Here is a 56064-nt window from a genome sequence, read left to right on the forward strand (position 1 = left end):
AACTCCGCGTAGAGAACAACCGGCCCTTCGAGATGCTCCTCGACCCCGAGGTCAACGCCAACGCGCTCAACTGGACCCACAACGACGACGAGGCCCGAACCCCAGCCAACGATTCCATTGGCAAGGATTCGAGCCTTGTGCGCGGGGTGGGCCCTGCGGGGATCGAACCCGCGACCGGCGGATTAAAAGTCCGATGCTCTGCCAGCTGAGCTAAAGGCCCCCACCCGCGGCCGACGACGACGGCGCGCGGCCGACGACGGCGACCCTCACGGGTGCCCTCCGATGGTAGCCCAGGCGTCCGGGGCACTACCGTGGACGGGGCCGCCGCCTCCGGCGACCACATCCCCACCCCGATGCGCCCTCGAAGGGAGCCCGCCCATGGCACGTCACCGCCTGCCCGCCGGCCGCGGCGCCAGCTCGAGCGCCTCGGGCGTGCTGCGCCCCCACCGGCCCCGCCTCTCGGAACCGCAGGAGCTCACGCACTTCGCCGGCGGCGAAGACCCGCAGGAAGTGGCCGCGGCGGCCTCGCGCCTGGCCCACGCCCTCGTGGCCGGCGGCCGCGCGGAGGAGGACCCGGCCATCGTCGAGCGGCTGGTCGGGCTGGTCCGCGAGCTGGGCGTCGAGACGCTCGCCGAGCTGTGGGCGGACGCCCCGCCCGTCTCGCTCGCCGGCGCCCTGTGGCGCCTGTACGCGCTCCAGGAGGCGACGACCCGCGACGGCGAGCGCTGGGCCGCCTGGTACCGCGCCGGGCATGCCGCCTACGCCTCGCGCGTCGTGGCGGGCGCCGTCGAGCCGCCGGGGCCGGCCGAGCTGCGCCGCCTCACGGACACGATCCTCACGGGCGCCTACCGCTCCGAGATCGACGTCGCGTTCGAGCGCGCCGCGGCCTACGCCCGCGTCGTGGCTCTGGGCCAGGTCGAGCACGCCGAGGGCTCCGAGGCCGCCGCCCCGGACCGCGCCGCCGCCCTCACCCGCCGGGCCGCGCGCCTGGTCAGCACCGCCGACGCCCTGGAGGCGGCGGGTCGAGCGTTTCGGGACGGATCGCTAGACTGATGGGGACGGCGCCGGGCCGCTGGTAACCCCGGGCTCCAACACATAGCCGCTGCGAGCGGCCTTCCGCCGAGAGGCGTTCCCGGTCCGGCGTCGTCGTCGACCCCTTCGCCACCCGTCGACGAGAGAGCGACCGCTGCCCATGTCCCCCCGCATGCCCTGGCTCGTCACGCGCGACACCCCGGCGCTGCGCCACATGGCGGACCTCGCCGAGGCCCTGCACCGGTCCGTGCATCTGGTGGCCCAGGTCGCGGGGACCCGCGGACCCGAGGCGGACCGTGCCGCCCGTGAGCTCGAGGAGCTCGACTCGTCCTCGAGCGCCACCCTCATGGCCTTCCTCACCGCGCTGCGCAGCGCCTACGTGACTCCGCTGCCCCGTCAGGACCTCTACCGGCTGGCCAGCGGCGTGCACGCGACCACCCGGCGCGTCGTGTCGGCGGGCGTGCTGATCCAGCGGGCCGACCTCGAGGAGCTGCCGACGCACGCCCTCGACGTCCTGGAGACCGTGGGGCGGCAGGCCGAGCTGCTCGCCCGCGGCGCCGCCGAGATGCGCGACCTCGACGCCCTGGAGGCCACGTGGATGCAGCTGCTGCGCGCCTCCCGCCGCACGGAGCGGATCATGGTCGAGTGGCTCGCCGACCTCGGCATGGACCTGCTGCAGCGCGACTACAACCGCCAGCGCGAGGTCGCCTGGGCGCTGCACGCGGCGCTCGAGGCCCTCTCCCGCGTGAACATGGACCTGGGCATGGTGCTCGTCCGTGAGTCCTGAGCCGGTGGAGGCGCCGTGACCGCGGGGCTCGCCGTCGTCCTCGTGCTGCTGTGCGCCGTCGGCGCGCTGATGGGTTTCCGCGACGCCCCCAACGCCGCGGCGCTGCCTGTCCGGTACCGGGCGCTGACACCGCGCGGGGCCCTCCTCCTGACCGGAGCGGTCAACACCGTGGGCGCGCTGCTGGGCATCGGGCTCATCACGCTGAGCGTGCACTACTTCACCTCGCCCGCGGTGCGCAGCGAGATCGGCCCCCTGGCCGTGGGCGTGTCCTGCGTGGTGACCCTCGTGTGGGGTCTGCTGCTGTGGTGGCGGCGCCTGCCCGGCTCCAGCACGCACGCGCTGATCTCCGCGCTGGCGGGCAGCCACCTCGCCGTGCGCCTGAGTCTGGACATCGACGTCGCCCTCACCATCTTCGACCTCGTCCGCGCCGAGGTGCTGCTCAGCCTGCTGCTCTCGCCCCTGATCGCGTGGGCGCTCGCCCGCCTGCTCACCGCCCCCGCCATGCGGCTCGCCACCCGGGGCACCACGGTCAACGTCCAGCACCGGGCCCGCGTCGCGTTGGGCATCTCCGCCAGCGCCATGGCCATGGGCCACGGCCTGCAGGCCGGTCAGCGCATGGGGGTGCTGTGGGCCGCCGTGCTGGTGGGGTCCGGGTCCGTCCTGGCGCCGGACGCCCTGACGGCCGAGTTCGTGGGGGGCGCGTTCCTGTTCGCCCTCGCGGTCGGGCTCGGCACGCTGGGCGGCGCCTGGCGGATCGCCTGGACCCTCACCGAGCGTCTCGTGCGCCTCGACCCCCTGCGGGCGTCCGTGGCCGCCGTCATCCCCGCGGGCCTGCTGTTCGTCGGATCCCTGGTGTTCCACCTGCCCCTGTCCTCCACCCACACGGCGACGGCGGCCATCGTGGGCGCCGGCCAGACGCAGACCTACGCGTCCGTGCGCTGGCCCACCGTGCTGCGCGTGGTCGGCTGGTGGGTGCTCACGCCGGTGGCCTGCGCCCTTCTCGGCCTCCTCGGCACGCTGGCCCTCGTCCCGCTGGCCTGAGGCCGCGCCCGACGACGACGCCCGGCCCCGCAGACGCCGCGACCCCGCCCGGCGTGCGGCCGGACGGGGTCGGGGACGGAGCGCGGGACGGCTCAGCCGAAGCGGCCGGAGACGTAGTCCTCGGTCTGCTGGCTCGAGGGGTTGTTGAAGATGACGTCGGTGTCGTCGTACTCGATCAGCTTGCCGGGCTTGCCGACGCCCTGGATGTTGAAGAACGCGGTCTTGTCCGCCACGCGCGCGGCCTGCTGCATGTTGTGCGTGACGATGATGACCGTGTACTCCTCCTTGAGCTCGTTGATCAGGTCCTCGACGGCGAGGGTGGAGATTGGGTCGAGCGCGGAGCAGGGCTCGTCCATGAGGATCACGTCGGGCTGCACCGCGATGGAGCGGGCGATGCACAGACGCTGCTGCTGACCGCCGGAGAGGCCGGAGCCGGGCTTGTCGAGGCGGTCCTTGACCTCGTTCCACAGGTTGGCGCCGCGCAGGGACTTCTCCACGAGCTCGTCCGCACGGGACTTGTTCAGGCGGGTGCCGTTGAGCTTGTAGCCGGCCAGCACGTTGTCGCGGATGGACATCGTGGGGAACGGGTTCGGGCGCTGGAAGACCATGCCGATCTGGGAACGGACGCGGACCGGGTCCACACCGGGCCCGTAGATGTCCTCGCCGTCGAGCAGGAGCTGGCCGTCCACGGTGGCGCCGGGGAGCACCTCGTGCATGCGGTTGATGCTGCGCAGGAAGGTGGTCTTGCCGCAGCCGGAGGGGCCGATGAAGGCGGTGACGGAGCGGGGGGCGATGTCGATGTTGACGCCCTCGACGGCCTTGAACTTGCCGTAGAAGACATCGACGTCGATGGCCTGGATGCGCTTGGACATGAGTGGTTCTGTTCCTTCGTGGAAGTCTCTGGGGGGGGTGCGACGGGGTCGGGGCCGGCCGCCCGGGGGATTCCGGGCGGCCGGGCCTCACCGGCCCTTCTTGGGGGCGAACGCCTTGGCGATGAACCGTGCCGCCAGGTTGAGCAGCATGACGATGGTGACGAGCAGCAGGGCGGCTGCCCAGGCGCGGGCGGTCGAGGGGTCCGCCGCCGTAGGCGAGGTCGGGGCGACCAGCTGGCGGTAGATGTACACCGGCAGCGCGGTCATCCAGTTGTCGAACGGGTTCCAGTTGATGCTGGTGGCGAAGCCGGCCGTCACGAGGATCGGCGCGGTCTCGCCCGCCACGCGGGCGATGGCCAGGGTGACGCCGGAGGCGATGCCGGAGATCGCGGTGGGCAGGACCACCTTGGCGATGGTCTGCCACTTGCGCACGCCGAGGGCGTAGGCGCCCTCGCGCAGCTCGTTGGGCACCACACGGAGCATCTCCTCCGTGGATCGCACGACCACGGGGATCATGAGCACCGAGAGCGCGATCGCGGCCGTGAGACCCATCTGCACGGACTGCAGTGCGGTGGACTTGCTGCCGGTGACCAGGGTCAGGACCCACGTGATCGCGGCGTAGGCGAAGAGGCCGGCCACGATCGAGGGGATGCCGGTCATGACGTCCACGAAGAACACGATGGCGCGGGAGAACCAGCCGCCGCGGCTGTACTCCACCAGGTAGATGGAGGTGAGCATGCCGATCGGCACGGAGATCAGGGTCGCGATGATCGTGATCACGACGGTGCCGATCAGGGCGTGGCCGAAACCGCCCGCGAGCCCGCCGGCGGGCTTGCCGTCCTCCACCCACGCCGAGTCGTCGATGCCGGTGATGCCCTTCATGTCGTACGCCATGATCTGCGGGTTGGCGATCAGGGTCGGCAGACCGGCGGAGAGGACCGACCACAGCACGGAGACCAGCGGCACCAGGGCCACGAGGAACGCCAGCCACACGAGGTTGCGGCACAGGCCGTCTGCGGCGCGGCGCCGGTTCTCCATCACGCGGGTGGCCACGTAGAGCCCCGCGATGTAGAGGATGGCGGCGATGATCACGAAACCGACGACGTTGAAGGCGCCGCTGAGCAGCACGGTCAGGCCGGCGGCGACGACGGCCGCGGCAGCTGCGACGGCCATCCAGGTCCAGCCGGGCTTCTGACCCTCGGTCAGGGAGTGACGCCGCGGCGTCACGCTGTCCTCGGTGGCCCGGGGAGAAGTCGAGACAGTGCTCATGTCAGTTGGCTCCCGAGAATTCCTTGTGCTTGTTCACGATCGCGCGGGCGATCATGTTCACCGCCAGGGTGATGATGAAGAGCATGAGACCGGCAGCGATCAGCTCGTGCAGGCGCATGTTGAACGCCTCGGGGAAGTTGAGCGCGATCTCCGACGGGATCGTCTGGTTCCTGCCGGACTCCACGAGCGACCAGGAGAAGACGCCGCCGGAGAGCACCATGGTGACCGCCATGGTCTCGCCGAGCGCGCGGCCGAGGCCGAGCATGATCGAGGAGATGATGCCGGCCCGGGCGAACGGGAACACGGTCATCTTGATCATCTCCCAGCGCGTGGCGCCGAGGCCGAGCGCGGCCTCCTCGTGGAGCTTCGGGGTCTGGGTGAAGATCTCACGGCAGAGCGCGGTGATGATCGGCAGGACCATCACGGCCAGCACGACGCCCGAGGTCAGCAGGGTGCGGCCCGTGGTGGTGGCCGAGCCGCCGAAGAACGGGATGAAGCCCAGGTTCTCGTTGAGCCAGCCGTAGATCGGCACCATCAGCGGAGCGAGCGTCAGCCAGCCCCACACGCCGTAGACCACGGAGGGGATCGCGGCCAGCAGATCGATCACGAAGCCCACCGACTGCGCGATGCGCGGGGGCGCATAGTGCGAGATGAACAGGGCGACACCGATCGCGACCGGGGTGGCGATGAGCAGAGCGATGATCGACACCATCACGGTGCCGGCCATGAGCGGCCACACGTACTGGAAGAAGGAGTCCGCAGACACGAGCTCCGCGCCCGGCTGCAGGGCAGGCCATGCCTCCGTCAGGAGGAAGACCGCCACGAAGGCGAGCACGAGCAGGATCAGGACGGCGGCCGCCAGGGCCCCGCCGGAGAGGAGCTTGTCTCCGGCGGCTCCGCGGCGGGGGCCGCGCAGGCTGGACGGCTTCGGTGCCGCCTCGTTGGTGGTTGAGGACACGGTGCCTTCCCTCAGATCGACGTGCGTGGTGATGGACGGGCCGCGACGAACGAGTGCCCTGACGCGGCTTCAGCCGCCGGGCCCGTGGGGCCCGGCGGCCGAAGCGGCGGTGGGTCAGCCGACAAGAAGCGACATCAGCCCTTGACCGAGATGGCCTCGATGCGCTCCATGGCCTTCTTGCGGGTGTCCTCGGAGATCGGGGCGTTGCCCGCGGACTCCTCGGCGGTCTTCTGACCGTCCTCGGACACGACGTACTCGGCGAAGGCCTTGACCTGGTCCACGGTCTCCTGCGACTCGTACTGGTTGCAGTAGATGTGGTAGGAGACCAGCACGACGGGGTACACGCCGGACTCGTCGGTGGCGCGGTCGAGCTCGATCGAGCCGTCCTCCTTGGCCTCGGACTTCTCGACGGTCGCGGCCGCGGCCTCGGCGGAGTACTTCACGTACTCCTCGCCGACCTTCACGGACACGGTGCCCAGCTCGCCCACGGCGGAGGCGTCGGCGTAGGTGATGGCGCCTTCGGTCTGGGAGGCCAGGCCCACGACACCCTTGGTGCCCTGGGCGGACTCGGCGGTGATGTCGGACGGCCAGGTCTCGACCTCGTCGTAGGACCAGGCATCGCCGGCGGCCTCGGTGAGGTAGGCGGTGAAGTTCTCGGTGGTGCCCGAGTCGTCGGAACGGTGCACGACGGTGATCGGGGTGTCGGGCAGCTCGACGCCCTCGTTCTGCGCGGCGATGGCCTCGTCGTTCCAGTTCTTGATCTCGCCGGAGAACACCTTGGCGATGGTCTCGGCGTCCATCTTGACGTCATCGACGCCCGGCAGGTTGTAGGCCACGGCGATCGGGGAGATGTAGGCCGGCACGTGGAACGCGCCCTCGTCGCCGCAGTTCTCCTTGGCGGACTCAGCCTCCTCCTCCTTGAGGGCGGCGTCGGAGCCGGCGAAGGAGGTGGCACCGGCGAGGAACTTCTCACGACCGGCACCGGAGCCGTCCGGGGAGTACTGCACGGTCAGGTTCGGAGCGGTCTCGGTGACACCCTGGGTCCAGGCGGTCATGGCCGCCTCCTGCGAGGAGGCGCCGGCGCCGACCAGGTTGCCCTGGACCTCGGAGGTGGTGCCCTGCTCGCCGCCGGCGGAGCCGGAGGCATCGGAGCCGCCGTTGCCGCTGTCCGCGGAGGAGCAGGCGGTCAGGGCGATGGCGGCCACGGACAGGAGGGCGGCGGAGCGGCCGAAGCGGAGAGCCTTCACGAAGAGCCTCTTTCAATCGGATGACGACGGTGAGGGCAGAGCGTCCGGCTGGCCCGGTTCTGCACCGCACCCGACCGTACGGTCCAGAGGTGAATCGAGTGCTCGGCCGGGGTGAACAGATGGTGAACGGGAGCGGCATTCGCAGGAATGATCTGTGCCGTGGGCCACAATGCTTGGTTGAGCCTCGCACGGCGGGGGCACCGCGGCGTCGGACTAGGCTGGCCGCATGACGGACCGCTTCGCCACCGCCACGGGCACGGTGCCGATGGTCGACCCCCAGACCCGCGGGGAACGTCTCGGCCGCTTCCTGCGTCGGCGCGCCCGTGCGGGCTGGTCCCGCGTCCGCTCCTCCGTGGGCCAGGCCGCCCTCGTCGCTGTCTGCGCGGTGGGCGCCTACTGGTTCGCGGAGGCCGTCCTGGGCCACCAGCAGCCCCTGTTCGCCTCCACCGCCCTACTGATCGCCCTCGGCTTCCAACGGGAGCCGAAGCTGCGCAAGGTGGCCGAGGTCGCCGTCGGCTGCACCGTCGGCATCCTGATCGGGGACCTGCTCATGGTCGGGCTCGGCCGCGGCCTGTGGCAGGCCTCGGTGGTCCTGTTCGTGTCCGTGATGGTGGCCCGGTTCCTGGACTCCGGCGCCACATTCACGATGCAGATGTCCCTGCAGTCCGTCCTCGTGGTCCTCCTGCCCACCGGCACGGGAGGGCCGTTCGTCCGCAGCCAGGACGCGATCGTGGGCGGCGTCCTGGCCCTGCTCGTCACGTTCCTCTCGCCCCAGGACGTGCGCCGTCCCGCGGTGCGTCAGCTGGGTGGACTCTACGACTCGATCGCCACGGTGCTGCGCGACCTCTCCCGGGCCCTGCGGGAGAACGACTCCCGCACCGCCTGGATGGCGCTCGTGGCCAGCCGCGGCACGCACACCACGCTGGAGGCGCTGCGCAAGGAGCTGCGCGTCACGCATGAGCAGACCGTGTTCAACCCGCTGCACCGCTCCTCGCGCTCCTTCGTGGAGGACGCGGTGAACGCGGCGGACCGCTCGGACCTGGCGGTGCGCTCCCTGCGGATCGTGGCCCGGCGGGTGGTCTCGGTCCTGGACGAGGGTGTGTTCGACGACGACGACCGCGAGCGCCTGGCCGCCTGGTTCGACGACGCCGCGGACGCCGTCGAGATCCTGCACCGCTCCCTCGTGGAGCCGCAGGCCGAGGGCCGCCATCGCTCGCTGTCCGTGGCGCGGGACGCCCTGGGGGCGTCCGCGTCCGCGCTGGACCCGCACCAGCTGGGCGGCGGGTCCGTGCACGGCGAGGCGCTCGTGATGCTGCTGCGGCCCATGATGGTGGACCTCATCGAGGCCACGGGCGCCGAGCACGACGAGGCGCGCGGCTACCTGCCCCGCGTCTGAGCCCGACGGCGGCGCACGGCCCCGGCGGCCGACGTCGGACCGCGCGCGGTGCCGGCTAACGCGTCCGCCTCGGCTCCTAGAGTGGGCGCATGGCCACCAAGACCGCCCCGAAGCGTGCCCCCGGATACCGCTGCACCGAGTGCGGCTGGACCACCGTGAAGTGGGTCGGCCGCTGCGGGGAGTGCCAGTCGTGGGGCACGGTCGAGGAGATCGGGCTGACGTCGACCACCGGTCGCACGCGCGCGGCCACGGTCGCGGAGGTCGCGCCGCGCATCGCGGACGTGGACGCCACGCTGGCCTCGTTCCGCTCCACGGGGGTGCGTGAGCTGGACCGCGTGCTCGGCGGCGGCCTCGTGCCGGGCGCGGTGATCCTGCTGGCCGGCGAGCCGGGCATCGGCAAGTCCACGCTGCTGTTGGACGTGGCCGCCCAGACGGCGCGCGGCGCGGGCGGCGGCGGTCCGCGCTCGGTGCTGTACCTGACGGGCGAGGAGTCGGCGGCGCAGGTGCGCTCCCGCGCAGACCGGATCGGGGCGATCGCGGACACCCTGCGTCTGACGGCGGAGACGGACCTGGGCCGGGCACTGGGGCAGATCGAGCGGACGGACCCGGAGCTGGTGATCGTGGACTCCGTGCAGACCCTGCAGTCCACCGAGGTGGACGGGATCGCCGGGGGCGTCAGCCAGGTGCGCGAGGTGGCGGCCAGCCTCATCCGCACGGCCAAGGAGAAGGGGATCACCACGGTCCTGGTGGGCCACGTGACGAAGGACGGGACCATCGCCGGCCCGCGGCTGCTCGAGCACCTCGTGGACGTGGTCTGCCAGTTCGAGGGGGACCGCCACTCACGGCTGCGCCTGGTGCGTGCGGTGAAGAACCGCTTCGGGCCCACGGACGAGGTCGGCTGCTTCGACCTGCGGGAGGACGGCATCGAGTCCCTGGACGACCCCTCCGGTCTGTTCCTCTCGGGCGTCTCGGAGCCGGTCGAGGGCACGTGCGTGACGGTGACGCTCGAGGGCCGGCGCCCGCTCGTGGCCGAGGTGCAGTCCCTGCTCACCCCGTCCGCCGGCGGCAGCCCGCGCCGCACCGTCTCCGGCGTGGACGCGGCGCGCGTGAACATGCTCCTGGCCGTGCTCCAGCGCCGGGCCCGTTTCGCCCTCGCCCAGGACGACTGCTACGTGGCCACCGTGGGCGGCGTGCGACTCTCGGAGCCCGCCTCGGACCTGGCCGTGGCCGTCGCCGTGGCCTCGGCGAAGCTCTCGGCCCCCGTCCCGCAGGGGATGATCGCCGTCGGTGAGCTCGGGCTGGCCGGGGAGGTGCGCCCCGTGCCCGGCATCGGGCGACGGGTGCGCGAGGCCGCCCGCCTGGGCTTCACCCGCGCCCTGGTCCCCCGCTCCCCCGAGCCGCTCGGGGACGTCCCCGCGGGCTTCACGGTGGCGGAGGTCGGCTCGATCGGCGAGGCCCTCGCCACGATCCCCACGTGGACCGGCGGCGGCCCGGCCGCGCATCCGGAGGCCGGCCCCGGCCGCTGACGGCGCGGCCGGCTCAGCGGGACGATGACGGCGACGGGTCGGTGGTCGAGGCCGACGCCGGGTCGGAGGCGGACCCCGACGGGGAGGCGCTGCCGCTCGAGGAGGGGGTGGCCGAGGAGGGGGTGGCCGAGGAGGGGGCGGCCGAGGAGCTGCTGTCCTGGGCCCCCGGGGCGAGCTCCTCGAGGATCTTCAGCGCGACGGGGCGGGAGGTGACGTCGCCGAGGCTGACCGTCAGCAGATGGGGCCCGGGCTCCGCGAGAGCGCCGAGGCGGCCGCAGTCCTGGCTCGAGGCGCGGCCGGACCAGCGGTACACGGCGGTGAGCTCCTCGTGCGGGTACAGCACCCGCTGGGCCTCCGCGGGGTCCGCCTGGCAGATGCGGGTGGAGAAGACGTCGTCGCCCTCGGCCGTGCGGATCGTGAACTCCTGCCGGGCCGTGCCCACATCCGTGCGGCACGGGGTCGAGGAGAGGTTCGTGATGCCCAGGCGCAGCTCGGCCTCCTCGCCCCGCTGGTACTCGGACCGGTCCGCGGAGGCGGCGATCCGCAGATCCGAGGGCTGGCACTCGGCGGCGTCCTCGAGGGCCACGGTAGGCGAGGCGGAACTGGACTCGGCGTCCGTGGCCGGGGCGGGCGACGGGGAGTGCACCGGCGTCGGGGCGGCGGAGGGGTCGGCGTCCTCGGAGGAGAAGGCGCCGATCCCGGCTCGGACGAGCGCCACGACGGCCCACCCCACCAGGAGCAGGAGCACGAGGGCGAGCAGGGCGGCCACGAGCCGCCGGCGGCGGTAGACGGCGGGGGACGGCTTCGACCCGGGGGAAGTCGGACGAGACGGCATGCGATCCAGGGTAGGCGGCGGCGCACCCTACAGTGGACGCCATGCCCGCGCCCGCCCCCCTCGTCCCGCCCACGGTGGACGTGCCGCACCTGCACGACGCGATGCTGGGCTGGTTCGCCGTCCACGCCCGGGACCTGCCCTGGCGCAGCCCGGACTGCTCCCCGTGGGGCGTGCTCGTCTCGGAGATCATGCTCCAGCAGACCCCGGTCGTGCGGGTGCTGCCCCGCTGGCGGGAGTGGCTGGAGCGCTGGCCCACCCCCGCGGACCTGGCCGCCGCCCCCACCGCAGACGTGCTCACGGCCTGGGACCGACTCGGCTACCCGCGCCGGGCCCTGCGCCTCCAGGAGGCCGCCCGGGCCGTCGTCGGGCGCCACGACGGCCGGGTGCCGGCCGACCCCGCCGCCCTGCGCGCCCTGCCCGGCATCGGCGAGTACACGGCCGCGGCGGTCGCGAGCTTCGCGTTCGGCGTCCCCGAGACCGTCGTGGACACCAACGTGCGCCGGGTGATCGCGCGCGCGGTCGCGGGTGAGGCCCTGCCCGGCAGGTCGCTGACCCGCGCCGAGATGCGCCGCGCCCAGGCCCTCATGCCCGAGGACCCCGCCCGCGCCAACGCGTGGAACGCGGCCGTCATGGAACTCGGGGCCCTCGTCTGCACCGCCCGCTCCCCCGCCTGCGACCGCTGCCCGCTGGCGGAGACGTGCGCGTGGGTCGCAGCGGGCTCCCCGCCGCCGGTGGAGGTGCCGCGCGGCCAGGCCTGGGCCGGCACGGACCGTCAGGTGCGCGGGGCCGTGATGGCCGCCGTCCGCGAGCACGGGCGCGTGGCCGAGGCGGAGGTGCCCGCCGTCGTCGTGGCCGGGGGGCGGCTCGGGTCGCACCGCCCCGACGACGCGCAGTGGGCGCGGTGCGTCGCCGGGCTCGTGTCGGACGGGCTGCTGGCCCGGGACGACGACGGCGGCCTCACCTTCCCGGCCTGACCTCGCCGGGGCCTGGGGCGGCCCGCGGTGCGGCGGCTCAGAGGCGGCGGATCATCCGCGTGTTGCCGAGCGTGTTCGGCTTGACCCGGGCGAGGTCCAGGAACTCGGCGACGCCCTCGTCCGTGGAGCGCAGCAGTTCCGCGTAGACCTCCGGGTCCACGGCGGACTGGTCCGCCATCACCTCGAAACCGTGCCGGCGGAAGAACTCGACCTCGAAGGTCAGGCAGAAGACCCGCTCGACGCCCACGGCCCGCGCACGGTCCAGCAGCTCCTCGATGATCAGGTGCCCGACGCCGGTCCCCCGGTGGGCCTCCGAGACGGCGAGGGTGCGGACCTCGGCGATGTCCTGCCACATCACGTGGAGGGCGCCGAAGCCGGCCAGGGTCCCGTCCGCCTCCTCGGCGACCACGAACTCCTGGATGGCCTCGTAGTAGGCCACCGCCTCCTTCTGGAGCAGCACGCGCTCCCGCGCCAGCGGCTCCACGAGCGCCTGGATGACCGGGACGTCCTGGGTCCGCGCCGAGCGGAGGGTGAGGGGGCGGTCGGCAGGCATGGGGTCCAGTCTAGGTGTTGTGGGTCATGAGGTTCTTGGCACGAGGGCCGGGCTGAGATGAGACGAGCGGGCCCCGCCCGGCAGGATGGAAGTTCCTCAACAACCCATCCGCTGGAAAGAGCCCGCTCATGACCCACGCTAACGCACCCCTGACCCCCACCGGCCGTCTCAGGATGGTCCACCGCCACCTGCACGACGGGATCCCCCAAGCCCATGTCGCCGCCGAGTTCCGCGTCAGCCGCCCCACGGTGGCCACCTGGGTGGCCCGCTACCGCGCCGAGGGCGAGGCAGGACTGCAAGACCGCTCCTGCCGGCCACGACGCTCTCCCGCCCAGCTCGACCCCGAGGTGGTGGCCCAGATCCAGACCCTGCGTCGCAGGGAGAAGTGGTCAGCCCGCCGCATCCATCACCACCTCGTCTCTGAAGGCCACCGGGTGTGCCTCCGAACGGTGGGCAGGTGGCTGCACCGGCTGGGCATCTCCCGGTTGCCAGACCTCGCGCCCACGGGTGAGGACCTGCGCCAACGACCGCAGAAGATCACCGCCCGCGGCCCGGGGCGCATGGTGCACCTGGACGTGAAGAAGATCGGGCGCATCCCTGACGGGGGCGGCTGGCGTGCTCACGGCCGGGACTCCGAGAACGCGCGAGCAGCCAAGCGCGGGCCTGGCCGACGGGTCGGCTACACCTACCTGCACTCGGCGATCGACGGGTTCACCCGCCTGGCCTACACCGAAGCCTTGCCCGATGAGCGGGCAGCTACGACCGTGAGCTTCTTCTGCCGGGCGCGGGCGTTCTTCGCCGCCCACGGCATCCGGATCGACAGGGTGATCACGGACAACGGCAACAACTACCGGGCCGTGGACTTCACCGCGAAGGTGGTCTCGCTCGGGGGCCGGCACCACCGGATCCGGCCCTACACGCCCCGCCATAACGGGAAGGTCGAACGCTACAACCGGCTGATGGTGGACGAGGTCCTCTACGCCCGCCCGTATACCTCAGAGACGGCCCGGCGTGAGGCGTTGGCAGTGTGGGTGAACCACTACAACTACCATCGGCCTCATACCTCCTGCGGGGACGCCCCGCCGGCCTCGTTGGCACCGGCCCGAGTCAACAACGTCATGACCTCTTACATCTAGGCACGGACATCCCGACCCCGGACAGACGGGAGCCCCCGTCCCGGCGGACCGGGCGGGGGCTCCCGCGGCGTCGACGGCAGGCTCAGGCCTGCTGCTCGCCCTCGTCCCCGGACAGGAACTTCTCCTGCGCGCCGTCGACACCCTTGTTCACGGTGTCGCCGTGCTCGCCGAGCTTGTCGCCGTGCTGCTCCTGAGCGTTGTCCACGGCCTCGTCGATCTTGTCCGAGTGCTGGTTTGCGAGGTTGTTCAGGTCACCGATACCCATGGGCGGCCTCCTTCTTCTCGGGGCTGCCCCGCAGCCGTCCCGGCGAGCGCCGGGTCGAAGCGGAGACAGGACCACCGTCGAGCGGTCACAGACCACAGTGGCACCGATCCCGCCGCGAGGGAACCCCTCTCGTGCCTCCGGAGAGGCGGGCCGGTTCAGCGGTCCTTCGCGAGGCCGTCCTTGATGCCGGCGGCGGTGTCGCGGACCTCGGCCCCGGCGTCCCCGCGGGGGCACGACGACGGCCCGCCGCCTCCTCCCCGAGGGGGAGGGGCGACGGGCCGTGGCCACCGGACGCGCGGTCCGGCGTCGTGGGTCAGACCCCGCAGGTCACACGGAGCGGTCGGCGTCCACCGGATCGCCGGCACCGGACTCGAGCTCGGCCAGGTCCGCACCCTCCAGGGCCTCCCGGCCGCCGGAGAACGCGAACGTCAGCTCGGCGCCCTCCCCCTCGCCCGTGGCGTCCACGGTGATGAGGGAGCCGGCCGGGATCTCGCCGAAGAGGATCTTCTCCGAGAGCTGGTCCTCCACCATCTGCTGGATGGTGCGGCGCAGCGGGCGGGCGCCCATGGCCGGATCGTAGCCGCGGTCCGCGAGCAGATCCTTGGCGGACTGGGTGAGCTCGATGGACAGGTCCTGCTCCGCCAGGCGCTTGCCGAGGCGGGAGACGAACAGGTCCACGATCTCCACGATCTCGTGCTTCTGCAGCTGCGGGAACACGATCACGTCGTCCACACGGTTGAGGAACTCGGGGCGGAAGTGCTGGCGCAGCTCCTCCTTGACCTTGCCCTTCATCCGCTCGTACCCGGTGGTGGTGTCCGTGGCCGACTGGAAGCCGGTCATGACGCCCTTGGAGATGTCCCGGGTGCCGAGGTTCGTGGTCATGATGATCACGGTGTTCTTGAAGTCCACCACACGGCCCTGCGAGTCGGTCAGGCGACCGTCCTCGAGGATCTGCAGCAGGGAGTTGAACAGGTCCTGATGGGCCTTCTCCACCTCGTCGAACAGCACCACGGAGAACGGACGGCGGCGGACCTTCTCGGTGAGCTGGCCGCCCTCCTCGTAGCCCACGTAGCCGGGAGGGGCGCCGAACAGACGCGAGACGGTGTGCTTCTCCTGGAACTCGGACATGTCCAGCGTGATGAGCGCGTCCTCGTCCCCGAAGAGGAACTCCGCGAGGGACTTGGCCAGCTCCGTCTTGCCGACGCCGGTGGGGCCGGCGAAGATGAACGACCCCGAGGGGCGGTTCGGGTCCTTCAGGCCCGCGCGGGTGCGGCGGATGGCGCGGGACAGGGACTTGATGGCCTCGTCCTGGCCGATCACGCGGCGGTGGAGCTCGTCCTCCATGTTGCGCAGGCGGTCCGTCTCCTCCTCGGTGAGCTTGAACACCGGGATGCCGGTGGACTTGGAGAGCACCTCGGCGATGAGGTCCTCGTCCACCGTGGCGACGTCGGCGTCCGCGCCGGTGCGCCACGCCTGCTCCTTCTCGCGGCGCTCGTCCCCGAGCTGCTGCTCCTGGTCCCGCAGGCGGGCGGCGCCCTCGAAGTCCTGGCCGTCGATGGCGGCCTCCTTCTGGGTGCGCACCTCCGCGATCCGGGACTCGTAGGCCTTGATCTCCGGCGGCACGGTCATGCGACGGATGCGCAGACGCGCGCCGGCCTCGTCGATCAGGTCGATGGCCTTGTCCGGCAGGTGCCGGTCGGAGACGTAGCGGTCCGCCAGGCCGGCGGCGGCCTTGAGCGCGCCGTCGGTGATGGAGACCTTGTGGTGCGCCTCGTAGCGGTCCCGCAGGCCGCGCAGGATCTCCGTGGCGTCCTCGACGGACGGCTCGGCGACCTGGATCGGCTGGAAGCGGCGCTCGAGCGCGGCGTCCTTCTCGATGTGCTTGCGGTACTCGTCCAGCGTGGTGGCGCCGATGGTCTGCAGCTCACCGCGGGCCAGCATCGGCTTGAGGATGCTGGCGGCGTCGATCGCGCCCTCGGCCGCACCCGCCCCGACGAGGGTGTGGATCTCGTCGATGAACAGGATGATGTCCCCGCGCGTGCGGATCTCCTTGAGCACCTTCTTCAGGCGCTCCTCGAAGTCGCCGCGGTAGCGGGAGCCGGCCACGAGGGAGCCGAGGTCCAGCGAGTAGAGCTGCTTGTCCCTGAGCGTCTCCGGGACGTCGCCGCGGTCGATCGCCTGGGCCAGGCCCTCGACGACGGCGGTCTTGCCGACGCCGGGCTCGCCGATGAGCACGGGGTTGTTCTTGGTGCGGCGGGAGAGCACCTGCATGACGCGCTCCATCTCACCCGCACGCCCGATGACGGGATCCAGCTTGCCGTCGTGCGCGGCCGCGGTGAGGTTGCGTCCGAACTGGTCCAGCACCACGGAGCCGGCGTTCTGGCCGGCCTCGCCGCCCTGGCCCACCCCGGCACCCGCGGTCTCCTTGCCACCCTGGGCGCCGCCCTGGTAGCCGGAGAGCAGCTGGATGACCGTCTGACGGACGCGGTTCAGGTCCGCGCCGAGCTGCACGAGGACCTGGGCGGCCACGCCCTCGCCCTCGCGGATCAGGCCGAGCAGGATGTGCTCGGTGCCGATGTAGTTGTGGCCGAGCTGCAGCGCCTCGCGCAGGGACAGCTCGAGCACCTTCTTGGCGCGCGGCGTGAAGGGGATGTGGCCGGGCGGGTTCTGCTGACCCTGGCCGATGTCCTCCTGCACCTTCTCTCGCACGGCGCCCAGGGAGATGTCCATGGACTCCAGTGCCTTGGCTGCGACGCCCTCACCCTCGTGGATCAGACCGAGCAGGATGTGCTCGGTGCCGATGTAGCTGTGGTTGAGCATGCGCGCCTCTTCCTGGGCGAGCACGACCACCCGCCGGGCGCGGTCGGTGAATCTCTCGAACATGGGCACACTCCTTGCGTACGGTCGTGGTCGACACTACGCACCCGGACCGCGTGCCGCGCGGCTGTTCGCCAGCGGGAGAAGCGGCCCGGCCGTCCTCGGGAGGGGCCGGAACGAGGCCCGGGGACGCCGATTCCTCGACGCACCCGGGCGGGACGCTCACTTGCGCTTCGCGTTGCGGTAGGCCTCCACCACGTCGCGGTGCAGGCGACCGCGGCTCGAGACCTCGTAGCCGTTCTCGGCCGCCCACTTGCGGATCTGGGCGGCCTCGACCTTGGGCGACGGCGGCGCCACGGCGCGGCCCTTCTTCATGTAGGGCTTCAGGAACTCACGGAGTTCCGCAGCGTGCTCCTTCGACAGGTCGATCTCGTAATTGCGACCGTCCAATGCAAAGTTCACGGTCTCATCTGCAGGCGAACTGTCAAGATCATCCACGAGGACCACTTCTACCTTCTGTGCCAACGGTGATTCCCACTTTCTTCTCTCGTGCGCGTGTCCCTGGGTTCCGGTCTTCGCTCTCGGGGTTCTTTCCCGCGTGCTCACGATTCCGGCCGTGCACTTGTGGTGATTCAAGAATACCGCAACGAAGCCGGGCAGAAGGATTCTTCAACGCCGGGGAAGGAATCTCACCGGGCGCGGTCCTCCGGATCAGCCCCCGGCCCTCCCTCGGCTCGGCGTCGGGCCGCCCACTCACGGGCCTCGGCCTCCTCGCGGGCCGCCCGCGCGTCCGCGCCCGAGAGCCGGCGGGCCTGACTCTCGCGCTCACCCGTGTCCGAACGCAGCAGGGAGCGCATCACCAGCCAGAAGATGAGCCCGAGGCCGATCGAGGGGGCGAGGACGGAGAAGTAGTCCCAGAAGGCGGCCATGTCAGGCCTCCGGCTTGAGCAGCGGGAAGAGGATGGTCTCGCGGATGCCGGCGTCCGTGAACAGCATCACCAGGCGGTCGATGCCCAGGCCGATGCCGCCCATGGGCGGGGCGCCGTACTCGAGGGCGCGCAGGAAGTCCTCGTCCAGCTGCATCGCCTCGTCGTCGCCGGCGGCCGCCATCGCCGACTGGGCGGTCAGGCGCTCGCGCTGGATGACGGGGTCGATCAGCTCGGAGAACGCGGTGCCGCGCTCCATGCCGCCGATGATCAGGTCCCAGGCCTCGATGACCCGGTCGTCCGAGCGGTGCGGGCGCGCGAGCGGCTGGGCGGCCGGCGGGTAGTCGTACACGAACGTGGGGTTCATCAGGGTGGGCTCCACGATCTCGCCGAACAGCTCGATCACGAGCTTCTCCGCGTCCCACGCGGGGTCCACCTTGACCTCGTGCTCCGCGGCGATCGCCCGCAGCGTCTCGGCGTCCGTCTCCGGGGTGATCTCGCGGCCCACGGCCTCGGACAGCCCCGGGTACACGGCGACCCAGGCCCACTCGCCGTCGAGGTCGATGACGCCCTTCGCGGTCTCGAGCCGACGCCCGGCGCCCACCGCGTCCGCGGCGTTGAGGATGATCTCCTGCATGCGCTCGGCCATGACGTGCATGTCCGCCCACGCCTCATAGGACTCGAGGGTGGTGAACTCGGGCGAGTGGGTCGAGTCCACGCCCTCGTTGCGGAACACGCGGCCGATCTCGAACACGCGGTCGATGCCGCCGACGACGGCGCGCTTGAGGTACAGCTCGGTGGCGATGCGCAGGGTCATCGGCTGGTCGAACGCGTTGAGGTGCGTCTCGAAGGGACGTGCGAGGGCGCCGCCGTGGACCAGCTGGAGCATCGGGGTCTCCACCTCCACGTAGCCGTGGCCCTCGAGGGTGCGCCGCACCGCCGAGGTGACCTTGGCCCGGGTGTAGACCATGCGGCGGGCCTCCTCGCGCACGATCAGGTCCGCGTAGCGCTGGCGGACGCGGGTCTCCTCGTTCAGGTCCGCGTGCAGCACGGGCAGGGGGCGCAGCGCCTTGGAGGCCATCTCCCACGCCGAGGCCATGATGGACAGCTCGCCGCGGCGCGAGACGATCACCTCGCCGGTGACGGAGAGGAAGTCGCCCAGGTCCACGACCTTCTTCCACTCGGCCAGGGACTCCTCACCGACGGCGGCCAGGGACACCATGACCTGGAGGCGGACGGCCTCCCCGTCCGCGCCGGACTCCTGCAGGGTGGCGAAGCAGAGCTTGCCGGTGTTGCGGAGGAAGACGACGCGCCCGGTCACCGACACGGTCTCGCCCGAGGTCCAGTCGGGCTCGTGGCCGTCGAACCGCTCACGCACCTCGGCCAGCGCGTGGGTGCGCGGCACCTGCACGGGGTAGGCCTCGCGGCCCGAGGCGAGCAGCTGCTCACGCTTGGCGGCGCGGACGGCCTGCTGATCGTGGTGGTCGACGGCGGCGGAGGCGGAGTTCTGGGTGGTCACGGTCCCCGAGTCTACCGACGGCGCCCCGCCGGTCAGCCGCGCACCTCGGGGTTGACGAGGGCCGGGGCCTCCGCGCCCGTGGCCATGGCGATCGCGTTGCGCGCGGCCAGCTCGGCCATCGCGGCGCGGGTGTCCCGGGTGGCGGAGCCCAGATGCGGCAGGAGCATCACGTTCTCCAGCTCGGCCAGGCCCGGGGCGAGGGCGGGCTCGTCCTCGTAGACGTCCAGACCGGCGCCGAAGAGCCGCCCCTCGCGCAGGGCGGTGACGAGGGCCGCCTCGTCCACCACGGGCCCCCGGGCCGTGTTGACGAGGACGGCGTCGTCCTTCATCTTCGCGATCACGTCCGCATCCACGAGGTGATGGGTGTCGTCCGTCAGGGGCACGTGGAGGGACAGGACGTCCGCGACCTCGACGAGCTCCTCCCAGCGGACCTGACGGACGCGGCCGGCGAGGTCGCCGAGCTCCGCGGCCGCGACCTCCCGGTGCGCGGGCGGCCGCGGCGCGAACACGACCTCCATGCCGAAGGCGAGCGCACGCTCGGCCACCGCCTTGCCGATCCGTCCGAAACCGGCCAGGCCCAGGGTCGCGCCACGCACGTCCCGGCCCACGAGCAGGTCCGGCGCCCAGCCGTGGAAGCGTCCCTCGCGCACCATCCGCTCACCCTCGGGGGCACGGCGGGTCACCCCGAGGATCAGGAGCATCGCGATGTCCGCGGTGGCGTCCGTGAGCACGTCCGGGGTGTTGCCGACGGCGATCCCCCGCCGCGTCGCGGCGGCCACGTCCACGTTGTTGTAGCCGACCGCGTAGTTGGCGATGCCCCTGATCCGCGCGTCGGCGAGCACGTCGGCGGTGAACTTCTGGTCCAGGGCCGCGACGACGACGTCGTAGTCCCCCGAGGCCACCAGCCGCGCGAGCGCGGCGTCCCCTCCGACGTCGGCGCCGTCCACCACCTCTCCGGCCTCGCGCAGCATTCCGAGCCCGGGCTCAGGGAGGCGGGTCATGAGCAGGAAACGGGGGGTCACGGCGGGCCTCACTCTCGGATCGGGGGGAGGACGCGGCGTCGTCCGGCGTGACCAGGCTAACCGCGGACGGCGGGTGCGGCCCGGGCCGACGCCCCTTATGATTGACTCTCGTCAATCATTGACTTATGTCAATCACCGCGCCGCCCCTCCCGCCGAAGGACCCCATGACCCCAACCTCCCCCGCCCCCGAGGCCGTCGCGCCGGCCGGCGCCCCCTCGCTCGAGCGCGCCGACGCCGCGCGCCACCGCTCCGTGCTCCAGGCCCTGACCGGCCTCCTGCTGGGCATGTTCGTCTCGATGATCGCCAACACGGTGGTCTCGACCTCGATGCCGGTGATCATCCACGACATCGGCGGCGACCAGACCGCCTACACCTGGGTCATCACCTCGGCCCTGCTCGCCACGGCCATCGCCACCCCGATCTGGGGCAAGCTGGCCGACCTCGTCAACCGCAAGGTCCTCTTCCAGGTCGCCCTGGCGATCTTCGTCGCCGCCTCCGCGGCGGCCGGGTTCACCCACGATCCGACCTTCCTGATCGTCTGCCGCACCGTGCAGGGCCTGGGCGGCGGCGGCCTCGTCGCGCTCAGCCAGGTGATCATGGCGGACATCATCAGCCCGCGTGAGCGCGGCCGCTACATGGGCCTGTTCGGCGCCGTGATGGCCGTGGCCACGGTGGGCGGCCCGCTCGCCGGCGGCGTGATCACCGACCTGTGGGGCTGGCGCTGGAACTTCTTCGTGGCGGTGCCCTTCGCCGTCGTCGCCCTGGTGATGGTGCAGCGCACCCTCCACCTCCCGCACCGCGAGCGCCAGAAGGTGTCCATCGACTACCTCGGCATCGTGTTCCTGACCGCGGCCACCGCGCTGCTGCTGATCTGGGTCACCAGCGCCGGTCGCGACTTCGACTGGGCCAGCACCACCACCGCGTGGATGCTCGGCGGCGCCGCCGTCGCCACCGTCCTGTTCGTCGTGACCGAGCTGCGCGTCGCCGAGCCGCTCATCCCGCTCACCCTCTTCCGCGACCGCACCTTCACCCTCGCGACGATCGCCTCGATCGCCACGGGCCTGGCCATGTTCGGCTCCTCCGTCTACCTGGCCCAGTACATGCAGCTGGCCCGCGGCGCGACGCCGACCCAGGCCGGCCTCATGACCATCCCGATGATCCTCGGCCTGCTCGTGTCCTCCACGGTGATCGGCGGCCTCATCACCCGCACCGGCGTGTGGAAGCGCTGGCTCGTGATCGGCGCCGTCCTGCTGATCGCCGGCACCGCCCTGCTCGGCACCCTGCACTACGACACCTCCTTCTGGCTGGTGTCCCTCTACATGTTCCTGCTCGGCGCCGGCGTCGGCATGACCATGCAGAACCTCGTGCTCGTGGTGCAGAACACCACCGACCCGCGGCAGATGGGCGTCGCCAGCTCCGGCGTCACCTTCTTCCGCACCCTGGGCGGCAGCATCGGTGTCGCCGTGATGGGCGCCGTGGTCTCCAACGTGGTCCCGGACCGCATCGAGGAGCGCCGCGCGGACCTCGCCGCGGCCCTGCGCAGCCTGGGCCCGGACGCCGCCGAGTGGTCCGAGAGCCTGCAGTCCAGCACCCTGCCACGCGTGGCAGAGATGCCCGACTCGCTGCGGGTGATCTTCGAGGACGTCTACGCGCAGGGCATCGCCCTCGCCTTCCTCGTGGCCGTGCCGCTCGCGATCGTCGCGTTGATCGCGATCCTGTTCCTGCCGAACCTCCCACTGGGCCGCATGACCACCTCCGAGCGCCTCCACGCCACCCGCGCCGACCTGGCCACCCATGCCACGGCCGAGGCCATGCAGACGCTGCCCGCGACCGGCCCGATCCCCGTGGTGACCGCGGCGCAGGGGCAGCATCCGGCCGAGGACCCGGAGGAGTCCCGGTCGGTGTCGGCCGAGCGCCCGGCGACGGCGGTGGCCGACCGGCCCGTCGTCCCCGCGGCGCTGGCCGTGGCAGGGACGGCCCTGCTGGCGGCCGTCGTCACCGCGCTGGTCCGGGCCCGCCGTGGCTGACGGCGCCCCGGACCCGGGCGGAGGCGGCGACGACGCGGGCTTCGAGGCCGCCGTCCAGGGGCTCGAGCAGGCGTTCTCGCGTCTGGTCCTGCAGCACCGCCAGGTGATGGTCCGCTACGCGGCGGCCCTCAGCCCGGCCCTGTCCGTCGGGGCGATGAAGGCGTTCATGATGCTGGCCAACGAGGGGACCATGACGCCCTCGGCCGTGGCCGAGGGCCTGCTGGTGGACCGCGCGCAGGTCTCCCGCATGGTCCGCGACCTCGAGGCCGCCGGGCTGATCACCCGAGAGCCGGACCCGCGGGACCGCCGCTCCGCCCTCCTGAGCGCCAGCCCCGAGGGGCTCGCCCGCCTCGACGCGGTGCGCGGCGGCCCGGCGGGTCGCGGGCTGCGCGACGACCTGGCGCGCTGGGACCGCGAGGACATCCGGACGCTGACGCGCCTGCTGGACCGGCTGGCCGCCGAGCGTCAGACCCGGATGCAGGACCCCGCCGAATCCGAGTGAGCCGCCGGCCGGACCCGCGGGGCCCGGCCGGCGGGCGGGATCACCAGATGGTGACGCGCTCCTCCGGGGCCAGCCACATGGGATCCCCCTCGCGCGTGCCGAACGCCTCGTGGAAGGCGTCGAGGTTCTTGACCACCTGGTTGCAGCGGAACTCGTTGGGCGAGTGCGGGTCCGAGGCGATGCGGGTGACCATGGCCTCCGGTCGCGTGAGCTGACGCCACACGGTGGCCCAGGCGGTGAAGAACTCGCGGTCCCCCGCCGCGGCGTCGAGGGAGGCGCCGTCGCCCTCGTCCCGCCAGATCTCCAAGGCGCGGTGGGCGATGCCCAGGCCGCCGAGGTCGCCGATGTTCTCCCCCAGGGTGAACTCGCCGTTGACGCGGTGGTCCGGGGCCTCGGCCGGGGAGAGCGCGTTGTACTGGGCCACCAGCCGGGAGGTGCGCTCGGTGAACGCCGCGCGGTCCTCCTCGGTCCACCAGTCCTCGAGCCGACCGGCGCCGTCGTACCGCGAGCCCTGGTCGTCGAAGCCGTGGCCGATCTCGTGGCCGATCACGGCGCCGATCGCCCCCAGGTTCGCGGCCATCGAGGCCTCGGGGTCGAAGAACGGGGGCTGCAAAATGGCGGCCGGGAAGACGATCGCGTTCTCGAGCGGGGAGTAGTACGCGTTCACCGTCTGCGGCGTGATGTGCCACTCCTCCGGGTCCGGCCCGTCCGCGATCTTGCGCAGGTCCCGCTCCCACTCGAGCTCCGAGGAGGAGCGGGCGTTGCCCAGCAGGTCGCCGGCGTGGACCTCGAGGGCGGAGTAGTCCAGCCACTTCGAGGGGTAGCCCACCATGGGGCGGAACATCGCCAGCTTCTCGAGCGCCCGCTGACGGGTCTCCTCGCCCATCCACTCGAGCTCCTCGATGGACCGGCGATAGGCCTCCTGGAGCAGGCCCACGAGCTCGTCCATCGCGGCCACGTGGCCCTGCGGGAAATGGCGGGCCACGTAGAGCTGCGCCACGTCCTCGCCGGCCGCCCCGTTGACGAACGCGACCGCGCGCTTCCAGCGGGGGCGGACCTCCTCGGTGCCGGCCAGGCGGCGGCCGTAGAAGGAGAAGTTCTCCTGCACGAACGCGTCCGGCAGGAAGCCGGCGAAGGAGCGCAGCACCTGCAGGATCAGCCAGTGACGCCAGTCCTCGAGGTCGGCGGCCTCGGGTCCCTCGAGCAGCCCCTGCACACCGGAGAGGAAGTCCGGCTGCCACACCACGACCTCCGCGGCGCGCTCGCCGGCGGCGTCCACGCCCTCGAGCCACGCGTCGGCCAGGGGGAAGAGCTCCGTCAGCCGGTCGTGGGTCATGGGGTTGTAGCGGGCCACGGCGTCCCGGCTGCGGACCAGGTCCCAGTGCAGGGCGGCGATGCGCTTCTCCAGCTCCACCACCCGGACGCCCAGCGCGGCGGCCTCGTCCCGGTCCGCGCCGATCCCGGCCAGCGTCAGCAGGCGGCCGGTGTGCTCGGTGTACTGCTCGAGGATCCCGGCGTAGGCCTCGTCCCGGTAGTAGGACTCGTCCGGCAGGCCCAGGCCGCCCTGGAGCAGGTGCAGGAGCATGCGGTCCGGGTTCCCGGCGTCGTTGAGGGCGCCGGTGTTGATGAGGCCGGAGACGCCCTGGCGCTGCAGTCGCCCGGACAGGGCGAGCAGCTCCGCGGGGGTGGACACGGTGGCCACCGCCGCCAGGTCCGAGGCGATCGGCTCGAGGCCGCGGGCCTCCACGGTCTCGTCGTCCATGAACGAGGCGTACAGCGCGGCGATCCGGCGCTTGAGCTCCGGATGCTCCGTGCCCTCCGCGTCCTCCTCGTCCAGCGGGGCGAGCGGGACGTCCCGGTGCGCGCCGGCCGCGGCCGTGGCCTGCACGCGCGCCTGGGCGGGGTCGAAGCCCGTGCCGACCTCGCGCACGGCGTCCTCGCACAGGTGCCGGACGGCGAGCTCGGCCGCGTCCCGCAGCTCGAGGAACGCGCCGTAGGCGCCCTGGTCCGCGGGGATCTCATGGGTGTCCAGCCACCCGGCGTTGACGTGGCGGTACAGGTCCTCGCGCGGCGACGGGACTTCGGGCTCGGCGGTGGCGGTCACGGCGGATCCTCCTGGACGTGGGGGTGGACGGTCTCGCACGGCACTCTAGCCGTGACACCGGACACGACGACGGGCACCGCACCCTGGCCGGGTGCGTGCCCGTCGTCGAGGGGACGGCCAGCCCGGAGGCCGCCGTCGGGAGGCGGGGGTCAGCCGACCTCGGCGGCCAGCTTCGCGAGCGACTCCTCCATCTGCTCCTCGGACACCATCGGGAAGAGGTTCTTCGCCAGCAGCTCCGGGTCGGTCACGGCGGTCCAGTCGTAGGTGAGGGACACGACCGTGCTGCCGGAGCCGTTGTCCTCGAGCCGGTAGACCCACTGCCAACCCTTGGGCTCGGTGCCGGCGGGGGCGGTCTTCCAGCCGACCAGCTTGTTCGGGTCGTAGGCGACCACGTGATTGTCGGTCTGGTAGTCGCCACCCATGTGCTCCGCGTGCATGTTCATGGTGAACACGTCGCCGACCTTCTGGATGCGCTGGGTCTTGTCGTCGGACTGCACCATGCCCGAGCCGTCGAACTTCGCGTGGTTCGCGGGCAGGGTCAGGAAGTCGAACACGTCCTTGGCGGACGCGTCGATGGTCCGGGTGACGGTCTGCTGGGTCTCGCCGTGGGCGGTCTTGTTCATCTCGGTCATGGGATCAACCTAGGCACGGGGCCGGGGCGGTCGACAAGGTCTGGGGGTCAGTCCGGCACGTTGCGGCCACGCCGGAACGCGGACACGCTGCGGTGGCCGGCCACGCTGAACCGCCACGGGAAGCGCACGGAGCCGCCCTCCCCCGAGACGCCGACGCGCGGGCCCGTCACGACCTCGATCGGCGGCTCGGCCGGATCGCGGGGCGCGGGCGGGGCCAGGAGGAAGCGGGCGGGCGCGGCCGGCGCGGCGAGGCGGGCCGAGGTGCCACCGTCGTCGGCCACCTCCGGCGGCGCGGCGACGATCTCCACGGGCGCGTGGCCCATCTCCAGGGTGATGCCGAGGCCCTGGCCGAGGTTGCCCGGGCCGGAGAGCAGCTTGGGGCCGGTGTCCCGGCCACGGCGGGCCACCGCGAGGTCCCCTCCTGCAAGCACCTCGGCCGCACGCAGCAGCACACCGCCGGCCTCCCCCTCGGGGTGGCCCACCAGGTTCAGGCAGCGGTGGATGCCGTAGTTCAGGTACACGTACGTGCGCCGCGGCGGCCCGAACAGCGCGGCATTGCGCTCGGTGCGGCCGCGGAACGAGTGGGCGCCGGGGTCCGCTCCCGCGTTCCCGTACGCCTCGGTCTCGGTCAGCCGCACGGTGACGGCGCCGTCCGGGGCGACGACGGTCAGCCGGCACCCCAGCAGCGTCGCGGCGAGCGCGGGCGAGGGGCCGTCGAAGGCGGCGGCGAGACGCTCCGGGGTCACGGCAGCGGCCCCGCGACGGGCAGCACCATGGTGTCGATCAGCCGGACGGGCGGCACGTGCGCGGCCACGAGGGCGAGGGCCTCGCGGCGCAGCGGCTGGCACAGCAGCTCCGGACCGAGCTCGGCGAAGGTGTCCCGGTCCACCACCACGAGGTGGTCCAGCTCGACGCCCGGCTCGTCCTCGACCATCCGGCGAGCGGCCTGGACGTCGACGGGCTCACCGGCCGCCGCGGCGTCGGCCAGGGAGCGCAGGGCGCGGCTGAGGACGAGCGCGTGCTCCAGGCCCGCGGCGTCCAGGCGGGTGTTGCGGCTGGAGAGCGCGAGGCCCTCGGGCGAGCGGACGATGGGTACGGCGCGGACGTCGACGTCGATGTCCAGGTCCGTGGCCAGGCGGCGCAGGACGGTGAGCTGCTGCGCGTCCTTCTGGCCGAAGTAGCTGCGCAGGGCCGGCACCGCCGGGCGCACGATGTTCCACAGCTTCGCCACGACGGTGGCCACGCCGTCGAAGTGGCCCGGGCGGGAGGCGCCCTCGAGGACCTCCCCCATGCGGCCGGCGGAGACGGTGACGATCGGCGCGTCCGGGTAGCCCGGGTACATCTCCTGCACGTCCGGGGCGAACACGACGTCGGCGCCCGCCGCCGCCAGCAGGTCCAGGTCCGCGTCCAGGGTGCGCGGATAGTGCTCCAGGTCGGCCGGATCGCCGAACTGGAGCGGGTTCACGAAGATGCTGACCGCGACGACGTCGTTCTCGGCGCGGGCCCGCCGCACCAGGGCCGCGTGGCCGCCGTGGAGGGCGCCCATCGTGGGGATCAGGCCGACGGTGACGGGCTCGGCGTCGCCGTCGTCCGTGGCGTGGGCGACGAGCTCACGGAGAGCGGAGCGCATCTCGGCGACGGTCCGGGCCAGACGCGGGCGCGCGGAGACGCCGTCGGCCTCGGCCGTCACGGGAGCGGGGAGGGCGTCCTCGAGGGTCAGGCCGGTGCCGGCGGGGACGGGGCGCTGGTCGGGGACGCGGTCGAGAGGGGTCACCCTCCGAGTCTAGGCACGGGGCCTCGGGGAGGACTTCCGCCTCACCACGCGCATCTGGTCCAAGGCCTGAGCCGCGGGCCGGATTCGGCCCCGCCACGCGCGACGCCGGCCGGTCCCGTCAACGGGACCGGCCGGCGTCGTGCTCGAGTCGGGCTCAGGCGTCCTTCGCGGTGTCCTTCACCTGGCGGGCGGCGTCCTGGGACTCCGCCTTGAGGCCCTGCGCCGTGTCCGTGCCCTGCTCCTTGAGGTGGGAAGCGGCCTCGGCGGCCGACTCCTTCACGCTCCCGGCGGCCTCGCGGGCGGCGGGCTCGAGGTCCTCGCGCAGCTGCTGGGCGGCCTGCTTGGCCTCGTCCACCAGCGGGGCGGCCTGGTCCTTGAGGCCCTCCGCGGCGCGCTGCTCCGCGCGTGAGGCGGGGATCAGCGAGCTGAGCAGCAGGCCGGCACCGAAGGCGATCAGCCCGGCGGCCAACGGGTTGCCCGCGGTGCGGCCGCGCAGCTGAGCCGGGGCCTGGTGCAGGGCGTGCTGGGCGTCGTCGGCCCACTCGGACACCCGGTCGCCGGCGTCGCCCAGGCGGTCCTGGGCCTGGCCGGCCGCGTCATACGCGGAGGCCCGGGCGTCGTCGACCACCGCGTGGGCGCGATCGCCCAGCGAGGGCTCGTGGCGGTGCTGCTCCGGGGAGCCCATGATGTTCTCCTTCGCGTGGATGAAGCCGTCCTTGATGCGGTTGGTCTGCCGGGACACGGCCTTCGTGGGGCTCACCTTCTCGGCGAGGGCGTCCACGTCCTGGCCGAGCTCGCGGCGCGTGCGCTCGATGTCGGCGCGGATCTCGTCGGGGTTGTTGCTCGTGGTCATCGCGTCTCCTTCGCGGGGTTCAGGGTCTCGGGGATCTCCTGAAGCGTCTCCTGGGTCTGCGGCAGACCCTTGATCTTCTCGATGTCCTTCTTGCCCTGCAGGGCCAGCACGGCCGCGACGACGCCCCACAGCACGGCCACGATCAACGCGGCCCAGCCGATCGGCAGGAACACGTCGAGCAGGTGCATCAGGGCCAGGGACAGGAACATCAGCAGGAAGAAGCCGCCGACGGCGGCGCCGGCCAGCAGGCCTGCCCCCTTGCCGGCCTTCTTCGCGGACTCGGTGGCCTCGGCCTTGGCCAGGGCGATCTCCTGGCTGACCAGCGTCGACAGCTTGGCCGACAGGCTCTGGAACATCTCGCCGAGGCTCTCGTGCTCGGCACGGAACTCCGCCTGCGTGGGCGGCGGGGTGTGCGCGCCGGAGTGCGGCGTCGCGTCGCGGAACGGTTCGTGGGCGGTGCTCATGCGTCACCCCCGGGCCGGGTCTGGTCGAACGGCCGCTCGGCGGTCAGGCCCTGCTGGACCGGCGCCTGCGTGCCATACGGGGTGTCCCCGACGCCGGCCGCGCGGCGGGGCCCGGCGCCGTCCGCGACGCGGCCGTCGGCCTGGGAGAGCGAATCGCTCGAGTAGGCCGGGGCCTGCGAGTCCAGGTGGTGCGGGGTCACGTCCGCGTGCACCGCGTCCGGACGGGTCGTGTGACGGCGCGGCGAGGTGGAGGCGGCGGAGTCGGGCTGGACGGCGTCGCGGATGCCGCGCGTCAGTCGACCGGCCACCAGCCCGGCGCCCAGGGCGAGGGCCAGGAACGTGCCCGGACGGCGAGCGGCGAAGCCGCGCACGTCCTGCAGCAGGTCCTGCGGGGAAGCGGTCTCCAGGCGCTGCGTCAGGGCCTCGGCACGGTCCGCCACCGAGGCGACGCCCTGGCGCACCAGGTCGGTCTGCGGCTGCTCACCGGAGACCACGCGGTGCAGGTCGTCGGTGTAGCTGCGCACCTGGCCCGCGAACCGCTCCTGCTGGGTCTGCACCTGCGCGCCGACCTGCTCCTGGGCGGAGCCGACCAGCGACTGCACCTGGTCAGCGGCCTCGTCCTTCACCTGGCCGGCCTCGTGCTTGGCGGTGGCCGCGAGGTCCTGGGCCTTGTCCTTGGCGTCCTGGGCCACGGCCTTCGCCTGGCCCTGGGCCTCGCCCGCGGCCTGCTGGGCCTTGTCCTTCGCCTGGTCCTTGGCGTCACGGCCCTCGGCTGAGGAGCCGTGGGCGTTCTTCGGCGTGTTCGTCGTCATGCTGTGCCTTCCTTCGTCCGGGTCGGCGGCCCCTCATGGCCAGCCCTTCTGGCCGTCCACGTCACCGGGTCCACCGGTCCTGAGGGCCAAGGTAAGCACCGCGACGGACGTGCCGGAAGACCTCGGGTCCGCCGGGATCGTCTCCGGTCGGGACGGGGTCAGCGCACCTTCAGGCCCCGCTGGGCGGTCTTGCCGACGCCCCGGCCCGGGTGCTCCTTCTTGCCCTGCATCCAGGTGTCCACGGCCTGCACGCCGAGGTCGGGGTGGTCGGTGAAGAAGCCGTCGATGCCGGCGTCGAGGAACGGCTGGATCATGCCGACCATGTCGCCCCGCGCGTTCGGGTCCGTGGAGGAGCGGAACTCCGTGTAGAGGAACTGGTTCTCGGCGCGGAAGGTGTACGGCACCACCTCAAGGCCCGCGCGGTGGGCGAGGGAGACGAACGCGGTCTCCTCGCCCATCGAGCCGTCCTTCTCCTTGGTGATGATCTGCGCGAAGGCCGGGCCGAGCGTGTCGACGCCGGCCGCGCGGACCTCGCGCATGCCCGCGGCGGTCTCGTAGAAGTCGTAGTCGCGGAGCCCGTCGCCGGCGGCCACGGAGTCATAGGGCGCGCCGGTGACGCTGGAGAGGAACACCGTCTCGGCCTTGAGGCCGAGGTTCTCGTTGAGATCGCGCAGGTTGGCGAGCTCGAAGGACTGCACGGTGGCGGGGGCGTTGCGCTTGTTCAGGCCGTACTCGTCGAGCAGCTCGACGACGCGCTCCTCCATGGACAGGCCGATGGAGTCGAAGTAGGTGGGGTGCTTGATCTCGGGGATGACGCCGATCTCGCGGCCGTACCGGGCAGAGAGGCGCTCCCGCAGCTCGAGCACCTCCTCGAAGGTGGGCACCTGGTACCGGCCGTCGTAGGACGCGGACTCGGGGCGGACCTGCGGCAGGCGCTCCTTGGCGCGCAGGGTCTTGAGCTCGGCGAGGGTGAAGTCCTCGGTGAACCAGCCGGTGAGGGCCACGCCGTCGACGACCTTGGTGGTCTTGCGGTCCGCGAACTCGGGCCGCTGGGCGACGTCCGTGGTGCCGTCGATCAGGTTCTCGTGGCGGACCACGAGCACGCCGTCCTTGGTGGAGACCAGGTCCGGCTCGATCACATCCGCGCCCTGGGCGGCGGCCAGCTCGTAGGCGGCCAGGGTGTGCTCGGGGCGGTAGCCGGAGGCACCACGGTGACCCACGACGTCGGGGCGCACCACGGGCTTGCCCGTGACGGACTGCGCTGCGGCCGGGGTCGTCGGTGCGGCGGGGGCGGCGGCGGCCGGGGCGGCCAGCGGGGCGCTGACGGCGACGGCGGCGGCGAGGGCCACGAGGCCGCGGGCGGCGTGACGACGGACGGAGGTCATGGAACGGTCCTTTCCGGGAGGGGGATGACCGCTCCAGTGGGCCAGATCCGGGTGTCGACCGGGTGGCCCCCCACCGGCCACAGCCGGCCCGCCCGGTGAACAGCCGGTGACGGGGGCTGATCCGAGAGGTTCAGCCGCCCGTCACGATGCGCGGCGCCGGGCCCGGCGGCTCAGCCCGCCGTCGACGACGGCCGCGTCAGTCCCAGCGTCTCCGGGGCCGACGGGGCGCCGTCGCCGAGGACGTGCTCGCCCAGGAAGCCGAGGACGACCTCGTACCAGACCTTCGCGTGCTGCGGGGCGAGGATCCAGTGGTTCTCGTGGGGGAAGTAGAGGAACCGGTGGTCGGTGGTGCCGTCCGCGGCGGCCGGCCGCCCGGACTTCGCCAGCAGGTCCGACCACAGGCGCAGCCCCTCGCCGATCGGCACGCGGTAATCCTTGTCGCCGTGGATGACGAGCATCGGGGAGACGATCTCGCCCACGAACCGGTGCGGAGAGTTCTCCTGCTGCATCTGCTCGTCCATCTCGCGGGCCCAGTAGAACGCGGCGTCCGTCGTCGGGCCGAAGCCGTCCAGCGCCCACAGCGAGGCGTGCGTGACCACGCACCGGAACCGATCGGTGTGCCCGGCCACCCAGTTCGCCATGTAGCCGCCGAACGAGCCGCCCATGGCGGCGGTGCGGTCGCCGTCGACGTCCTCACGCGCCACGACGGCGTCCGTGAGCGCCATCAGGTCCGTGTAGGGCGCCTGACCCCAGCGACCCCAGCCGCGTTCGATGAAGTCCTGGCCGTAGCCCGTGGACAGCGCCGGGTCCGGCAGCAGCACCGCGTAGCCGCGCGCCGCCATGATCCACGGGGTCCAGCGCCAGCTCCACGCGTTCCACGAGCCCAGCGGCCCGCCGTGGATCCACAGCAGCAGCGGGTGGCCGCCGGCCGGCGCCTCCCCCTCGGGGAGCACGAGCCAGCCGCGCACGCGCGTGCCGTCCTCGGCGACGGTCTCCACGTCCTCGAGCGTGCCCGGGATCGCGGGGCGCTCCACGGGGTTCGGCAGGCGCGTGGTCTCACCCGTGGCCAGGTCGATCCGCGCCACCTCCGGCGGGAACAGGTAGGAGGAGCGGACGCCGTAGGCCGTGGCCCCGTCCGGGGAGAGCACGACGTCGGTCCACGCCTCGTCCTCCCGGGTCACCTGCGCGACGGCGCCGGTGGCCACCTCGATGCGGAACACCGGGCGGCGACCCTCCGAGTCCGCGAGCGCGATCACCGCGGAGTCGTCCGGCAGCCACGCGACGACGTCGGCCCAGCGGTCCCAGCCGTGGGCCAGGGGCGTGGTCTGGCCCGTGGCCGTGTCCATCACGTACAGGCGCGGGTGCACGGCGGAGTGCGGGGTGGAGTCAGGGGTGCGGACGACGACGGCGCGCGTGCCGTCATGGCTGACGGGGCCGACGGCCACGTCCTCACCGGGGACGTCGTGCAGGACGTGGTGCTCGCCCGTGGCCAGGTCCACGCGCACCACCGTGCCCTCCCGCACGTTGCCGCGGGCCTCGGCGGTGGCGGCCGTGGTGAGCAGGAACGAGCCGTCCGGGGCCACCTGCGCGCCGATCCCGAACGCGTGGGAGCGCGGGAATCCGGAGACGTGGCGCAGGTGGTGCGCCACGTCGTCGGCCTCGGGAGCCAGGCCGGAGGCGGCGGGGCCGGGCTCGGCGGCGTCCGCGTCCGTGGCGGGCTCGCCCTGCGGGTCCGGGCCGGGCTCGAGGACGAAGAGCTCGGGGCGGGCGGGGCCAAGGTCGTGGTCCCAGAAGCGGATGGGGTAGCCGGTGTGCAGGATGGCGTCCACGCCGGCGTCCTTGCGGGTCTGCGCGAGGGTCGCGTGCTCGGCCTCGGTGGTGGCGCCGAGCAGCCGGTCCGCCGTGACGACCACGCGGTCCGCCGCGGAGGCGCACGTGACCGCGGCGACGCCGCCCGGGCGGGAGAGCACCACGCGCGCCTCGCCGCCCCGGGCCGGCAGGGCCCACAGGGCGCTGCGCTTCTCGGCCTCGGCGTCGGCGGGGTCGGGACGGGCGGAGGTGAAGAAGAGGGTGCCGTCCGCGGCGAACTGCGCGCCGGCCTCGCCCTCGCGGGAGCGGGTCAGGCGGTGGGCGGGGCGCTCGCCCGCGGGGTCGACCTCCCAGAGAGCGGTGGCGTAGCCGGTGCCCTTCGCGTCGCGGGTGGCGACGGTGGTCACCAGGCGGGCGCCGTCCGGGCTGAGGGTGAGACCGGCCACGCGCGGCAGGGCGGTGAAGGCGTCGAGGTCGTGGAAGGGGGTGGCGGGGGTGTTGTCCGGGGTGTCCGGGGTGGAGGTCATGCGTTCGTTTCTATCGGCCCGCACGTGATCCGGGCAACACGGAGGGCGGCGGGGTGGTGGCCTCGACGGCGGGCCGCCCCGGTGCCCGCCGCGCCTCAGGCGCCGGGCAGCGTGCCGGCGTCGGCCCGGATCTGCTGGAGCTGCTCGCCGAGCCAGTCGACGTACCCGCCCATCCACTCCCCCGTGGCCTGGTCGTTCCAGCTCTGGCCGACCACCGGCTGCGGGAAGACGACGGCGTCCGAGAGGGTGTCCCGCAGCGCGAGGGCGGGCCCCTCCTCGTCCGCGACCGTCACCCACTGCATGCCGTGGCGCGCGCCCAGGTGCTCGCCGAGCAGCACCGCGACGACGTCCAGCAGCACCGCCAGCTCCTCGGGGTCCAACTCGTCGGCCTCCGCCTGCGAGCGGGCCAGCACGGCGTCGTAGTACGCGGCGACCGCGTCCAGGTCCAGGTGGTCCACGCCCTCCTGCGCGGCGAAGTCGCGACGGACGCGCACCCACTCCCGCTCGGGCTCGGTCAGGGGGCTCATCTCGGGCTGGTCGGTCATGGCCTCCATCCTGCCAGGCGCGTCGGGCGCCGCCGTCGCCGGAACGGGCGGCGCCGGCCGCGCTTTCGTTCGAGAAACGGCGGCGTGTCGCAGCGCTTTCGTTCGAGAAACGGCGAGGAGCCGGGGGACGGACCGCCGGAGGCCTCTGATCCCCCAGCGGGAGCACTCGTGGACGCAACCGACGTCGCGCCGCCAGCGACGAGGCGAGCGTGCGGACCGTCGTCGTCCGCCGCCCCCGCCCGGACTTGAGACACTGGCCCCATGCGCATCATGACCGTCTGCCTGGGGAACATCTGCCGCTCGCCCGCCGCCGAGGCCGTGCTGAACCGCAAGCTCGCGGAGGCCGGTCTCGACGACGTCGAGGTCACCTCCGCCGGCACGTCCGACGAGCACGTGGGCGCCCGGCCGCATCACCTCACCCGCGAGGTCGGCGGGGAACTGGGCTACGAGTTCCCGACGGTGGGGGTGCAGCTGTCCGCCGACCTCGTGGACGACGCCGACCTGATCCTGGTGATGGACGAGGCCAACCTCGCCGACGCGCGGCGGCTCGCGACCACGGACGAGCAGCGGGACCGGATCCACCTGATGGGCGAGTTCGCGTCGGATGCGGACCGCGCCGGGGTGCGCGAGGTCCCCGATCCGTACGGGTATCCGCGGCCGCAGTTCGAGGAGATGTACCGGCAGATCGAGGACGCGGCAGACGGCGTCGTCGCCGCGATCCGCGACGGGCGCCTCTGACGGCCGGGGCGCGGTCCCGGGGTCTCGTCCCAGCGACGCGAACGCCGCCGGACCCGCCGTTTCCCGAACGAAAACGGCTCGGGGCCCGCCGTTTCCCGAACGAAAACGGCCCGGGACCCGCCGTTTCCCGAACGAAAGCGGGGGCGGCGGGGGTCGATCAGTCGTCGTGGGGGTCGTCGGAGTCGTCGAGGACCTCGCGCAGCCGCGCCGCCGTGTCCGCGCGCAGGGCGCCGCGGGTCTCGGCGCGGTCGGTCGTCGCGCGGGCGAGGGTCTCCCACACGGCCCGCACGTCCGCCGACAGTCCCCCGGCCTCGAGCTCGCCGAGGGTCTCACGGTGGGTCCGCAGCGTGTCGACGTCGCCGCGGGCCACGGGGCCGGTGAGGGCGCCGTCGCCGTCGGTGAGCGCGTTCTCCAGCGCGGCGGTCATGAGCGAGCGCAGCACCCGCTCCGGGTCGGCCACCCCGATCGTCTCGAGGATCTGACGGGCCTGCGCCGTCAGCGTCACCAGGTGGTTCGACCCGTGGGACAGCGCCAGGTGGTAGGCCGCCCGGTCGGCCTCCTTCACGACCACGGGCTCGCCGCCCATCTCCACCACGAGCGCCTGGGCCACGGGCAGCACCACGGGGTCCGCGGTCACGCCGAACACGCAGTCCTGCAGCCGGGCGACGTCGAGGCTCAGCCCCGTGAACGTCATGGCCGGGTGGATCGCCAGGGGGATCGCCCCGTGCGCGCGCACCGGCTCCATCACCCCCACCCCGTAGCGGCCGGAGGTGTGCACGAGCAGGTGGCCGGTCTGCACGTGGCCCGCGGCGGCCAGGCCGGCCACGAGCTCGCCCAGCGCGTCGTCCGGGACGGCGAAGACGACCATCTCGGAGCGGCGCAGGATCTCGGGGATCTCCAGGACGGGCACGCCCGGCAGGAGCATCTCCGCGCGGTCCCGCGAGGCCTCGGAGACGGCGTGCACGCCCGTGATCGTGTGGCCCGCAGCCCGCAGCGCCGAGCCCAGCACGGCCCCCACTCGACCCGCGCTCACCACGCCGACGCCCAGCCGCCCGGGCCGCTGCGCCGGGTCATGCGGGTCCAGGCTCAGGTCGAGTCCGCCGGTCATCGCTCCTCCTCGCCGCGCACGGCGGGGACGTGCGCCCCGCTCTCCTCCCCGACGACGGCGCCGCCGACGACGCCGGCCCGGGCCAGTTCGCGGCGGCCCACCTCGGTGGCCGCGACCTCGCGCGTGCGCTGCTCGAAGCGGGCCAGCTCCTCGGGGCGCATCCACTGGTCGCGGTCGGCGAGGCGACGCGAGACGGCCGCGTGCCGGGCCTCCCGGGCGTACAGGTCCACGGCCACGTCCTCGTCGAGGTCGCGGACCACGGCGTTCGCCCCCGCGACCCACACGCGCACCGTGGCCAGGCCCAGGCGTCGCTGCACCGGGCCCTGCGCCAGCTCGGCCGCCTGCATGCGCTCGTGCTGGAGGGTCTGCAGCCGGCGGTTCAACCAGCCGCTGCGCACCACCAGCAGGGACCGCGTCGTCGTGAAGCCGGTCCGCCGCCAGGCGAACCAGTTGAACCACCACCTGCCGCGCCGCGGCACGTGCTGGAAGCCGCCCTCCGTGCCGGTGCCGTGCACGCCGAGGTGCATGAGCCCGGCGGGGGTCAGCCCCTGCGCGGCGCGCGGATCGCCGTCCAGGCCCGGGTCCGGGGCCACGACCGTGAGGACGCGGAGCACGTCCTCCCACGGGCCGACGGGCAGCGCGACGTCCCGGGCGCCGTCGGACTCCTGCAGGTACCCGGCCACCGCCATGTTCACCCGATACCAGCCGAAGGGCCGCCAGAACAGGGGCTGGGAGACGGTCACCCCCTGCACCCGCCCCGGCGGGACGGTCTGGTGGGTGGTCTCGGTGAGCCCATGCCGCAGTCGCAGCCCGTCCGGTGAGCGGCGCACCTGGAAGCCCCAGCCGGCGTTCAGCCGGGACCACGCGACGCCGGCCACGGAGAATAGGGCGGGCAGGGACGCGGCCGCGCCGATCCCGGTCAGGGTCTCCCCCTCGTCCAGCACCGCCTCGGGCAGCAGCGCGACCACGAGGGCGAGACCGCCCAGCCAGATCAGGGACCCGGCCAGCACCCCCAGCACGCCTCCGGAGAGCAGGACGGAGCCGAGGAGCCGCCCCGCGGGCACCTGCAGCATGAGTTCGCCGGCGTCCGCGTCCACGGCGTCGGGATCGGCGTCGGGGAGGCCGGGCTCGGCCGCGCGCTCCGGGGCGGACGCGTCCGCCCCGGCTCCCCCGAGCACCCCCGACGCGCGGTCCAGGATCTCCCGGCGCACCGCTTCGGCCTCGGCGCGGCGCAGGAAGGACAGCTCGAGCGCGGACTCGCCGCCGTCGGCCGCCTCGACCTTCACCGTGGCCAGCCCGAGCAGCCGGGCCACGAGGGGGTGCTGCAGGTCCACCGCCTGGATGCGGTCGTAGCGCATCTGCCGCCGGCTGCGGAAGAGCCAGCCCTGGCGCAGCTCGATCCGGTCCTCCCCGCAGCGGAACCGAGTGAACCACCAGGAGAAGAAGAACACGAGGCTGATCAGCAGGGTAGCCCCCAGCAGGATGCCGCCGGCCACGAGCAGGCTGCCGTCGCCGCCGCCCGGGGCGTCCTCCCCGCTGAGCCGGCCCGCCGCGAAGTCCTCCACCGCGTTGCGGCCCGCGAAGAACAGGATCAGCAGCAGGAAGGTCCAGCCCCGCACCCAGGGCGAGGCGGGGTGGACGCGGACCCAGCCGGCGTCGTCGGCGGGGGGCGGGGCGGCCGCGCTCACAGGCCCGCCAGCCGCGCCTGGCCGCGCGCCATGAGGACCTCGCGCAGCTCCTCGGCCCTCTCGCGGGGCACGCCCTCCAGGGTGACGTCCCCGCCCGCGGCGGCGGTCTTCAGGGTGAGGGTCTGCAGCCCGACCCGGCGCAGCAGCGGACCGTCCGACACGTCCACGTACTGCAGGCGGCCGTACGGCACCGCGTGCACGCTGCGGAACAGGATGCCCTCGCGCCACAGGACGTCGTCCTCGCGCTCGGCCCAGCCCATCGCGCGCACGCGCCGCGGGATCAGGATCAGGTCCACGATCCAGGACACGACGACGACGGCCGGCAGCCCCCACGCGACCCACGCGGCCATCCCCGCCCACGGGCCGGTGAGCTTGAGGATCAGCGGCACGGAGAACGCGGCGAGCCAGATCAGGTGGCCGATGGTCGTGGCGATGAGCTTCACCGTCGCCAGCCGCGGCGAGGCCGGCGTGAAGGCCACGCCGCTCAGGTCAATGCCGGGCACGGGCATACCCTCCTTCCGTCTCGGGACGGGCCGGTCGGCCCGGGGACCCATCCTGCCCACGACCGCCCTCGGGCGCATCCTCCTCAGGCGGGATCCGGCACCACCGTTCGACGATCAGCCCCACCACCAGCAGGACGAGACCGCCGACGGCCTGCAGGGCGGCCTCCCGCACGGTCGGTGCCTCCACGCCGGCCCGCAGCAGCACCTGCACCGCCACCCCGGCGTGCCACCCGCCGAGGGCCGCTCCCGCGAAGCCGGAGGCCTGGCCGAGCACGAGGGTGCGGGCCGCGGCGAGCGGGTCCATCCGCGCGGCGGCGGGCTTCTCCCGGTCGCGGCGCACCCGCCAGCCCAGCGCGAGGCACAGCACGGAGACCGCGGCCACGGTGATCAGGCCGCCGCGGCCCACCACGGGCGCCGGCCAGCCCAGGGACGGCGCGGCGAGCCCGGCCAGCCAGCCGAGCACGGCGGCCATCAGCACCACGAGCAGGGTCCACCCGGAGCGCAGCGCGATCACGTGGCCTCCCTCCCGAGGGCGTCCGGGCGTGCCGGGCGGAGCGGGGCGACGTCGTCGGTGCCGGCCAGCAGCCGGTGCCGCTCGGGCTCCTGACGGCGCACCCCGGGGGCGTCCGCGGCGACGGCGGCGAGGTCGGCGACGGGCGTGCCGGCGAGCGTGGCGTCCGCGTCGAGCCACAGCCACGGCAGCAGCACGAAGGCCCGCTCGGCCGCGCGGGGGTGCGGCAGGGTGAGGTCCGGGTGGTCGCTGCGCACGTCTCCGTAGGCGATCACGTCCACGTCCAGGGTGCGCGCGCCCCAGCGGACCTCACGCCGCCGATGGTGGTCCTGCTCGAGCCGGTGCGCCACCGCGAGCAGCTCCCACGGCGCGAGGTCCGTGCGCAGCGTGACCACCTGGTTGAGGTAGTCGGGCTGGCCCGGCGGCCCGCCCACGGGTGTGGTGACGGCCCGGGGCGAGGCCCGGACGTCCGTGATGTGCGGCAGCGCGGACAGGGCGGCGACGGCGGCGTCGAGCGTCTGCGCGGGCTCGCGCAGGTTGGCGCCGAGGGCCAGCACGGCCGCGACGGGCGCGTCCGGGCGGGCGCCCAGCTCGGGGATGGGCGCGGGGCCCTCGGCCGGGTGCGACCAGTCGACGGTGCTCACGCGAGGTCCTCCCGGGTGCGGTGCACGGTGACGGCGGCGTCCGCGAAGTCGTGCGGGATGGGCGCCTGCGGCTTGTGCACGGTGACCTCGACGGCGGTCACCACGGGCTGCTCGGCGAGGACGGCGCGGGCGATCCGGTCGGCGAGGGTCTCGATCAGGTCCACCGGCTCCCCGGTGACCAGGCGGACCACCGTGTCCGCGACCTCGGCGTAGTTGGCGGTGCGGGCGAGGTCGTCGCCGGCCGCGGCGGGGCCGGCGTCGAGGTGGAGGACGACGTCCGTGACGAACGGCTGCCCGTCCCGGCGCTCGTGGTCGAAGACCCCGTGGTGCCCGACGGCGGACAGCCCGGCCAGGCGGATGCGGTCCCGGGCGCTCACGGCAGCACGTCCTCGGAGACGGGCTCACCCGGGGCGTGCGCCCCGACCCAGGCGGCGGCGGCGCGGACGGCGTCGGCGCTGGCGCGCACGTCGTGCACGCGCACGCCCCACGCGCCCTGGGCGGCGGCGAGGGCGGAGATGGCCGCGGTGGCGGCGTCGCGCGCGGCGGGCGGGGCCGGGGTGCCGTCGTCGTCCGCCAGCAGCGTGCCCAGGAACCGCTTGCGCGAGGCGGCGACGAGCACCGGGTGGCCCATGGCGCGGAGCCACTCGAGGCCGCGCAGCAGCTCCCAGTTCTGCTCGCCGGCCTTCGCGAAGCCCAGGCCCGGGTCGACGATCAGCTGCGCGGGCTCGACGCCCGCGGCGAGGAAGCGGCCGGCCACGTCCCGCAGCTCGCACACGACGTCCGGGACGGTGTCCTCGTAGACGGCCAGCCCGTCCATGGTCTGCGGGTTCCCGCGGTTGTGCATGAGGATGTACGGCGCGCCCGACGCGGCGATCAGCGCCGGCATATCCGGCTCGTGGGCGAGGCCGGAGACGTCGTTGACGATCACCGGCCCCAGCGCCAGGGCAGCCCGGGCGGTGGCGGTGTGGCGCGTGTCCACGGAGAGGACGACGTCCTCGGCCAGCAGCGCCTCGATCACGGGCAGGATGCGCTCCTGCTCCTCGGCCGGCGGCACGGCGCGGGCCCCGGGGCGGGTGGACTCCCCGCCCACGTCCACGATGTCCGCGCCGTCCGCGACCATGCGCCGGGCGTGCTCGACGGCCGCGCGGACGGTGGCGTGCTCCCCGCCGTCCGAGAACGAGTCAGGGGTGACGTTGAGGATGCCCATGACCAGGGTCCGGCCCGCGGGCAGCCGCCCCAGCAGGGCGCGGTTCGCCTCCCGCGCCGCCGCGTCGATGCTCTCGTCCACGTGTCCTCCTCCGCCGTCGGTGGTCCTCAGCCGTGCATGATGAGGCTCATCGCCTCGGAGCGCGTGGACGGATCCCGCAGCTGGCCGCGCACCGCCGAGGTGACGGTCTTCGCGCCCGGCTTGCGCACGCCGCGCATGGACATGCACATGTGCTCGGCCTCCACCACCACGATCGCCCCGCGCGGGGCCAGGTGCTCCATGAGCGCCTCCACCACCTGCGTGGTCAGCCGCTCCTGGACCTGCGGACGCCGCGCGTACAGCTCCACGAGGCGGGCCAGCTTGGACAGCCCCGTCACGCGGCCCTCGGCGGAGGGGATGTAACCGATGTGCGCGGTGCCGTGGAACGGCACCAGGTGGTGCTCGCACGTCGAGTAGAACGGGATGTCCTTCACGAGCACGAGCTCCTCGTGCGCGATGTCGAACGTGGTGCCGAGCACCTGGTCCGGGCTCTGGTGCAGGCCCGCGAAGAACTCCGCGTACGCCTTGGCCACTCGCGCCGGGGTGTCCGCCAGGCCCTCGCGGTCCGGGTCCTCACCGATCGCCAGCAGGATCTCCCGCACCGCCGCCTCGATGCGCGGCCGGTCGACCGCGGTCGAGTCCGGGTCGAACGTGCCGGGGACGGCGTCGTCGGGGGTGTGGGCTGTCATGCGGGTCTCCTGCGCGGTCAAAAGGTCGGTCCCTCGCCGGGGCCCGGCGTGTTGCTCGGACCGCCGTGCGGCGGCAGGCCGGGGCCGGTCGCGTCCCCGCCCAGCGACGACGGCGGCGCACCCTCCGGACGCACCGGCACCGTGGTGCCCTCGACGCCGACGGGGGTCTGCTCCCCGCCGTCGTGGCGCGAGCGGCGCTCGGAGGGGGAGAGGACGGGCGGGATGTCCTGCGGGAGCCGGTCGTCCGAGGCCAGCCACACGCCGCGCTCGGGCCGCTTGCGCACGTCCGCGAAGATGGCGGCGATGGCCTCCTGGGTGAGCGTCTCCTTCTCGAGCAGCTCGTAGGCCAGCCGGTCCAGGACGTCCCGGTTCTCCGTGAGCACCCAGTGGGCCTCGGCGTGGGCCTGGTCCAGCAGGGTGCGGACCTCGGCGTCCACCAGGTACGCGAGCTCCTCGGAGTACTCGCGGGAGGAGCCGCCGGGGGCACCGCCCACGAAGGGCTCGGAGCTGCCGCCGCCGAGCTTGACGGCGCCCACCTTGGCGGACATGCCGTACTCGGTGACCATCTTGCGGGCCGTGTCCGTGGCCTTCTGGATGTCGTTCGCGGCGCCCGTGGACGGGTCCTTGAACACGATCTCCTCCGCCACGCGCCCGCCCATGGCGTACGCGAGCTGGTCCAGGAGCTCGTTGCGAGTGACGGAGTACTTGTCGTCCTCCGGGACCACCATCGTGTAGCCCAGGGCGCGGCCGCGGGGCAGGATCGTGATCTTGGTGACCGGGGCGGAGTTGCGCAGCCCGGCCGCGACGAGCGCGTGGCCGCCCTCGTGGTAGGCGGTGACCTTGCGCTCGTGCTCGTTCATCAGGCGGCTGCGCTTCTGCGGGCCGGCCATCACGCGGTCCACGGCCTCGTCCAGGGCGTGATTGTCGATCACGTTGTTGTTCGAGCGCGCCGTGAGCAGCGCGGCCTCGTTGATCACGTTGGCCAGGTCCGCACCCGTGTAGCCGGGGGTGCGCTTGGCCAGGGAGCGCAGGTCCACGTCCAGCGCGATCGGCTTGCCCTGCGCGTGCACCTCGAGGATCCTGGCACGGCCCTCGAGGTCCGGGGCGTCCACGGGGATCTGGCGGTCGAAGCGGCCCGGGCGCAGCAGCGCCGGGTCCAGGACGTCCGGGCGGTTGGTCGCGGCGATCATGATGACGTTCGTGGAGGCGTCGAAGCCGTCCATCTCCACGAGCATCTGGTTCAGGGTCTGCTCGCGCTCGTCGTTGCCGCCGCCGATGCCTGCGCCGCGGTGCCGGCCGACGGCGTCGATCTCGTCCACGAAGATGATGGCGGGGGCGTTGGACTTGGCCTGCTCGAAGAGGTCGCGCACGCGCGAGGCGCCGACGCCCACGAACATCTCCACGAAGTCCGAGCCGGAGATCGAGTAGAACGGCACGCCGGCCTCACCGGCCACGGCCTTGGCGAGGAGGGTCTTGCCCGTGCCGGGCGGGCCGTAGAGCAGCACGCCCTTGGGGATCTTGGCGCCCACGGCGCGGAAGCGGTCCGGCACGGTGAGGAACTCCTTGATCTCCTGGAGCTCCTCCACGGCCTCGTCCGCGCCCGCGACGTCCTTGAACAGCACGTCCGGGTTGTCCTTGTTGATCAGCTTGGCGCGGGACTTGCCGAACTGCATGACCTTGCCACCGCCGCCCTGCATGCGGGACATCAGGAACCAGAACAGCAGTGCGATGAGCAGGAACGGAACCATGAAGCCGAGCAGCGAGAGGAACCAGTTGCTCCGCACCGGCTCGTCCGTGTAGCCGTCCAGGGCCGAGTCGTCCACCGCGGTGACCACGTCCGTGGCGCGCGCGGTGGCGAAGTAGAAGTAGACCTCCTTGCCGAGGTCCCGGTCGTCCTGCTTGTAGGGCTCACGCAGGGTGAGGTCCACGCGCTGGTCCCCGTCCACCACGCGGGCCTGCGCGGCCTTGTCGTCCTTCAGCAGGGCCATGCCCACGTTGGTGTCCACCATGGTGCGGCCGCTCTGTGACGTGGTCAGCGGGATCGCGACGGCGAGGACCAGCAGGCCCAGCAGGATCCAGACGTAGGGCTTGTTGAACAGCTTCTTCACGGTCCGAGTGTCTCCTGGTCTGCCGCGGGGGCCGGGCTCCCCGGGGCGGCCGCCGTGCAGCCGGGGCCGGCGCAGGGCCGACGTCGCGCCCGGGTCAAGCCTCCACGGTACCGGCCCCGCCCGGGTGTCCGCTGACTGTTCGCGTCAGGTGGACAGGGCGCGGGCGGTCAGCCGGCGCCGACGTCGGCCAGCACCGTCCTGGCACCCACCGGGAATGCGAGGGGTCGGAATGGCGCGTGGATCGCACCTCAGAGCGACCGCTCGCGTGACAGGTCGCCGGCGCTGCGGCCACGCCCCTGCGTCCCCGCCTGCACAGACCCCCGCGCACCCGAACTCCTCCCCAGGCCGACGGCGGCCCAGGACGCCGCCCGCCCCACCGCGCCAGGCTGGCACCATGCGTCGCCCCACCCCGCTTCCCGCGTCCTTGCTGGACGGCCCCTTCACCGCCGCGCAGGCGAGGGCCGCCGGCATCGACCACAACCGGCTGCGTCGCTCCGACGTCGAACGCCTCGCCCGGGGCCTCTACCGCCGGCGTGAGGCCGCCCCGGCCGCCGTCGAGCGCCCCGCGGCCGGCTCCTCCCCCTACCGGTGGAGCACCCCGCTCTCGGCCACCCAACACGAGCTCCTGCTGCGACTCGCCCGGCACCGCGCCACCACGGTGGTGTCGCACCAGACCGCGGCCCGCGCCCGTGAGATCTGGCTGCCGGAGCGACTGGACGCGGGGGACGAGGTCCACGTGAGCCGCCCGCGGGACCGTGGCCGCCTCGCCCTCCCCGGCGTCACCTCCCACCGGACGGCGCTCCCGCCCGCGGACGTGGAGCGCGTGCGGATCGGCGGTCTGGCCTGGTACGTCACCGCCCCGCCCCGTCTCTGGGTCGACCTCGCGGCCCTGCTCGACGACGACGAGCTCGTCATCCTCGGCGACCATCTCGTCCGCCGGGCGGAACTGTCCGGCGGTCCCGACGCTGCCGAGCGGACCCGGGCGGCCCTGACCCAGGCGGCCGAGACCAGCCCGTCCGCGCACAACCGGCGACGACGGCTCCGCACCGCCGCCACGCTGGTCCGGGTGGGGGCGCACTCGCCGAAGGAGACGCGGCTCCGGCTCGCGCTGACGGCCGCCGGGCTCCCCGAGCCCGCACTGCAGCTCGAGGTCTGGGACCCGGAGTTCTCCCTGCACCACCCCGCGACGGCGGACCTGGGCTATCCGCAGGCGAGAGTGGCCCTGCACTACGACGGCGGCCACCACGGCGCGGATCGCCAGATCGACCGCGACGTGCAGCGCAACGCGGCCTTCGAGCGACGGGGCTACCGGAACATCACCGTGTCCTCCTCCGACGCTCGCCGCGGATTCACGCGCGTGATCGTGGAGGTGCGCCGTCACCTCGGGGACGCCGGCGGCCTGTCACGCAAGGAGTCGGAATGGGGCGGAGATCCGGCATCAGAGCGACACCACGCGTGACAGGTCGGCCACGCCGGGCCACGCCGGGCCCCCGGTCAGCTGTACACGTGCGGGGCGAGCGTGCCCACGAAGTCCAGGTTGCGGTACTTCTCCGCGTAGTCCAGGCCGTAGCCCACCACGAACTCGTTGGGGATGTCCCGCCCGACGTACTTCACGTCGATGTCCACCTTCATGGCCTCCGGCTTGCGCAGCAGGGTGCAGATCTCGACCGAGGCCGGGCCGCGGGACTCCAGGTTGGCCTTGAGCCAGGACAGGGTCAGGCCGGAGTCGATGATGTCCTCGACGATCAGCACGTGCCGGCCCGTGAGGTCCGCGTCGAGGTCCTTGAGGATGCGGACCACGCCGGAGGACTTGGTGCCGGAGCCGTAGGAGGAGACCGCCATGAAGTCCAGCTCCACGTGGGAGTGCAGGGCGCGGGTGAGGTCGGCGACCACCATCACCGCGCCCTTGAGCACGGCGACGATGAGCAGGTCCTTGTCCGCGTAGTCGCGGTCGATCTGGCGGGCCAGGTCCGTGATCGTGTCCTGCACGTCCTCGCGGGACATGAGGACGTGGCTGAGGTCGTTCTGGACATCCTGTGCGTCCATGCGCCGCTCCTGGTGAGTGCTCGTGCGGGAATGCCGGGCCGGGCCGCAGTCAGGGACCGGGCAGGCAGGGGATGAGGTCCAGTCTGGCACACGCCCGATGCACGGCCACCCCGCCGGGCAGCTCCACCGGACCGGCCGACGTGCCCCCCGCGCGGGCGCCCGTCACGAGGGCGTCCACCGCGAGGATCCGTTCGCGGGGCGGGGCCTGCCCTCCCGCGGCGCGGGCGGCGCGCGCGATCACGCGGTGGCGCACGGCGGCGGGCAGCGCGGCCAGGGCGTCCAGGTCCAGGGAGACGACGCGCGGGTCCCCGGCGGGCGGGTCGACGCGCAGCCGGGTGACCTCGTCGCCGGCCCATGCGTCGAGGGCCGCGGCGTCCTCGGCCGCGATGGCCGCGGTGCGCACCAGCCCGACCCGCACGCCGGGGCCGAGGCCGGCGTCGGGGTCCTCGAGCGCGGGCAGCACGCGGGTGCGGACCCGCGAGCGCAGCAGCGCGGGATCGCGGTTGTGCGGGTCCTCGAACCAGGTCAGCCCGGCCCAGCGGCAGATCGCCTCGGTGTCCGCGCGGGCCAGGCCCAGCAGGGGTCGGACGACGGCGGCCCCGCCCGGCAGCGTCCCACGCGCCGGGATCCCCGCGAGGGACCGCGTGCCGGACCCGCGCGCGAGCCCGAGGAGGACCTGTTCGGCCTGGTCGTCGGCGGTGTGGGCGGTGAGGACGACGGCGGCGCCCGCCCCCGGGGCGGCGGCGCCCTGCCCCGCGTCTCGGGCGGCGGCGGCGAGGGCCACCCGGCGGGCACGCCGGGCGTCGGCCTCCGGGCCGTCGCCGGTGCGGGCCACCTCGACCCGCGTGACGGTGACCGGGGTCAGGCCGAGGATGCGGGCGACGTCGGCGGCGGCCGCCGCCACCGCGTCGCTGCCCGACTGCAGCCCGTGGTCCACCACGGCCGCGCCGATCGGGCCGAGCCGCGCACCGTCCCGGGTGCCCACGAGGACGGCGCAGGCCACGGCGAGCGCGAGGGAGTCGGCGCCGCCGGAGAGGGCGACGAGCCCGCGGGGGCGATTCCCCGCCCGGCCCGGCCCGGCATCCGCGCGACAGGACCCGTCGCCCGCGAGGGCCTCCCGCACCGCCGCGACGGCCCGGTGCAGGGGCTCGGGCCAGCGGGTGCGCGGCGGCCATGCGCCGACCGCGGGCAGGCCGCCGGCCCCGCCCGCCGGCGTCGGCCCCGGGTCCCGCGCCTCAGGCCTGGGCACGGATGCGCGCCACCCACGTCTCGGGGGCGTGGAGCTCGGCCTCGCTCGGCAGCAGCTCGGGGGCGTCCCAGACCACGTTGAACCCGGCCATGCCGAGCTCGGCCACGGCGGCGGCCACGAACCTCTGACCGTCGCGGTACTGGGCCATCTTGGCGTCCATGCCCAGCAGGCGGCGGAGCATGCGGTCCAGGGGCGACCGGCGGTCGCCGCGCTCGTCGAAGCGACGGCGGATGGTCTTGACGGACGACACGACGGAGGAGTCGACGCCGTCCATCACCACGTTCGCGTGCCCCTCGAGCAGGGACATCACGGCCGTCAGCCGGGACAGGCGCTCCCGGTCCTCCTCGTCCTGGATCGCCCCGAGCAGGCCCGGCGCGGGTCGGGCCGGGGCCGCGTCCTGCGCGTCGTGTCCGTCCCGTGTCCCGGTCCGGCCGGCGTCGGCCTCCCGACCCAGCGGGTTCGCCGCCGCGAGCGCGGTGCGCAGGCGCTCGGGCAGGGACTCGGCCCTGTCGAACAGGCCGACGGTGAGCGCGGTGATCTCGGCCCGCAGGTGCTCGCGCAGCCAGGGCGCGGCAGCGAACTGCACGCGGTGGGTCTGCTCGTGCAGGCACACCCAGAGGCGGAAGTCCGCCGGGTCGACGTTGATCTCCGCGCGCACCTGCGCGACGTTCGGGGCCACGAGCAGCAGGCGTCCGCCGGCGGGACCGGCCGCCGTCCCCCCGGGGCCGGGCAGCGCGATGAACGGGTCGTACTGGCCGAGGATCTTCCCGGACATCCACGCGAGGATCCCTCCCATCTCCAGGGCGGTGGCGTGCCGGGTGACGCGGGTGGTGGCGGCGGCGTGCTCGCGGGGCCGGGTGTCCCGCAGGTGCGCGAACGTGGGGTCCAGCAGCGTGGCGAAGGACTGCGTGGCGGCGCGCGACCAGGTGGGGCGGTCCACCACGAGCACCTGCGAGTCGCGCAGGTCCCGGGCCGCCTCGAGCCCGGTCAGGCGGTGGACGTGCGGCACGGCGGCCTCCGCGGCGGCGCGCAGGCCCTCCGCCTCGCGCGTCGCCTCCCGCGGCGTGAACCGGGGGCCGGCGGCGGCGAGGGACCGTGCGGTCCGTGCCGCGAAGGCCCAGTCCACCGGGTGGGCGACGGCGGGGGCCGGCTCGGCGGGGGCGCCCGGCTCGGCGTCCGCGGCGCGAGGGCGGTCGGTCGCGTGGTGGTCGCTCATGGGCTCCATCAGATCACAGGGCCCGGACCTCGGATCAGAGCCCGGCGACGGCGCTGACGGCCTCATCGACCGCCGCGCGCGCGGGCTCCAACTTCCACTGCAGATCCGAGCAGATGATGCTGAACGCGAGGACCCGCCCGGACGTCGTGGTGACGGTGCCGGTGAGGGAGACCGTCTGGTCGAGCGTGCCGGTCTTCGCGGCCACGGCCTGCCGCGCGGGGGCATCCGGGAACCGGTCGCCCAGGGTGGAGTCCTCGCCGGGCCGCGGCAGGCCCTCCAGCACGGTGCCCAGGGCGGGCGTGCGGGCCACCCCGGCCACGACGCCGGCCAGCTGGCCCGCGCTGACCCGGTTGTCCGGGGAGAGTCCGGAGGAGTCCACGAGCGCCATCCCGGCGGTGTCCACGCCGAGGTCCTCGGCGGTGGCCGTCAGCAGCTGCGCGGCACCCTCGTGGGTGGCGGGCAGGTCGGCGGCGGGCGCGGCCGCGTGGGCCAGGGCCTCGACCACCTGGTTCTCCGAGTGGGCCAGCAGGTACGCGACCTGCTCCCCCACGGGCGCGGACTCCACGGCCGCGACGGGGGCGGCGGCGAGGACCGTGGCGCGCGGCACCTCGGTGGCCGGGATCGTGTCCCGCAGACCCACCTCGAGGTCGGCACCGGAGGCGGCCACCGCGTCGTCGAGGGCGGCCTGGAAGGTGAGCGCGGCGAACTGCGCCGGGGCCTCGATGCGGTCCTCCCCGGTGCCGGGGGCCTCGCGACCGCCGTAGGTGGCCAGCGGCTGCACCGGCGCGACGTTGCCGCTCTCCGGGATGTCCGGCGTCCAGCGCGGGTTCAGGGCCTTGCGGTCGGTGAAGAGCCGCAGGTCCGTGCTGACCACCACCTGCCCGGTGACGCCGTCCTCGACGAGTCCGGCCACGGTCCGCTCCGCGAGGGTGCGCAGGCCCGCGCGGCCGGAGACGTGTTTCGAGTCCGAGGCGCCCGTGCCCAGCAGCACGTCGCCGCCGCCCACGAGCACCAGCTCGGTGGCCGCGCCGTCCGCGGTGGGCTGGGCCACCACGGTGGTCTGCAGGGTCGTCTCAGGACCCAGGGCGGAGACGATGGCCGCGGCGGCGAGCACCTTGAGCGAGGACGCGGGGGCCACGGGCTCGTCCGCGTCCCGCGCGTAGAGCACCTCGCCGGTGGCCAGGTCGCGGAACTCGGCGGAGACCGTGCCCGGGGACGTCTCCAGCCCCGGCTCGACGGCGGCCGCCACCTGGGCCGCGGTGGGGCCGGCGGACGGGGACGACGACGTCGGCTCGGCGGTCGTCGACGAGGCGGGCGCGCTCGACGGGGCCGTCGGTGCGGTCACGGGCCCGCAGGCGACCAGGGCGGCCGTGAGCGCGGCCAGGAGGACGGCGGGGAGCGAGCGGCTCCGGCGGTGTTCCGTGCGTCGATCCCGACGCCCAGCGCGCCCCGTGTCCACCTGTCCCATGCGTCCATCATGACGGACGCCCCCGGTAGGCTGACGGCAGCACCGCCGGGCGGCGCCGCGCCGCCCGGACACCCCACCCTCTGTGCGAAGGAGAGTCATGGCGCACGACGTCACCATCGAGATCCCCGCGGGCTCCCGCGTGAAGTACGAGTTCGACCACGAGACCGGCCGCCTGCGCCTGGACCGCGTGCTCTTCACCTCCATGCAGTACCCCACGCACTACGGCTACTTCGAGAACACCCTCGGCGAGGACGGCGACCCGCTGGACGCCCTCGTGTACCTGCCGGGCTTCGACCTGGTGCCGGGCTGCGTCGTCGAGGCCCGCCCGATCGGCGTGTTCAACATGACCGACGACGGCGGCGGCGACGCCAAGCTGCTGTGCGTCCCGGCGGACAAGCGCTACGACCACATCACCGAGCTCGAGCACGTGGAGGAGTCCCTCAAGCAGGAGATCGAGCACTTCTTCACCCGCTACAAGGACCTGGAGCCGGGCAAGTGGGTCAAGGCCGAGGGCTGGGAGGGCCGCGCGGCGGCCGAGGCCGAGCTCGAGGCCTCCATCCAGCGCTTCAACGCCGAGGGCGAGGAGTCCCCGACCGACGAGCCCCAGGGCCGCGAGGTGGACACCGAGGAGGCGCAGCCGGCCACCGAGGAGGGCGAGGAGACCGACGAGCCCCAGGGCCGCTGACCCCCGCACCGCCCACGCGCGACGCCGGCCGCTCACCCCTCGGGGTGGGCGGCCGGCGTCGTCTGCGGGCTGGCAGAATCGACGACCATGTTCGTGCTCACCATCAACCAGCGGGACACCCTCGACGCCGGCGACCGCGTGGACACGTTCCTGCGCGCCCTCCAGGACGTGCCGGGGCTCGGCGACGCCGTCGTGCTCCCGTTCCAGCGCGCCGTGGGCGACGAGCTGATCGGCGCCGTCGAGGACCCGCGCGTCGCCGTGGACGTGGCGCTGCGCGCCCTGCGGCAGCGCCGCTGGAACGTGGGGGTCGGCGTCGGGACGGTGACGCACGCGGACGGTGCGGCGGGCGCGCCCGCCTCCGGGGACCTGCACGACGCCGGCGGGCCCGGTCTCGCGGCGGCGCGGCGGGCCGTGGAGGCGGCGGCCGTGTCCACCGCGCGGATCCCGTTGGCCGTGCGCGGCCGGGACGAGGAGGCGGCCGCCGAGGCCGAGGCCGTGCTGCGACTCGTCGGGCAGCTCGTGTGGTCCCGGACCGACGCCGAGTGGGCGGTGCTGGACCTGCTGGTGCCCGGGGTGCGCGGCCAGCAGAAGCCGGCGGCCGCCGCGCTCGGGATCACGGCGCAGGCGGTCTCACAGGCGGTGCAGCGCTCCTACTGGAACGAGGAGCACGCCTGCCGCCCCGCCGCCGCGCGCCTGCTCACGCTGGCGGGGGGCTGACCCGGCGGCCCGGGCCGGTCGCGCCGCTCAGACCGCGGCCGGCTCCTCGAGGAGCGAGCGCAGCACCGTGGCGAGCCCGTGCTCGTCCACGTGCCCGGTGACCTCGTCCGCGGCGGCCACGACCTCCTCCACGGCCTGGCCCATGGCCACGCCGCGGCCGGCCCAGCGCAGCATCTCGATGTCGTTGCGGCCGTCGCCCACGGCCACGGTGTCCTCGGGGGCCACCTTCAGCACGGTGCGCAGCGCCTCGAGCCCGGACGCCTTGGTCACGCCCGCCGCGGCGACATCGAGCCACGCCGTCCAGCCCACGGAGTAGGTCACGCCGGACAGACCGATGCCCTCCACCGCACGGCCGAACTCCTCGGCGGAGGAGTCCGTGGAGAACACCACGAGGCGCACGGCCGTGGTGTCCATGAGCTCCTCGAACGTGACGCCCTCCGCGGCCACGCCGAAGGACATGTCCTGGAACCGCTCGGTGGAGCGGAAGGTGCCGTCCGGCAGCTCGAGCGCGTACTTGGCGCTGGGCAGGCGGTGGCGCAGCTGGGTCAGGACCGAGCGCGGGTCGAAGGTGCGCAGGTCCGTGACCTCGTAGCCCTCCTCCAGCTCGGGGTCCAGGCGCAGCGTGACACCGCCGTTGGAGCACACCATGAAGCCGGCGCCGATCCCCAGGGAGCGGGCCACGGGCAGGGTGGCCGCGCGGGAGCGGCCCGTCGCGATGACCACGTGGTGCCCGGCGTCCAGCACGGCCCGCACGGCCGCGCGCACGGGCTCATGCAGATGGCCGTCATGGTCCACGATCGTTCCGTCCACGTCCAGGCACACGAGCTTCTTCGTCATGACCCCCACCCAACCACACGGCCCGGACACGACGGCGACGCGCGGGTGAACGGCGGGGGCGCCGCAGGGGCGCCGCGGGGCAGGCGGGCGAGGCGGCCGACGCCGCCGGGGGACGACGTCGTCCGCTCAGACCAGCTCGAAGCGCTCCATCCCGCCGAGGTAGGGGCGCAGCGCGGCGGGCACGGTGACCGAGCCGTCCGCGTTCTGGTGGTTCTCCAGGATCGCCACGATCCAGCGGGTGGTGGCCAGGGTGCCGTTGAGCGTGGCCACCATGCGGGTGCCGCCCTTGGAGCCGTCCTCCGTGCGGACCCGCTCGCGGATGTTGAGGCGGCGGGCCTGGAACGTGGTGCAGTTCGAGGTGGACGTCAGCTCGCGATAGGTGCCCTGCGTGGGGACCCATGCCTCGCAGTCGAACTTGCGGGCGGCGGAGAGGCCGAGGTCGCCGGCGGCGATGTCGATCACGCGGTACGGCACCTCGATGGCGCCCAGCATCCGCTCCTCCCACGCCAGCAGGCGCTCGTGCTCCGCCTCCGCGTCCTCCTGTGCGGCGTAGATGAACATCTCCAGCTTGTTGAACTGGTGCACGCGGATGATGCCGCGGGTGTCCTTGCCCGCCGAGCCCGCCTCACGCCGGTAGCACGTGGACCAGCCGGCGTACCGGACGGGGGCGCTCACGTCCATGATCTCGTCCGCGTGGTAGCCGGCCAGGGCCACCTCGGAGGTGCCCACGAGATACAGGTCGTCGCGCTCCAGGCGGTAGATCTCGTCGTCATGCTCGACGTCGAAGCCGGTGCCCTGCATGGTCTCCGGGCGCACCAGGGTGGGCGGGATGACCGGCACGAAGCCGTTCTCCAGGGCCAGGTCCAGGCCCAGCTGCATCAGGGCGAGCTCGAGACGCGCGCCCACGCCCTTGAGGAAGCTGAACCGGGCGCCGGACACCTTCGCGCCGCGCTCCATGTCGATCGCCCCGAGCAGCTCGCCGAGCTCGAGGTGGTCGCGCGGCTCGAAGCCCTCGGCGGCGAAGTCGCGCGGGGTGCCGACCTCCTTGAGGACCACGAAGTCGTCCTCGCCGCCGGCCGGGACGCCGTCGACGATCAGGTTCGGGAAGGCGCGCTGCAGCTCCGCGAGGCGGGCCTCGGCGGCGCCGGCGGCCGACTCGGCCTCCTTCACGCGCGCGGCCAGGTCCTTCACCTCGGCCAGCAGGGCCTGCTTCTCCTCGCCCTTCGCCTGGGCGACACGCTTGCCGAAGGCCTTCTGCTCCGCGCGCAGCTGCTCGAAGCCCGCGATGGACGAGCGGCGGGCCGCGTCTGCCTCGACCACGCGGTCCACGAGGGACGCGTCCTCCCCGCGGGCCTCCTGGGAGGCGCGGTACTTCTCGGGCTGCTCGATGAGGTCCTTGACGTCGATCACGTGCGCCAGCCTAGCTGTTGTGGGTCATGAGGTTCTTGCCACGGGGTACGGGCTGAGATGAGACGAGCGGGCCCCGCCCGGCAGGATGGAAGTTCCTACACCACCCACCTGCCAGAAGAGACCCACTCATGACTCACGCTAACGCACCCCTGACCCCGACCGGCCGGCTGCGCATGGTCCACCGCCACCTGCACGACGGGATCCCGCAGGCGCACGTGGCCGCCGAGTTCCGCGTCAGCCGCCCCACGGTGGCCACCTGGGTGGCCCGCTACCGCGCCGAGGGCGAGGCCGGGCTGCTCGACCGGCCCAGCCGGCCGCGCCGTTCACCTGCCCAGCTCGATCCGGTCCTGGTCGCCCAGATCCACGCCCTGCGGCGGGAGCGCAAGTGGTCCGCACGGCGCATCCATCACCACCTCGCCTCCGAGGGCCACCGGGTGTGTCTTCGTACCGTGGGACGGTGGCTGCACCGACTCGGGATCTCCCGCCTACGGGACCTGACCCCAGCCGGAGAAGACCTCCGCCGGCAGCCGGCCCGGAGGATCACCGCGAGGGGACCGGGGCACATGGTGCACCTGGACGTGAAGAAAATCGGGCGCATCCCCGACGGGGGCGGCTGGCGTGCTCACGGACGTGACAGTGAAGCAGGCCGTGCTTCCAAGCGTGGTGCAGGCCGGCGGGTCGGCTACACCTATCTGCACTCGGCGATCGACGGGTTCACCCGGCTGGCCTACACCGAAGCGTTGGAGGACGAGCGGGCGGCCACGACCGTGAGCTTCTACTGCCGGGCGCGGGCGTTCTTCGCCGCCCACGGCATCACCGTGGACCGGGTGGTCACGGACAACGGGAACAACTACCGGGCCGTGGACTTCACCGCCAAGGTGGTCTCGCTCGGGGGCCGGCACCACCGGATCCGGCCCTACACGCCCCGCCATAACGGGAAGGTCGAACGCTACAACCGTCTGATGGTCGATGAGGTCCTCTACGCCCGCCCGTACTCCTCAGAGACGGCCCGGCGTGAGGCGTTGGCAGTGTGGGTGAACCACTACAACTACCATCGGCCTCATACCTCCTGCGGGGACGCCCCTCCGGCCTCGTTGGCCCCGGCCCGAGTCAACAACGTCATGACCTCTTACACCTAGCGGGCGGGGCCGACGCCTAGACTCAGGGCATGACTCCCGAGTGGTGGATGGCGCTGGCCGCCCTGGTCCTCCTGGCCGTGCTGGCCGTCGTCGTGGTGGTGCTGGCGGTGCGCCAGGTCCGCCTCGGCGTGCAGCACCAACGGACGCGTCTCCTGGTGGACGCCCTCGACGCGCGGGTGGGCGGCGTGCAGCGCCGGCTGGAGGAGGTGCCCGGCATCGGCACGGGCCGCCACGAGGTCGCGCTGGTGCTGAACCCCATCAAGACGCACGCGGACCGGGTGCGGCGCGAGCTCGAGCGGCTCGCGGCGGCGGAGGGCCTCGGCGAGGTGCTCGTGCTCGAGACGCAGGAGGACGACCCCGGCACCGCCATGGCGCGGCAGGCCCTCGACGCCGGTGCCCGGCTCGTGATCGCCGCGGGCGGCGACGGCACGGTCCGCACCGTGGCCGAGCAGCTGGCCGGCACCGACGTCGCCCTCGGCGTGGTGCCGCTGGGCACCGGGAACCTGCTGGCCCGCAACCTGGACCTGCCGATCAACGACGTCGAGCAATGCCTGCGGATCGCCGTGGGAGGCCGGCAGCGACGCATCGACACCGTGGACGTCCGCTTCACGCACGAGGACGGGCGCGTCACCCGGCAGACCTTCACCGTGATCGGTGGCGCCGGCTACGACGCGGACATCATGGGCGACACCAAGGATGAGCTGAAGGATCTGGCCGGCTGGCTGGCCTACAGCGAGGCCGGCATACGGCACCTGCGCGGCAAGCGGCACGAGGTGACCGTGGCCCTCGACGGCGGTCAGCCCCGCCGGTTCAAGGTGCGCACCGTGATGGTGGCCAACTGCGGGATGCTCACGGGCGGCGTCGAGCTGCTGCCCCAGGCCAAGCTCGACGACGGCCTCCTCGACGTCATGGTCCTCTCGCCCCGGCACGCGCTCGACTGGGCGCGGATCGCCGTGAAGACCGTGACCCGGTCTCGCAGCTCCATCCCCGTGATGCACACGGAGCAGGCGCAGCGCGTGAAGGTGGAGTTCGCCGAGCCGATGCCCTCCCAGCTCGACGGCGACGCCACCGGGGTCATCACCGCCCTCGACGCCCGCGTGCAGCCGGACTCGCTCGTCGTGATGCTCGTGGCCGAGGACGACGCCTCCGTCCGCGACGACGGCGTCTCCGCCGCCGCCCCCGTCCCGGAACCGGCCCCGCACATCTGACCCCCCGTCCCCGCTTTCGTTCGGGAAACGGCGGCTTCCCCACCGTTTTCGTTCGGGAAACGGCGGCTTCCCCAGCACTTTCGTTCGGGAAACGGCGGCTTCCCCAGCGCTTTCGTTCGGGAAACGGGCGCCGGGGCGACGCGCGGACGGGAAGCACGACGACGGCCCGTCGTCGTGGTGATCGTCCCGTTTCGTCAACGAAAGTCCCTCGGGGGCCGCCGTTTCCCGAACGAAAGTGGCCCTGGGCCCGCCGTTTCCCGAACGAAAGTGCTGCACCGCCTCAGCGGGAGCGGAGGGACTCCACCCAGGCGCGGCCGGAGCGATACGCGGCGTCGGTGAACTCGGCCGGCACCCTCGTGGGCACGGGCTCGGCCTGGGCGTAGGAGCCCAGGAACCGCAGGTCGGGGTACTCCCGGTACAGGGCCGCGAGCGCATCACCCACGCGGGCCTCCGCCAGGTGGCCCTCGAGGTCGAGGGAGAAGAAGTACCGCCCGATGCCCTCGCCGGTCGGCCGGGACTCGATGCGGGAGAGGTTCACCCCGCGCGTGGTGAACTCGGCCAGGATCTGCCCGAGGGCGCCGGGCCGGTCCTCCGGCAGCGGCACCACCAGCGTGGTCTTGTCCGCTCCCGTGGGCGCGGGCAGGGCCGTCGGCCGGGAGAGCAGCACGAAGCGCGTCACGGCGCCCGGCACGTCCTCGATCCGCTCGGCGAGCACCGGCAACCCGGTCTGCTCGGCCACGAGCGGGGCGCACACGGCGGCGTCGAAGTCGCCCTGGGCCACGAGGCCGGCCCCGGCCGCCGTCGACGGGGCGGGCGTGAAATCCACACCCGGCAGCGCCGTCTCGGCCCAGCCGCGCACCTGCGCCCAGGCGTGGGGGTGCGTGGTCACGCGCCGCACGTCCTCGATCGCAACGCCGGGCCGGCCCACGAGCACGAAGCTGATGGGCACGTGCACCTCCGCGAGGATCTGCAGCGTCTCCCCGAGGGCGATCTCGTCCACGGTGGCGGAGACGCCGCCCTCCACCGAGTTCTCGATGGGGACGACCGCGCGGTCCACCTCCCCCCTGCGCAGCGCCGCCACGGCGCTCAGCACGGAGCCCGCAGACACGAACTCGGCCTCGGCCGGGTCCGCCACCTTGCGCAGGGCGGCCTCGGTGAAGGTGCCGGCCGGGCCGAGGAAGGCGTAGCGCAGGCGCGACGGCGTCGCGTCAGCGGAGCCCGTCCCCGTCACTTGACGGTGGGCTC

54 protein-coding genes and 1 tRNA gene (1 of these 55 only partly in view) are annotated in these 56064 nt (G+C 73.5%); 15 read left to right on the top strand and 40 right to left on the bottom strand.

What is annotated here, in order from left to right; translation table 11 throughout:
* Positions 1-147 precede the first annotated feature (147 nt).
* A tRNA-Lys gene (locus ACTSKS_RS04170) sits at positions 148-220 on the bottom strand.
* A gap of 158 nt (positions 221-378) precedes the next feature.
* Here ACTSKS_RS04170 and ACTSKS_RS04175 point away from each other — a divergent pair.
* The 3 genes from ACTSKS_RS04175 (at position 379) to ACTSKS_RS04185 (ending at position 2860) form a co-directional block, all read left to right on the top strand.
* Positions 379-1053, top strand: a complete 675-nt coding sequence (locus ACTSKS_RS04175) for a hypothetical protein (RefSeq protein WP_041103592.1) — start codon at positions 379-381, stop codon at positions 1051-1053.
* A 151-nt stretch (positions 1054-1204) separates the two neighbouring features.
* Positions 1205-1819, top strand: coding sequence for a hypothetical protein (locus tag ACTSKS_RS04180; RefSeq protein WP_231866340.1), 615 nt, complete (start codon positions 1205-1207; stop codon positions 1817-1819).
* Positions 1820-1834: 15 nt separating this feature from the next.
* Positions 1835-2860 (top strand): inorganic phosphate transporter, encoded by a 1026-nt coding sequence (locus tag ACTSKS_RS04185; protein WP_002856097.1) that lies wholly within the window; start codon positions 1835-1837, stop codon positions 2858-2860.
* A 92-nt stretch (positions 2861-2952) separates the two neighbouring features.
* Here the strand turns inward: ACTSKS_RS04185 and pstB are convergent, their stop codons facing one another.
* The 4 genes from pstB to pstS all read right to left on the bottom strand — a co-directional run bounded on the left by pstB (position 2953) and on the right by pstS (position 7206).
* The gene (gene pstB, locus ACTSKS_RS04190) at positions 2953-3732 is read right to left on the bottom strand and encodes a phosphate ABC transporter ATP-binding protein PstB (RefSeq protein ID WP_069941086.1); all 780 of its coding nucleotides are present in this window, start codon (positions 3730-3732) and stop codon (positions 2953-2955) included.
* Between the two features lie 87 nt (positions 3733-3819).
* On the bottom strand, positions 3820-5001 hold the full coding sequence (pstA, locus tag ACTSKS_RS04195) for a phosphate ABC transporter permease PstA (protein WP_036384203.1): 1182 nt from the start codon (positions 4999-5001) through the stop codon (positions 3820-3822).
* A 1-nt stretch (position 5002) separates the two neighbouring features.
* A complete protein-coding gene (gene pstC / locus ACTSKS_RS04200; protein ID WP_049147798.1) occupies positions 5003-5959 on the bottom strand; it encodes a phosphate ABC transporter permease subunit PstC in 957 nt (318 codons plus the stop codon).
* Positions 5960-6093: 134 nt separating this feature from the next.
* On the bottom strand, positions 6094-7206 hold the full coding sequence (gene pstS / locus ACTSKS_RS04205) for a phosphate ABC transporter substrate-binding protein PstS (RefSeq protein ID WP_069941087.1): 1113 nt from the start codon (positions 7204-7206) through the stop codon (positions 6094-6096).
* A gap of 226 nt (positions 7207-7432) precedes the next feature.
* On the opposite strand from pstS, the gene ACTSKS_RS04210 reads away from it, so the two are divergent.
* Together ACTSKS_RS04210 and radA are read left to right on the top strand one after the other, a co-directional pair.
* Complete coding sequence (locus ACTSKS_RS04210) at positions 7433-8602, top strand: FUSC family protein (RefSeq protein ID WP_069941088.1); 1170 nt, start codon at positions 7433-7435, stop codon at positions 8600-8602.
* Between the two features lie 89 nt (positions 8603-8691).
* On the top strand, positions 8692-10128 hold the full coding sequence (gene radA / locus ACTSKS_RS04215; RefSeq protein WP_069941089.1) for a DNA repair protein RadA: 1437 nt from the start codon (positions 8692-8694) through the stop codon (positions 10126-10128).
* Positions 10129-10141: 13 nt separating this feature from the next.
* Here the strand turns inward: radA and ACTSKS_RS04220 are convergent, their stop codons facing one another.
* Entirely contained in the window at positions 10142-10963 is an 822-nt protein-coding gene (locus ACTSKS_RS04220; protein ID WP_069941090.1) for a hypothetical protein, read from the bottom strand.
* A gap of 41 nt (positions 10964-11004) precedes the next feature.
* Here ACTSKS_RS04220 and ACTSKS_RS04225 point away from each other — a divergent pair, with 41 nt between their 5' ends.
* On the top strand, positions 11005-11937 hold the full coding sequence (locus tag ACTSKS_RS04225; RefSeq protein ID WP_152743583.1) for an A/G-specific adenine glycosylase: 933 nt from the start codon (positions 11005-11007) through the stop codon (positions 11935-11937).
* A 37-nt stretch (positions 11938-11974) separates the two neighbouring features.
* On the opposite strand, the gene ACTSKS_RS04230 is transcribed toward ACTSKS_RS04225, so the two are convergent.
* Positions 11975-12490: an amino-acid N-acetyltransferase gene (locus tag ACTSKS_RS04230; RefSeq protein ID WP_002856080.1), complete on the bottom strand. Its 516-nt coding sequence runs from the start codon at positions 12488-12490 to the stop codon at positions 11975-11977.
* A 128-nt stretch (positions 12491-12618) separates the two neighbouring features.
* Here ACTSKS_RS04230 and ACTSKS_RS04235 point away from each other — a divergent pair, with 128 nt between their 5' ends.
* Entirely contained in the window at positions 12619-13626 is a 1008-nt protein-coding gene (locus ACTSKS_RS04235; protein WP_442927311.1) for an IS481 family transposase, read from the top strand.
* Positions 13627-13708: 82 nt separating this feature from the next.
* On the opposite strand, the gene ACTSKS_RS04240 is transcribed toward ACTSKS_RS04235, so the two are convergent.
* From ACTSKS_RS04240 to ACTSKS_RS04265, 6 genes are all read right to left on the bottom strand, one after another.
* The gene (locus ACTSKS_RS04240) at positions 13709-13891 is read right to left on the bottom strand and encodes an Rv0909 family putative TA system antitoxin (protein ID WP_041104640.1); all 183 of its coding nucleotides are present in this window, start codon (positions 13889-13891) and stop codon (positions 13709-13711) included.
* A gap of 327 nt (positions 13892-14218) precedes the next feature.
* Entirely contained in the window at positions 14219-16774 is a 2556-nt protein-coding gene (locus ACTSKS_RS04245) for an ATP-dependent Clp protease ATP-binding subunit (RefSeq protein ID WP_041104641.1), read from the bottom strand.
* 156 nt (positions 16775-16930) lie between these two features.
* The gene (locus tag ACTSKS_RS04250; protein WP_370446019.1) at positions 16931-17314 is read right to left on the bottom strand and encodes a histone-like nucleoid-structuring protein Lsr2; all 384 of its coding nucleotides are present in this window, start codon (positions 17312-17314) and stop codon (positions 16931-16933) included.
* Between the two features lie 83 nt (positions 17315-17397).
* Positions 17398-17637 (bottom strand): hypothetical protein, encoded by a 240-nt coding sequence (locus tag ACTSKS_RS04255; protein ID WP_041104642.1) that lies wholly within the window; start codon positions 17635-17637, stop codon positions 17398-17400.
* 1 nt (position 17638) lies between these two features.
* Complete coding sequence (gene lysS, locus ACTSKS_RS04260) at positions 17639-19153, bottom strand: lysine--tRNA ligase (protein WP_036384191.1); 1515 nt, start codon at positions 19151-19153, stop codon at positions 17639-17641.
* Positions 19154-19185: 32 nt separating this feature from the next.
* Positions 19186-20175, bottom strand: coding sequence for a 2-hydroxyacid dehydrogenase (locus ACTSKS_RS04265; RefSeq protein ID WP_069941093.1), 990 nt, complete (start codon positions 20173-20175; stop codon positions 19186-19188).
* Positions 20176-20339: 164 nt separating this feature from the next.
* On the opposite strand from ACTSKS_RS04265, the gene ACTSKS_RS04270 reads away from it, so the two are divergent.
* Both ACTSKS_RS04270 and ACTSKS_RS04275 read left to right on the top strand, forming a co-directional pair.
* Complete coding sequence (locus tag ACTSKS_RS04270) at positions 20340-22202, top strand: MDR family MFS transporter (protein WP_041104645.1); 1863 nt, start codon at positions 20340-20342, stop codon at positions 22200-22202.
* Positions 22195-22704, top strand: a complete 510-nt coding sequence (locus tag ACTSKS_RS04275) for a MarR family winged helix-turn-helix transcriptional regulator (protein ID WP_036380863.1) — start codon at positions 22195-22197, stop codon at positions 22702-22704. Before ACTSKS_RS04270 ends, ACTSKS_RS04275 begins: the two co-directional genes overlap by 8 nt.
* Positions 22705-22744: 40 nt before the next feature.
* On the opposite strand, the gene ACTSKS_RS04280 is transcribed toward ACTSKS_RS04275, so the two are convergent.
* The 10 genes from ACTSKS_RS04280 to ACTSKS_RS04325 form a co-directional block, all read right to left on the bottom strand.
* Entirely contained in the window at positions 22745-24808 is a 2064-nt protein-coding gene (locus tag ACTSKS_RS04280; RefSeq protein WP_225348846.1) for a M13 family metallopeptidase, read from the bottom strand.
* Between the two features lie 149 nt (positions 24809-24957).
* Complete coding sequence (locus ACTSKS_RS04285; protein ID WP_036380856.1) at positions 24958-25440, bottom strand: SRPBCC family protein; 483 nt, start codon at positions 25438-25440, stop codon at positions 24958-24960.
* A 47-nt stretch (positions 25441-25487) separates the two neighbouring features.
* On the bottom strand, positions 25488-26186 hold the full coding sequence (locus ACTSKS_RS04290; protein ID WP_036380853.1) for a DNA-3-methyladenine glycosylase: 699 nt from the start codon (positions 26184-26186) through the stop codon (positions 25488-25490).
* Positions 26183-27214 (bottom strand): pantoate--beta-alanine ligase, encoded by a 1032-nt coding sequence (panC, locus tag ACTSKS_RS04295; RefSeq protein WP_036380850.1) that lies wholly within the window; start codon positions 27212-27214, stop codon positions 26183-26185. Before panC ends, ACTSKS_RS04290 begins: the two co-directional genes overlap by 4 nt.
* Positions 27215-27368: 154 nt before the next feature.
* A complete protein-coding gene (locus ACTSKS_RS04300; protein WP_036380847.1) occupies positions 27369-28067 on the bottom strand; it encodes a DUF3618 domain-containing protein in 699 nt (232 codons plus the stop codon).
* On the bottom strand, positions 28064-28531 hold the full coding sequence (locus tag ACTSKS_RS04305; protein WP_036380844.1) for a phage holin family protein: 468 nt from the start codon (positions 28529-28531) through the stop codon (positions 28064-28066). Before ACTSKS_RS04305 ends, ACTSKS_RS04300 begins: the two co-directional genes overlap by 4 nt.
* Positions 28528-29343, bottom strand: coding sequence for a hypothetical protein (locus ACTSKS_RS04310; RefSeq protein ID WP_060973555.1), 816 nt, complete (start codon positions 29341-29343; stop codon positions 28528-28530). Before ACTSKS_RS04310 ends, ACTSKS_RS04305 begins: the two co-directional genes overlap by 4 nt.
* A 158-nt stretch (positions 29344-29501) precedes the next feature.
* Positions 29502-30728 carry a glycerophosphodiester phosphodiesterase gene (locus tag ACTSKS_RS04315; RefSeq protein WP_049146623.1) on the bottom strand — a complete coding sequence of 409 codons (1227 nt, stop codon included), beginning with the start codon at positions 30726-30728 and terminating at the stop codon, positions 29502-29504.
* 170 nt (positions 30729-30898) lie between these two features.
* Entirely contained in the window at positions 30899-33064 is a 2166-nt protein-coding gene (locus ACTSKS_RS04320; RefSeq protein ID WP_078025977.1) for an alpha/beta fold hydrolase, read from the bottom strand.
* A gap of 95 nt (positions 33065-33159) precedes the next feature.
* The gene (locus ACTSKS_RS04325; protein WP_044659879.1) at positions 33160-33609 is read right to left on the bottom strand and encodes a DUF3806 domain-containing protein; all 450 of its coding nucleotides are present in this window, start codon (positions 33607-33609) and stop codon (positions 33160-33162) included.
* Positions 33610-33870: 261 nt separating this feature from the next.
* Between ACTSKS_RS04325 and ACTSKS_RS04330 the strand changes: the two genes are divergently transcribed.
* Complete coding sequence (locus tag ACTSKS_RS04330) at positions 33871-34347, top strand: low molecular weight protein-tyrosine-phosphatase (protein ID WP_020625299.1); 477 nt, start codon at positions 33871-33873, stop codon at positions 34345-34347.
* A gap of 157 nt (positions 34348-34504) precedes the next feature.
* Here the strand turns inward: ACTSKS_RS04330 and ACTSKS_RS04335 are convergent, their stop codons facing one another.
* The 9 genes from ACTSKS_RS04335 to ftsH are packed head-to-tail and all read right to left on the bottom strand — an operon-like array spanning position 34505 to position 42844.
* Positions 34505-35455, bottom strand: coding sequence for a Rossmann-like and DUF2520 domain-containing protein (locus tag ACTSKS_RS04335; protein ID WP_020625298.1), 951 nt, complete (start codon positions 35453-35455; stop codon positions 34505-34507).
* Positions 35452-37143, bottom strand: a complete 1692-nt coding sequence (locus ACTSKS_RS04340) for a PH domain-containing protein (RefSeq protein WP_442927312.1) — start codon at positions 37141-37143, stop codon at positions 35452-35454. The genes ACTSKS_RS04335 and ACTSKS_RS04340 overlap by 4 nt, the downstream gene beginning before the upstream one ends.
* The gene (locus ACTSKS_RS04345) at positions 37140-37652 is read right to left on the bottom strand and encodes a PH domain-containing protein (RefSeq protein ID WP_020625296.1); all 513 of its coding nucleotides are present in this window, start codon (positions 37650-37652) and stop codon (positions 37140-37142) included. Before ACTSKS_RS04345 ends, ACTSKS_RS04340 begins: the two co-directional genes overlap by 4 nt.
* Entirely contained in the window at positions 37633-38160 is a 528-nt protein-coding gene (locus tag ACTSKS_RS04350; RefSeq protein WP_060974197.1) for a DUF3180 domain-containing protein, read from the bottom strand. The genes ACTSKS_RS04345 and ACTSKS_RS04350 overlap by 20 nt, the downstream gene beginning before the upstream one ends.
* Entirely contained in the window at positions 38157-38801 is a 645-nt protein-coding gene (folK, locus tag ACTSKS_RS04355; RefSeq protein ID WP_020625294.1) for a 2-amino-4-hydroxy-6-hydroxymethyldihydropteridine diphosphokinase, read from the bottom strand. Before folK ends, ACTSKS_RS04350 begins: the two co-directional genes overlap by 4 nt.
* Entirely contained in the window at positions 38798-39178 is a 381-nt protein-coding gene (folB, locus tag ACTSKS_RS04360) for a dihydroneopterin aldolase (protein WP_044659875.1), read from the bottom strand. The genes folK and folB overlap by 4 nt, the downstream gene beginning before the upstream one ends.
* Positions 39175-40089, bottom strand: coding sequence for a dihydropteroate synthase (folP, locus tag ACTSKS_RS04365; RefSeq protein ID WP_020625292.1), 915 nt, complete (start codon positions 40087-40089; stop codon positions 39175-39177). The genes folB and folP overlap by 4 nt, the downstream gene beginning before the upstream one ends.
* Before the next feature lie 26 nt (positions 40090-40115).
* Positions 40116-40736 (bottom strand): GTP cyclohydrolase I FolE, encoded by a 621-nt coding sequence (gene folE / locus ACTSKS_RS04370; RefSeq protein ID WP_020625291.1) that lies wholly within the window; start codon positions 40734-40736, stop codon positions 40116-40118.
* Positions 40737-40753: 17 nt separating this feature from the next.
* On the bottom strand, positions 40754-42844 hold the full coding sequence (ftsH, locus tag ACTSKS_RS04375; RefSeq protein WP_170747910.1) for an ATP-dependent zinc metalloprotease FtsH: 2091 nt from the start codon (positions 42842-42844) through the stop codon (positions 40754-40756).
* Between the two features lie 394 nt (positions 42845-43238).
* On the opposite strand from ftsH, the gene ACTSKS_RS04380 reads away from it, so the two are divergent.
* On the top strand, positions 43239-44303 hold the full coding sequence (locus ACTSKS_RS04380; protein ID WP_036316222.1) for a type IV toxin-antitoxin system AbiEi family antitoxin domain-containing protein: 1065 nt from the start codon (positions 43239-43241) through the stop codon (positions 44301-44303).
* A 35-nt stretch (positions 44304-44338) separates the two neighbouring features.
* On the opposite strand, the gene hpt is transcribed toward ACTSKS_RS04380, so the two are convergent.
* The 4 genes from hpt to dacB are packed head-to-tail and all read right to left on the bottom strand — an operon-like array spanning position 44339 to position 48700.
* Positions 44339-44890 carry a hypoxanthine phosphoribosyltransferase gene (hpt, locus tag ACTSKS_RS04385; RefSeq protein ID WP_020625288.1) on the bottom strand — a complete coding sequence of 184 codons (552 nt, stop codon included), beginning with the start codon at positions 44888-44890 and terminating at the stop codon, positions 44339-44341.
* Positions 44891-44939: 49 nt separating this feature from the next.
* Positions 44940-46139, bottom strand: a complete 1200-nt coding sequence (tilS, locus tag ACTSKS_RS04390) for a tRNA lysidine(34) synthetase TilS (protein ID WP_036380815.1) — start codon at positions 46137-46139, stop codon at positions 44940-44942.
* On the bottom strand, positions 46126-47355 hold the full coding sequence (locus ACTSKS_RS04395; protein WP_036380812.1) for a zinc-dependent metalloprotease: 1230 nt from the start codon (positions 47353-47355) through the stop codon (positions 46126-46128). The genes tilS and ACTSKS_RS04395 overlap by 14 nt, the downstream gene beginning before the upstream one ends.
* Positions 47356-47389: 34 nt before the next feature.
* Positions 47390-48700, bottom strand: coding sequence for a D-alanyl-D-alanine carboxypeptidase/D-alanyl-D-alanine endopeptidase (gene dacB, locus ACTSKS_RS04400; RefSeq protein ID WP_231862044.1), 1311 nt, complete (start codon positions 48698-48700; stop codon positions 47390-47392).
* A gap of 220 nt (positions 48701-48920) precedes the next feature.
* On the opposite strand from dacB, the gene ACTSKS_RS04405 reads away from it, so the two are divergent.
* Both ACTSKS_RS04405 and ACTSKS_RS04410 read left to right on the top strand, forming a co-directional pair.
* On the top strand, positions 48921-49508 hold the full coding sequence (locus ACTSKS_RS04405) for an inorganic diphosphatase (RefSeq protein WP_041104660.1): 588 nt from the start codon (positions 48921-48923) through the stop codon (positions 49506-49508).
* 87 nt (positions 49509-49595) lie between these two features.
* Complete coding sequence (locus ACTSKS_RS04410) at positions 49596-50225, top strand: hypothetical protein (RefSeq protein WP_041104661.1); 630 nt, start codon at positions 49596-49598, stop codon at positions 50223-50225.
* Positions 50226-50252: 27 nt separating this feature from the next.
* Here ACTSKS_RS04410 and ACTSKS_RS04415 read toward each other — a convergent pair whose 3' ends face one another.
* Entirely contained in the window at positions 50253-51062 is an 810-nt protein-coding gene (locus tag ACTSKS_RS04415) for an HAD family hydrolase (RefSeq protein ID WP_041104662.1), read from the bottom strand.
* 126 nt (positions 51063-51188) lie between these two features.
* The gene (serS, locus tag ACTSKS_RS04420; protein ID WP_002858254.1) at positions 51189-52472 is read right to left on the bottom strand and encodes a serine--tRNA ligase; all 1284 of its coding nucleotides are present in this window, start codon (positions 52470-52472) and stop codon (positions 51189-51191) included.
* A gap of 128 nt (positions 52473-52600) precedes the next feature.
* On the opposite strand from serS, the gene ACTSKS_RS04425 reads away from it, so the two are divergent.
* The gene (locus ACTSKS_RS04425) at positions 52601-53611 is read left to right on the top strand and encodes an IS481 family transposase (RefSeq protein WP_173150628.1); all 1011 of its coding nucleotides are present in this window, start codon (positions 52601-52603) and stop codon (positions 53609-53611) included.
* Positions 53612-53640: 29 nt separating this feature from the next.
* Positions 53641-54819, top strand: coding sequence for a diacylglycerol/lipid kinase family protein (locus ACTSKS_RS04430; protein WP_041103508.1), 1179 nt, complete (start codon positions 53641-53643; stop codon positions 54817-54819).
* Positions 54820-55099: 280 nt separating this feature from the next.
* Here the strand turns inward: ACTSKS_RS04430 and pheA are convergent, their stop codons facing one another.
* Both pheA and ACTSKS_RS04440 read right to left on the bottom strand, forming a co-directional pair.
* Positions 55100-56050 (bottom strand): prephenate dehydratase, encoded by a 951-nt coding sequence (gene pheA / locus ACTSKS_RS04435; protein ID WP_010079683.1) that lies wholly within the window; start codon positions 56048-56050, stop codon positions 55100-55102.
* Positions 56047-56064: the 3' portion of a rhodanese-like domain-containing protein gene (locus tag ACTSKS_RS04440; RefSeq protein WP_002858251.1), read on the bottom strand. Its footprint extends 309 nt past the window's final position; only the last 18 of its 327 coding nucleotides appear in the window; the start codon falls outside the window, past its right edge; its stop codon occupies positions 56047-56049. The genes pheA and ACTSKS_RS04440 overlap by 4 nt, the downstream gene beginning before the upstream one ends.

This window comes from Micrococcus sp. TCR-5 (assembly GCF_052220525.1).
GTDB lineage: Bacteria > Actinomycetota > Actinomycetes > Actinomycetales > Micrococcaceae > Micrococcus > Micrococcus luteus.

Bases quoted from the DNA above. Each gene is read 5' to 3' on its own strand.
- ACTSKS_RS04175 (WP_041103592.1), top strand. From the start codon at position 379: ATGGCACGTCACCGCCTGCCCGCCGGCCGCGGCGCCAGCTCGAGCGCC.
- ACTSKS_RS04180 (WP_231866340.1), top strand. From the start codon at position 1,205: ATGCCCTGGCTCGTCACGCGCGACACCCCGGCGCTGCGCCACATGGCG.
- pstB (WP_069941086.1), bottom strand. From the start codon at position 3,732: ATGTCCAAGCGCATCCAGGCCATCGACGTCGATGTCTTCTACGGCAAG.
- pstA (WP_036384203.1), bottom strand. From the start codon at position 5,001: ATGAGCACTGTCTCGACTTCTCCCCGGGCCACCGAGGACAGCGTGACG.
- ACTSKS_RS04210 (WP_069941088.1), top strand. From the start codon at position 7,433: ATGACGGACCGCTTCGCCACCGCCACGGGCACGGTGCCGATGGTCGAC.
- radA (WP_069941089.1), top strand. From the start codon at position 8,692: ATGGCCACCAAGACCGCCCCGAAGCGTGCCCCCGGATACCGCTGCACC.
- ACTSKS_RS04220 (WP_069941090.1), bottom strand. From the start codon at position 10,963: ATGCCGTCTCGTCCGACTTCCCCCGGGTCGAAGCCGTCCCCCGCCGTC.
- ACTSKS_RS04225 (WP_152743583.1), top strand. From the start codon at position 11,005: ATGCCCGCGCCCGCCCCCCTCGTCCCGCCCACGGTGGACGTGCCGCAC.
- ACTSKS_RS04230 (WP_002856080.1), bottom strand. From the start codon at position 12,490: ATGCCTGCCGACCGCCCCCTCACCCTCCGCTCGGCGCGGACCCAGGAC.
- ACTSKS_RS04235 (WP_442927311.1), top strand. From the start codon at position 12,619: ATGACCCACGCTAACGCACCCCTGACCCCCACCGGCCGTCTCAGGATG.
- ACTSKS_RS04240 (WP_041104640.1), bottom strand. From the start codon at position 13,891: ATGGGTATCGGTGACCTGAACAACCTCGCAAACCAGCACTCGGACAAG.
- ACTSKS_RS04245 (WP_041104641.1), bottom strand. From the start codon at position 16,774: ATGTTCGAGAGATTCACCGACCGCGCCCGGCGGGTGGTCGTGCTCGCC.
- ACTSKS_RS04255 (WP_041104642.1), bottom strand. From the start codon at position 17,637: ATGGCCGCCTTCTGGGACTACTTCTCCGTCCTCGCCCCCTCGATCGGC.
- ACTSKS_RS04270 (WP_041104645.1), top strand. From the start codon at position 20,340: ATGACCCCAACCTCCCCCGCCCCCGAGGCCGTCGCGCCGGCCGGCGCC.
- ACTSKS_RS04285 (WP_036380856.1), bottom strand. From the start codon at position 25,440: ATGACCGAGATGAACAAGACCGCCCACGGCGAGACCCAGCAGACCGTC.
- ACTSKS_RS04300 (WP_036380847.1), bottom strand. From the start codon at position 28,067: ATGACCACGAGCAACAACCCCGACGAGATCCGCGCCGACATCGAGCGC.
- ACTSKS_RS04305 (WP_036380844.1), bottom strand. From the start codon at position 28,531: ATGAGCACCGCCCACGAACCGTTCCGCGACGCGACGCCGCACTCCGGC.
- ACTSKS_RS04310 (WP_060973555.1), bottom strand. From the start codon at position 29,343: ATGACGACGAACACGCCGAAGAACGCCCACGGCTCCTCAGCCGAGGGC.
- ACTSKS_RS04315 (WP_049146623.1), bottom strand. From the start codon at position 30,728: ATGACCTCCGTCCGTCGTCACGCCGCCCGCGGCCTCGTGGCCCTCGCC.
- ACTSKS_RS04320 (WP_078025977.1), bottom strand. From the start codon at position 33,064: ATGACCTCCACCCCGGACACCCCGGACAACACCCCCGCCACCCCCTTC.
- ACTSKS_RS04325 (WP_044659879.1), bottom strand. From the start codon at position 33,609: ATGACCGACCAGCCCGAGATGAGCCCCCTGACCGAGCCCGAGCGGGAG.
- ACTSKS_RS04330 (WP_020625299.1), top strand. From the start codon at position 33,871: ATGCGCATCATGACCGTCTGCCTGGGGAACATCTGCCGCTCGCCCGCC.
- ACTSKS_RS04335 (WP_020625298.1), bottom strand. From the start codon at position 35,455: ATGACCGGCGGACTCGACCTGAGCCTGGACCCGCATGACCCGGCGCAG.
- ACTSKS_RS04345 (WP_020625296.1), bottom strand. From the start codon at position 37,652: ATGCCCGTGCCCGGCATTGACCTGAGCGGCGTGGCCTTCACGCCGGCC.
- folE (WP_020625291.1), bottom strand. From the start codon at position 40,736: ATGACAGCCCACACCCCCGACGACGCCGTCCCCGGCACGTTCGACCCG.
- ACTSKS_RS04380 (WP_036316222.1), top strand. From the start codon at position 43,239: ATGCGTCGCCCCACCCCGCTTCCCGCGTCCTTGCTGGACGGCCCCTTC.
- hpt (WP_020625288.1), bottom strand. From the start codon at position 44,890: ATGGACGCACAGGATGTCCAGAACGACCTCAGCCACGTCCTCATGTCC.
- ACTSKS_RS04395 (WP_036380812.1), bottom strand. From the start codon at position 47,355: ATGAGCGACCACCACGCGACCGACCGCCCTCGCGCCGCGGACGCCGAG.
- ACTSKS_RS04405 (WP_041104660.1), top strand. From the start codon at position 48,921: ATGGCGCACGACGTCACCATCGAGATCCCCGCGGGCTCCCGCGTGAAG.
- ACTSKS_RS04410 (WP_041104661.1), top strand. From the start codon at position 49,596: ATGTTCGTGCTCACCATCAACCAGCGGGACACCCTCGACGCCGGCGAC.
- ACTSKS_RS04415 (WP_041104662.1), bottom strand. From the start codon at position 51,062: ATGACGAAGAAGCTCGTGTGCCTGGACGTGGACGGAACGATCGTGGAC.
- ACTSKS_RS04425 (WP_173150628.1), top strand. From the start codon at position 52,601: ATGACTCACGCTAACGCACCCCTGACCCCGACCGGCCGGCTGCGCATG.
- ACTSKS_RS04430 (WP_041103508.1), top strand. From the start codon at position 53,641: ATGACTCCCGAGTGGTGGATGGCGCTGGCCGCCCTGGTCCTCCTGGCC.